Source organism: Oleiharenicola lentus, assembly GCF_004118375.1.
Classification (GTDB): Bacteria; Verrucomicrobiota; Verrucomicrobiia; order Opitutales; family Opitutaceae; genus Lacunisphaera; species Lacunisphaera lenta.
Genome location: NZ_SDHX01000001.1, coordinates 2,293,205 through 2,348,835, shown reverse-complemented (window position 1 = coordinate 2,348,835; position 55,631 = coordinate 2,293,205). Strand labels below are relative to the sequence as shown.

The 55,631-nt window shown below is 65.3% G+C and carries 53 protein-coding genes and 1 tRNA gene (2 of these 54 running past the window's edge); 24 read left to right on the top strand and 30 right to left on the bottom strand.

Features of this window, described 5'->3' with window-relative positions:
- Together ESB00_RS09810 and ESB00_RS09805 are read right to left on the bottom strand one after the other, a co-directional pair.
- Positions 1-180: the start of a small ribosomal subunit Rsm22 family protein gene (locus ESB00_RS09810; protein ID WP_246026456.1), read on the bottom strand. 918 nt of this gene lie to the left of the window's left edge; the window shows 180 of its 1,098 coding nt (coding positions 1-180); the start codon lies at positions 178-180; its stop codon lies off the left edge, out of view.
- Positions 181-361: 181 nt separating this feature from the next.
- A complete protein-coding gene (locus tag ESB00_RS09805) occupies positions 362-1,552 on the bottom strand; it encodes a class I SAM-dependent methyltransferase (RefSeq protein WP_129047512.1) in 1,191 nt (396 codons plus the stop codon).
- Positions 1,553-2,017: 465 nt separating this feature from the next.
- Here ESB00_RS09805 and ESB00_RS09800 point away from each other — a divergent pair, with 465 nt between their 5' ends.
- On the top strand, positions 2,018-2,371 hold the full coding sequence (locus ESB00_RS09800) for a helix-turn-helix domain-containing protein (RefSeq protein WP_164976125.1): 354 nt from the start codon (positions 2,018-2,020) through the stop codon (positions 2,369-2,371).
- Positions 2,368-3,672: a type II toxin-antitoxin system HipA family toxin gene (locus ESB00_RS09795; protein ID WP_129047510.1), complete on the top strand. Its 1,305-nt coding sequence runs from the start codon at positions 2,368-2,370 to the stop codon at positions 3,670-3,672. The genes ESB00_RS09800 and ESB00_RS09795 overlap by 4 nt, the downstream gene beginning before the upstream one ends.
- A gap of 18 nt (positions 3,673-3,690) precedes the next feature.
- Here the strand turns inward: ESB00_RS09795 and ESB00_RS09790 are convergent, their stop codons facing one another.
- Positions 3,691-4,434 (bottom strand): dienelactone hydrolase family protein, encoded by a 744-nt coding sequence (locus ESB00_RS09790; RefSeq protein WP_129047509.1) that lies wholly within the window; start codon positions 4,432-4,434, stop codon positions 3,691-3,693.
- A 112-nt stretch (positions 4,435-4,546) separates the two neighbouring features.
- On the opposite strand from ESB00_RS09790, the gene ESB00_RS09785 reads away from it, so the two are divergent.
- The 5 genes from ESB00_RS09785 (at position 4,547) to ESB00_RS09765 (ending at position 9,472) form a co-directional block, all read left to right on the top strand.
- Positions 4,547-4,963 carry a DMP19 family protein gene (locus ESB00_RS09785; protein WP_129047508.1) on the top strand — a complete coding sequence of 139 codons (417 nt, stop codon included), beginning with the start codon at positions 4,547-4,549 and terminating at the stop codon, positions 4,961-4,963.
- Complete coding sequence (locus ESB00_RS09780) at positions 4,960-5,667, top strand: DNA alkylation repair protein (RefSeq protein WP_129047507.1); 708 nt, start codon at positions 4,960-4,962, stop codon at positions 5,665-5,667. The genes ESB00_RS09785 and ESB00_RS09780 overlap by 4 nt, the downstream gene beginning before the upstream one ends.
- A 66-nt stretch (positions 5,668-5,733) precedes the next feature.
- The gene (locus ESB00_RS09775) at positions 5,734-6,645 is read left to right on the top strand and encodes a M50 family metallopeptidase (RefSeq protein ID WP_129047506.1); all 912 of its coding nucleotides are present in this window, start codon (positions 5,734-5,736) and stop codon (positions 6,643-6,645) included.
- 234 nt (positions 6,646-6,879) lie between these two features.
- Positions 6,880-7,605 carry a signal peptidase I gene (gene lepB / locus ESB00_RS09770; RefSeq protein ID WP_218938723.1) on the top strand — a complete coding sequence of 242 codons (726 nt, stop codon included), beginning with the start codon at positions 6,880-6,882 and terminating at the stop codon, positions 7,603-7,605.
- 172 nt (positions 7,606-7,777) lie between these two features.
- A complete protein-coding gene (locus ESB00_RS09765) occupies positions 7,778-9,472 on the top strand; it encodes a hypothetical protein (protein WP_129047505.1) in 1,695 nt (564 codons plus the stop codon).
- 71 nt (positions 9,473-9,543) lie between these two features.
- Here ESB00_RS09765 and ESB00_RS09760 read toward each other — a convergent pair whose 3' ends face one another.
- From ESB00_RS09760 to ESB00_RS09740, 5 genes are all read right to left on the bottom strand, one after another.
- Positions 9,544-11,796, bottom strand: coding sequence for an NADP-dependent isocitrate dehydrogenase (locus tag ESB00_RS09760; RefSeq protein ID WP_129047504.1), 2,253 nt, complete (start codon positions 11,794-11,796; stop codon positions 9,544-9,546).
- A 198-nt stretch (positions 11,797-11,994) separates the two neighbouring features.
- Positions 11,995-12,804, bottom strand: a complete 810-nt coding sequence (locus tag ESB00_RS09755; protein WP_164976124.1) for a PilZ domain-containing protein — start codon at positions 12,802-12,804, stop codon at positions 11,995-11,997.
- A 126-nt stretch (positions 12,805-12,930) separates the two neighbouring features.
- Positions 12,931-13,326, bottom strand: coding sequence for a hypothetical protein (locus ESB00_RS09750; RefSeq protein WP_129047502.1), 396 nt, complete (start codon positions 13,324-13,326; stop codon positions 12,931-12,933).
- 119 nt (positions 13,327-13,445) lie between these two features.
- Positions 13,446-14,486: a response regulator gene (locus ESB00_RS09745; protein ID WP_129047501.1), complete on the bottom strand. Its 1,041-nt coding sequence runs from the start codon at positions 14,484-14,486 to the stop codon at positions 13,446-13,448.
- Positions 14,487-14,557: 71 nt separating this feature from the next.
- On the bottom strand, positions 14,558-15,463 hold the full coding sequence (locus ESB00_RS09740; protein ID WP_129047500.1) for a hypothetical protein: 906 nt from the start codon (positions 15,461-15,463) through the stop codon (positions 14,558-14,560).
- A 188-nt stretch (positions 15,464-15,651) separates the two neighbouring features.
- On the opposite strand from ESB00_RS09740, the gene ESB00_RS09735 reads away from it, so the two are divergent.
- Positions 15,652-17,052: a Gfo/Idh/MocA family protein gene (locus ESB00_RS09735; RefSeq protein ID WP_129047499.1), complete on the top strand. Its 1,401-nt coding sequence runs from the start codon at positions 15,652-15,654 to the stop codon at positions 17,050-17,052.
- A gap of 87 nt (positions 17,053-17,139) precedes the next feature.
- Here the strand turns inward: ESB00_RS09735 and ESB00_RS09730 are convergent, their stop codons facing one another.
- Positions 17,140-17,715: a hypothetical protein gene (locus ESB00_RS09730; RefSeq protein ID WP_129047498.1), complete on the bottom strand. Its 576-nt coding sequence runs from the start codon at positions 17,713-17,715 to the stop codon at positions 17,140-17,142.
- A gap of 150 nt (positions 17,716-17,865) precedes the next feature.
- Between ESB00_RS09730 and ESB00_RS09725 the strand changes: the two genes are divergently transcribed.
- Positions 17,866-18,573, top strand: coding sequence for a tRNA-uridine aminocarboxypropyltransferase (locus ESB00_RS09725; RefSeq protein ID WP_246026455.1), 708 nt, complete (start codon positions 17,866-17,868; stop codon positions 18,571-18,573).
- A gap of 61 nt (positions 18,574-18,634) precedes the next feature.
- Here ESB00_RS09725 and ESB00_RS09720 read toward each other — a convergent pair whose 3' ends face one another.
- From ESB00_RS09720 to ESB00_RS09685, 8 genes are all read right to left on the bottom strand, one after another.
- Positions 18,635-19,087 carry a GatB/YqeY domain-containing protein gene (locus ESB00_RS09720; RefSeq protein WP_129047496.1) on the bottom strand — a complete coding sequence of 151 codons (453 nt, stop codon included), beginning with the start codon at positions 19,085-19,087 and terminating at the stop codon, positions 18,635-18,637.
- A 57-nt stretch (positions 19,088-19,144) separates the two neighbouring features.
- Positions 19,145-21,721: a DEAD/DEAH box helicase gene (locus ESB00_RS09715; RefSeq protein WP_129047495.1), complete on the bottom strand. Its 2,577-nt coding sequence runs from the start codon at positions 21,719-21,721 to the stop codon at positions 19,145-19,147.
- 109 nt (positions 21,722-21,830) lie between these two features.
- Positions 21,831-22,163, bottom strand: coding sequence for an FKBP-type peptidyl-prolyl cis-trans isomerase (locus ESB00_RS09710; RefSeq protein ID WP_129047494.1), 333 nt, complete (start codon positions 22,161-22,163; stop codon positions 21,831-21,833).
- A 50-nt stretch (positions 22,164-22,213) separates the two neighbouring features.
- A complete protein-coding gene (locus tag ESB00_RS09705) occupies positions 22,214-22,684 on the bottom strand; it encodes a transcription elongation factor GreAB (RefSeq protein ID WP_129047493.1) in 471 nt (156 codons plus the stop codon).
- A gap of 2 nt (positions 22,685-22,686) precedes the next feature.
- Complete coding sequence (locus ESB00_RS09700; protein WP_129047492.1) at positions 22,687-23,352, bottom strand: hypothetical protein; 666 nt, start codon at positions 23,350-23,352, stop codon at positions 22,687-22,689.
- Between the two features lie 44 nt (positions 23,353-23,396).
- Positions 23,397-24,278, bottom strand: a complete 882-nt coding sequence (gene rsmA / locus ESB00_RS09695) for a 16S rRNA (adenine(1518)-N(6)/adenine(1519)-N(6))-dimethyltransferase RsmA (protein WP_129047491.1) — start codon at positions 24,276-24,278, stop codon at positions 23,397-23,399.
- A 2-nt stretch (positions 24,279-24,280) separates the two neighbouring features.
- Positions 24,281-24,754 carry a GNAT family N-acetyltransferase gene (locus ESB00_RS09690; protein ID WP_129047490.1) on the bottom strand — a complete coding sequence of 158 codons (474 nt, stop codon included), beginning with the start codon at positions 24,752-24,754 and terminating at the stop codon, positions 24,281-24,283.
- A 2-nt stretch (positions 24,755-24,756) separates the two neighbouring features.
- Entirely contained in the window at positions 24,757-25,554 is a 798-nt protein-coding gene (locus ESB00_RS09685) for an indole-3-glycerol phosphate synthase TrpC (RefSeq protein WP_129047489.1), read from the bottom strand.
- Positions 25,555-25,652: 98 nt separating this feature from the next.
- Between ESB00_RS09685 and ESB00_RS09680 the strand changes: the two genes are divergently transcribed.
- Positions 25,653-26,321, top strand: a complete 669-nt coding sequence (locus ESB00_RS09680) for a MazG family protein (protein ID WP_129047488.1) — start codon at positions 25,653-25,655, stop codon at positions 26,319-26,321.
- Positions 26,302-27,246: a tyrosine recombinase XerC gene (locus ESB00_RS09675; protein ID WP_246026453.1), complete on the top strand. Its 945-nt coding sequence runs from the start codon at positions 26,302-26,304 to the stop codon at positions 27,244-27,246. The genes ESB00_RS09680 and ESB00_RS09675 overlap by 20 nt, the downstream gene beginning before the upstream one ends.
- Before the next feature lie 71 nt (positions 27,247-27,317).
- Here the strand turns inward: ESB00_RS09675 and ESB00_RS09670 are convergent, their stop codons facing one another.
- From ESB00_RS09670 to ESB00_RS09650, 5 genes are all read right to left on the bottom strand, one after another.
- Entirely contained in the window at positions 27,318-28,301 is a 984-nt protein-coding gene (locus ESB00_RS09670) for a toxin-antitoxin system YwqK family antitoxin (protein WP_218938722.1), read from the bottom strand.
- Positions 28,302-28,497: 196 nt separating this feature from the next.
- The gene (locus ESB00_RS09665) at positions 28,498-30,753 is read right to left on the bottom strand and encodes a hypothetical protein (protein ID WP_129047485.1); all 2,256 of its coding nucleotides are present in this window, start codon (positions 30,751-30,753) and stop codon (positions 28,498-28,500) included.
- Between the two features lie 108 nt (positions 30,754-30,861).
- On the bottom strand, positions 30,862-32,601 hold the full coding sequence (locus tag ESB00_RS09660; RefSeq protein WP_218938721.1) for a SpoIVB peptidase S55 domain-containing protein: 1,740 nt from the start codon (positions 32,599-32,601) through the stop codon (positions 30,862-30,864).
- A gap of 78 nt (positions 32,602-32,679) precedes the next feature.
- Entirely contained in the window at positions 32,680-33,960 is a 1,281-nt protein-coding gene (gene hemL / locus ESB00_RS09655) for a glutamate-1-semialdehyde 2,1-aminomutase (protein ID WP_129047483.1), read from the bottom strand.
- A gap of 64 nt (positions 33,961-34,024) precedes the next feature.
- Positions 34,025-35,707, bottom strand: coding sequence for an NAD+ synthase (locus ESB00_RS09650; protein ID WP_129047482.1), 1,683 nt, complete (start codon positions 35,705-35,707; stop codon positions 34,025-34,027).
- Positions 35,708-35,797: 90 nt separating this feature from the next.
- On the opposite strand from ESB00_RS09650, the gene ESB00_RS09645 reads away from it, so the two are divergent.
- From ESB00_RS09645 to ESB00_RS09635, 3 genes are read left to right on the top strand one after another with little or no spacing between them, the layout of a single operon-like run.
- Complete coding sequence (locus ESB00_RS09645; protein WP_129047481.1) at positions 35,798-36,388, top strand: Maf family protein; 591 nt, start codon at positions 35,798-35,800, stop codon at positions 36,386-36,388.
- Between the two features lie 15 nt (positions 36,389-36,403).
- Positions 36,404-37,510, top strand: coding sequence for a hypothetical protein (locus ESB00_RS09640; protein ID WP_129047480.1), 1,107 nt, complete (start codon positions 36,404-36,406; stop codon positions 37,508-37,510).
- Positions 37,511-37,512: 2 nt separating this feature from the next.
- Positions 37,513-38,268 carry an RluA family pseudouridine synthase gene (locus tag ESB00_RS09635; RefSeq protein ID WP_129047479.1) on the top strand — a complete coding sequence of 252 codons (756 nt, stop codon included), beginning with the start codon at positions 37,513-37,515 and terminating at the stop codon, positions 38,266-38,268.
- 122 nt (positions 38,269-38,390) lie between these two features.
- Here ESB00_RS09635 and ESB00_RS09630 read toward each other — a convergent pair whose 3' ends face one another.
- Both ESB00_RS09630 and mutS read right to left on the bottom strand, forming a co-directional pair.
- Positions 38,391-38,924 carry an REP-associated tyrosine transposase gene (locus ESB00_RS09630; protein WP_129047478.1) on the bottom strand — a complete coding sequence of 178 codons (534 nt, stop codon included), beginning with the start codon at positions 38,922-38,924 and terminating at the stop codon, positions 38,391-38,393.
- A 45-nt stretch (positions 38,925-38,969) separates the two neighbouring features.
- On the bottom strand, positions 38,970-41,540 hold the full coding sequence (mutS, locus tag ESB00_RS09625; RefSeq protein ID WP_129047477.1) for a DNA mismatch repair protein MutS: 2,571 nt from the start codon (positions 41,538-41,540) through the stop codon (positions 38,970-38,972).
- A gap of 97 nt (positions 41,541-41,637) precedes the next feature.
- Between mutS and ESB00_RS09620 the strand changes: the two genes are divergently transcribed.
- Positions 41,638-42,411 (top strand): alpha/beta fold hydrolase, encoded by a 774-nt coding sequence (locus ESB00_RS09620; protein ID WP_129047476.1) that lies wholly within the window; start codon positions 41,638-41,640, stop codon positions 42,409-42,411.
- Positions 42,412-42,503: 92 nt separating this feature from the next.
- On the opposite strand, the gene ESB00_RS09615 is transcribed toward ESB00_RS09620, so the two are convergent.
- From ESB00_RS09615 to tmk, 4 genes are read right to left on the bottom strand one after another with little or no spacing between them, the layout of a single operon-like run.
- Positions 42,504-43,907 (bottom strand): MATE family efflux transporter, encoded by a 1,404-nt coding sequence (locus ESB00_RS09615; protein ID WP_129047475.1) that lies wholly within the window; start codon positions 43,905-43,907, stop codon positions 42,504-42,506.
- A gap of 57 nt (positions 43,908-43,964) precedes the next feature.
- On the bottom strand, positions 43,965-44,489 hold the full coding sequence (locus ESB00_RS09610) for a hypothetical protein (protein ID WP_129047474.1): 525 nt from the start codon (positions 44,487-44,489) through the stop codon (positions 43,965-43,967).
- 41 nt (positions 44,490-44,530) lie between these two features.
- A complete protein-coding gene (locus ESB00_RS09605; RefSeq protein WP_129047473.1) occupies positions 44,531-45,526 on the bottom strand; it encodes a DNA polymerase III subunit delta' in 996 nt (331 codons plus the stop codon).
- A 58-nt stretch (positions 45,527-45,584) separates the two neighbouring features.
- Positions 45,585-46,232, bottom strand: a complete 648-nt coding sequence (gene tmk, locus ESB00_RS09600; RefSeq protein WP_129047472.1) for a dTMP kinase — start codon at positions 46,230-46,232, stop codon at positions 45,585-45,587.
- A 122-nt stretch (positions 46,233-46,354) separates the two neighbouring features.
- On the opposite strand from tmk, the gene ESB00_RS09595 reads away from it, so the two are divergent.
- The 4 genes from ESB00_RS09595 to ESB00_RS09580 all read left to right on the top strand — a co-directional run bounded on the left by ESB00_RS09595 (position 46,355) and on the right by ESB00_RS09580 (position 48,492).
- The gene (locus tag ESB00_RS09595; RefSeq protein ID WP_129047471.1) at positions 46,355-47,065 is read left to right on the top strand and encodes a MotA/TolQ/ExbB proton channel family protein; all 711 of its coding nucleotides are present in this window, start codon (positions 46,355-46,357) and stop codon (positions 47,063-47,065) included.
- A 3-nt stretch (positions 47,066-47,068) separates the two neighbouring features.
- Complete coding sequence (locus ESB00_RS09590; RefSeq protein WP_129047470.1) at positions 47,069-47,494, top strand: ExbD/TolR family protein; 426 nt, start codon at positions 47,069-47,071, stop codon at positions 47,492-47,494.
- Between the two features lie 4 nt (positions 47,495-47,498).
- A complete protein-coding gene (locus ESB00_RS09585; RefSeq protein ID WP_129047469.1) occupies positions 47,499-48,341 on the top strand; it encodes an energy transducer TonB in 843 nt (280 codons plus the stop codon).
- Positions 48,342-48,416: 75 nt separating this feature from the next.
- Positions 48,417-48,492: transfer RNA gene (locus tag ESB00_RS09580), tRNA-Ala, on the top strand.
- A gap of 52 nt (positions 48,493-48,544) precedes the next feature.
- Here the strand turns inward: ESB00_RS09580 and ESB00_RS09575 are convergent.
- The gene (locus tag ESB00_RS09575; protein WP_164976123.1) at positions 48,545-49,303 is read right to left on the bottom strand and encodes a site-2 protease family protein; all 759 of its coding nucleotides are present in this window, start codon (positions 49,301-49,303) and stop codon (positions 48,545-48,547) included.
- 76 nt (positions 49,304-49,379) lie between these two features.
- Here ESB00_RS09575 and ESB00_RS09570 point away from each other — a divergent pair, with 76 nt between their 5' ends.
- Positions 49,380-50,753 (top strand): sigma-54-dependent transcriptional regulator, encoded by a 1,374-nt coding sequence (locus ESB00_RS09570; protein ID WP_129047467.1) that lies wholly within the window; start codon positions 49,380-49,382, stop codon positions 50,751-50,753.
- Between the two features lie 74 nt (positions 50,754-50,827).
- Here the strand turns inward: ESB00_RS09570 and galE are convergent, their stop codons facing one another.
- Positions 50,828-51,823 carry a UDP-glucose 4-epimerase GalE gene (gene galE / locus ESB00_RS09565; RefSeq protein ID WP_129047466.1) on the bottom strand — a complete coding sequence of 332 codons (996 nt, stop codon included), beginning with the start codon at positions 51,821-51,823 and terminating at the stop codon, positions 50,828-50,830.
- 68 nt (positions 51,824-51,891) lie between these two features.
- Here galE and ESB00_RS09560 point away from each other — a divergent pair, with 68 nt between their 5' ends.
- The 4 genes from ESB00_RS09560 to ESB00_RS09545 form a co-directional block, all read left to right on the top strand.
- Entirely contained in the window at positions 51,892-53,130 is a 1,239-nt protein-coding gene (locus ESB00_RS09560; protein WP_129047465.1) for a beta-ketoacyl-[acyl-carrier-protein] synthase family protein, read from the top strand.
- A 13-nt stretch (positions 53,131-53,143) separates the two neighbouring features.
- On the top strand, positions 53,144-53,401 hold the full coding sequence (locus ESB00_RS09555) for an acyl carrier protein (RefSeq protein WP_129047464.1): 258 nt from the start codon (positions 53,144-53,146) through the stop codon (positions 53,399-53,401).
- Positions 53,402-53,495: 94 nt separating this feature from the next.
- Positions 53,496-54,920, top strand: coding sequence for a phytoene desaturase family protein (locus tag ESB00_RS09550; RefSeq protein ID WP_129047463.1), 1,425 nt, complete (start codon positions 53,496-53,498; stop codon positions 54,918-54,920).
- Between the two features lie 19 nt (positions 54,921-54,939).
- Positions 54,940-55,631 carry the 5' portion of a sugar phosphate isomerase/epimerase family protein gene (locus tag ESB00_RS09545; RefSeq protein WP_129047462.1) on the top strand. 166 nt of this gene lie beyond the right edge of the window, so only the first 692 of its 858 coding nucleotides appear in the window; its start codon is at positions 54,940-54,942; its stop codon lies beyond the right edge, outside the window.

Sequence of the window (55,631 nt, the reverse complement as noted above, 5' to 3'; positions counted from 1 at the left end):
CCGCAGCACGGCGTCCCATTTCCAGCCGATGCGCTCGCCGTAGGTGAAGTCGTAGCACTCGAGGTCGGTGATCGTGTGCCAGTAGGGCCCGGCGGTCTTGTCGCCGGTCAGAAAGGTTTCGCGGAGGCGGTCCAGCACCTCCCAGTCGAGGGTTTCCCAGGTCATCAGCAAACGAGACAAGGCAGGTTCACCACGGATTTCACGGACGAAAACGGATGGAGATGCCAAACCCACGCTGCCGTCATCCTGAGCCGTGCGAAGGATCCAAGCGGGTTTTGGTGGTCGTCCTTTCCCTTGGATCCTTCGCACGGCTCAGGATGACTGATTGCGAGAGGTCGGGTTTTATCCGTGAGCATCCGTGTCATCCGTGGTTAAGACTGAAACCCAGCTGCCGCGCCAGGGACTGGCTCGTGATGCCGTAAAAGGCGGCGAGTTCGCGGATCTTCGTGGCGGCTGCGTCGTCGCGGGCGAGGCCGGGGCGCTTGGTGGCGGCGATCATCAGGTTTTTGGCGGTGTGCTCGGTGGAAATGAACTCGAAGACCTTGGTGTCGTAACCGGCCCACTCGAGCAGCAGCGCGCGCAGGGCGTCGGTCACGAACTCGGCGTGGCGCTCCTGCCAGATACCGTGACGCAGCGCAGGCGCGAGCACCGGCGCGGCCTTGAGCTGCGGACGCAGCTCCTTCTGGCAGCAGGGAGAGACGACGATGAGCGTCGCACCCGCCTTGATGCCGCGAGTGAGGGCGTCGTCCGTGGCGGTGTCGCAGGCGTGGAGCGCGATGAGCACGTCAGGGTCGGGGAGCTCGGCGTTTTGGATCGTGCCGCCGACGAAGGACAGTTTCGGGCGGCCGGTGTCGTGGGCGATTTTGTTGCACAGCGTCACGAGCTCGGGCCGGGCCTCGACGCCGCAGACGCGGGCGGAGCGTTTCAGCACGAGGTCGAAATAATCGTGCGTGGCAAAGGTCAGGTAGCCCTTGCCGCAGCCCATGTCGGTGATCTCGATCGGGCGATCCTCTGTGAGTGGAGCCTCGGCCACGAGATGGCTCAGGATTTCCGTGAACTTGTGGATCTGGCGGTGTTTGTCGGCGAGGCCGTCGCGCACGACCCCGGCGGCGTTGGTCACGCCGAGAGCGTGCAGCCACGATTGCGCTTCCGCGGTGAGCAGGCGGGGCTTCGCGCGGTCGTGGGCGGTGTCGGTGGGGAAGGGCGCGGCGGCGCGCCCGAGGTGCAGGCGAGGCTCGCCCTTCTTGTTGAACTCGAGCTGCACGCCCTGCTGCGTGGTGTCGAGGTGCGCGCTGTGAAACTCGGTGCCGACCAGGCGCGTGATTTCGCGCACCGCCTCAGCGGGCGGCAGGTTCTTGGTGATGTCGCGCGTGTCGTGGCGATAGACAAACGACAGGTGCGGCCCGGCCTTCAGCGTGACGGGGCGGATGATGATCTTCTGCAGCGTCGGGTCGCCGCCACGGGGCTTGCCGAGCGTCAGCCGCGCGAGCGTGCCATCCCGGACACTCGCATCGAGCCGCGTGGCAAAATCTTCCTGGGGCGTGACGGTCATCAATCCAATCATCCAGTGCCGGGAAATATTAGTCAACCGGGGCGACGGTGACGGAAGGAGCCGGGCGGATCGGCGACTTTCGCTGCCAGGAATATTGGCGGAGACCAGTCGGGCCCCGTGCTGGCGCACTCAACCCACCCAGCCCGAACGGCGTGCGCTTCAAGAGATCGGCGCTAAACTCTCCCGGGTTGGCTCGATCCAGTTCATTCGTCGTAGCGGAAAAAGCCAACGAGGCACAGGACTTCAGCCCGCTGACTTTCGCCCAGCACCGCCAAGGCCCAGCCAGCTACGAGGCATCAAACCCACTGCGTGCAATCGCAGGTGTCGGCGGACGGGCAATCCGCTGGGACCACCCCGAAGGTGCAAAGCGGTGCGGGCTGGTCGCTTGCGGATAGATAACTACAGAAGAAGCCTCTTATGGCGTATTATCTTGATTTAAACGGTTTATACGCCATATCTGACGTCATGAAAATAGACGCCAACACGATCGATGAGGTCGTTATGAAAGAGCTGGGCCGAAGGCTGAGTGCGATTCGCTTGGCGCAAAATCTGTCGCAGCGACAGCTGGCAGAGCGCGCGGGACTTGGGTTGCGGACCATCCAGCGGCTGGAACTCGGGGCGGCGGCCACGCAGCTGTCGGGTTTCGTGCGGGTCTGCCGCGCCTTGGGGCTGATTGACCGGATCGATCGGCTCATGGCGGAGCCGCCGCCCAGTCCGCTCGACCAGTTGAAGCTCTACGAGCGGAAGCGCCGGCGGGCCTCGGGCAGCCGGGTGTCGGAACCTCCGGCCGAAAAGTGGACCTGGGGTAAGTCGTCATGATCGCGCGGGTCAGGCTCTGGGGCCGCGACATCGGCGCCGTGTCGTTGGACGACGGCGGCGAGGTGGCAGCGTTTCAGTATGATCCCGCCTTCGCGCGGAGCGGCATCCAGGTCTCGCCGATCACGATGCCGCTCGGGCCGCAGGTCTGGCAATTTCCTGCGCTCCCACGCGCGACGTTTCACGGGCTGCCCGGACTGCTGGCCGACTCGCTGCCGGACAAGTTCGGCAACGCACTGATCGACGCATGGCTGGCGCGGCAGGGCCGGGCGCCCGCGAGCTTCAGCGCGATCGAGCGGTTGTGCTACACCGGCACGCGGGGCATGGGCGCGCTGGAGTTTGCGCCCACCATCGGACCGCGTCCGCAAAAGGCCTCGAAGATCGACCTCGACGCCCTGGTCGGTCTCGCCTCCGCAGTGCTCGCCAACCGCGATGCGCTGACCGGCAATTTCCAGCCGAAGTCCCGCGAGAAGGCGCTCAACGACATCCTGCGCGTGGGCACCTCCGCCGGCGGCGCGCGGGCGAAGGCCGTCATCGCGTGGAACCCGCAGACGCAGGAAGTCCGCTCGGGGCAGGTGCACGCGGGCGCCGGCTTCGAATACTGGCTGCTCAAGTTCGACGGCGTGAAGGGCAACAAGGACAAGGAACTCGACGACCCGCGCGGCTTCGGGGCCATCGAGTATGCCTACCACCTGATGGCCAAGGCCGCCGGCATCACGATGAGCGAGTGCCGGCTGCTCGAGGAAAACGGCCGGCGCCACTTCATGACGAAGCGCTTCGACCGCCTGCCGGACGGGGAGAAGCTCCACATGCAGTCGCTCTGCGCGCTCGGGCATTACGACTTCAACGCGGCCGGCGCCTACTCCTACGAACAGGCGCTGCTGCTCATGCGCCAGCTCAACCTACCGCCCGACCAGATCGAGCAGCAGTTCCGGCGCATGGTGTTCAACGTCGTCGCGCGCGACCAGGACGACCACGTGAAGAACATCGCCTTCCTCATGGACCGCGCCGGCACCTGGTCGCTCTCGCCGGCCTTCGACGTGTGTTACAGCTACAACCCCTCCGGTCAGTGGACCGCCACGCACCAGATGACGATCAACGGCAAGCGCGACCAGTTCACCCGGGCCGACTTTGCCGCCTGCGCGAAGGTCGGCGTGCTCAAGAAAAGCCGCGTGGACGCGATCACCGACGAGGTCAGCGCCGTCGTCGCCCGCTGGCCGGAATTTGCCGCCGAGGCCAAGGTTTCGCCCGAGACCGCCGCCGCGATTGCGCGGGCGCATCGGCTGAAGATTCCGGCCGGGTAGGGCCAACCGACAAGGTCTTCAGCCGCCCAACTGCCGGCGGAAGAGGTCGACCGCCATGCCGAGCGTGAGGTGGGCGAGTGCGGGGTCGTAGCGGTGGCCCTCGTCGCGGAGGAAAGCGTGGGCGCCGTTGAATTCGTGCCAGGTGAAACGGGGGTTGGCGGCGGCGAGTGCTGCGTAGATTTTTGCCCGACCTTCGCCGGGCACATGCGGGTCCTGCCGGCCCCAGATCAGCATGAGTTCGCCGCGAATGTCAGGAATGCGGGCGAGAGAGTTGTCGGACTTGCCCCGGCCGAGGCTGCCCTGATGAATATCGGTCGCGTAGAAGCACACCGTCGCCGCGACGTCGGGTAAAAAGGCGGTGCGGAAGGCCAGGTGGCCGCCGAGACAAATGCCCAAGGTGCCGACGCGGCCGTTGGCGCTCGCGTGGGTTTTCAGGAAGTCCACGGCGGCGCGGGCGTCGTCATCGTAGGAGGCCAGTTCCTTGGCGTATTTGAGTTCGTTGCCCTTGTCGGCCCCGGCCTGGTCGTAGGCGAGCACGATGCCGGCCGGGAGGAACTCGTGATAAACCTCCGGCACCGCGACGATGAAGCCATGCCCCGCCAAAAATGCCGCCGTCCGGCGGATGGGCGCGGTGATCTGGAAAATCTCCGACCACAGCACAAGCCCCGGGTGGCGGCCCTCGCCGGTCGGACGAAAGACGAGCGTGCGCATGGCGCCGCGCGCGGTGGGCAGATCGACGGTCTCGGGTTCGCGTATGGTCATGGGGCGACTTCAGCATTTGCCGCCCGATTGGCAATGGCGGGTTGGTTGAACGCGTAGTCTGGCTTGAGATTTAGCGGGACCGGCGTAATTATGCAGCAATCCCACGCGCCCCATGGCCATTGCCGACCTTGCTTACCAACAAGCGCTCGACCGCTGGGCTGCCGCTGGGCTGGCCGGCCTGAGTGAATTGGAGCTCGACCTGGCCACGCTGTGGCATGTCGAGGCCGATGTGACCAACGGTGGCTTTCTCCACTATTACTCCCGTCCCGGGGCGGATCTGGCCTTTCACGCGCCCGAGGCCCTCGCCCGGATGGGCGCAGCGGAGAAGTCCGCCATCCTCACCGCAGCCAACGCCGTCTTCGGCCCCAGCGGCCCTCCGCGCGACCGGGAGAAACGACGCGCCGCGCTTCAGGCGCTCGCTGCCGGGGCACGCAGCCGCTTCGATGAACTGGAAAACCGCTACTACCAGGACCCCGTGGATGTGGACGAACTGGTTGAACAAGCCGTGAACCGGGGCAGCACAGCATGAAACTCCCCGAAGTGATGGCCGCGCTCCGGGCGCTGGGCCGCGAGTCGATCAAGAAGGTGCTTCTGAAGCACGGGGCGAAGGAGCCGTTCTTCGGCGTCCGTATCGGCGACATGAAGCCGCTCGCGAAACAGCTCAAGGGCCGGCAGGAGCTGGCGCTGCAACTCTACGACACCGGCAACGGCGACGCCCAGTATCTCGCCGGCATGATCGCCGACGGCCGACTCATGACGACCGCCCAGCTCGACCACTGGGTGAAGACGGCGGCTTGGGACATGATCTCCGGCACGACGGTGCCGTGGGTGGCGTCGGAGCATCCGGACGGCGCGGCGCTCGCGCTGAAGTGGATCGGCGCGAAGAACGAGCAAATTGCGCGCGCCGGCTGGAACACACTCGGTGCGCTTGCCGCCACGCGGTCCGACGCGGAATTGCCGCTGAAGGAATATGCCCGCCTGCTGAAAAGTCTGCCGCGCGACCTGCCCAAGGCATCCGACGGTGTGCGCTACACGATGAACAACTTCATCATCGCCTGCGGCACATATCTCGCCCCACTCGCCGAACAGGCGATTGCGACAGCACGCGCCATTGGTCGGGTACAGGTGGACATGGGCGACACGGAGTGCAAGGTGCCCGACGCCGAGAGCTACATACTCAAGAGCCGGCGTGGCGCGCCCATTGCACCCAAGCGCAAGACGGTGCGGTGCTGACGCGGTTCTGGACGTTTACGGCAAAGCCATGGTTGCGCCCGGGGCGAGGGGTCGTAGGTCTCGGTGATGTTTCCGACCAATCAGGGTTCGCTTCGCCTGTTTCGCCTGTGGGGCATCGACGTGCATGTCCATTGGACCTGGCTGATCGTGGCCATGTATTCGGTTTCCACGCGCGTCCCCAAGTATGAGGCGCCGGTCTGGGCGCTGGCAGAGTACCTGATGCTGTTCGTGGTGGTGACCATGCATGAGTTTGGCCATGCGCTGGCCACGCGGAAGGTCGGAGGGCAGGCGAGCCAAATCGTTCTGTGGCCGCTCGGTGGCGTGGCTTACGTCGCGCCGCCGCAACGCCCGGGCGCCACACTTTGGGCCATCGCCGCCGGACCGCTGGTCAACGTGGTGCTCGTGCCGGTGTTCTACGTGCTGGGCTGGGCGCTGGCGACCACCGGGCAGTTTGATGAACATCCCGATCTTTATCCCTTCATCCGGGCGGTGAACCTCATGAACGTCAGCCTGCTGGTCTTCAACCTCCTGCCGGTTTACCCGCTTGATGGCGGGCAGATCCTGCGCTCGCTGCTGTGGTATCCGCTCGGCCGCGGACGCAGCCTGCTCGTCGCCACGGGCATCGGCCTGGTCGGTGGCGTCGGTATCGTGGCGCTCGCCGTCTGGTGGGAGTCGTGGTGGACCGGCATCATGGCGTTTTTTCTCCTGTCGAACAGCTGGGGCAGCTTCAAACACGCCCGCGAGTTGCGGCGCGTGGAGCAGTTGCCCCGTCGGTCGGAATTCAAGTGTCCGGAGTGCCACGCCTCGCCCCCGATGGGCAACTTCTGGCTGTGTCCGTCGTGCCGCCAAGCCTACGACCCTTTCGCCACGCACGCGGTGTGTCCGCATTGCGCGGCTCCGCTTGACCTCACGGCCTGCCCCGACTGCGGCGCCGCCCGGGCGCACCGAGCGTGGGATGGGACGATTCGGGACGCGTGAGGAAGATGGGGCTCGAGCATCGATTCTGTCCTTTGGCGTCATCTGTCTGGTCCACCATATCGAGCACCGGGTCGAACACCCCTACGTCGAACTGATTCTGGGCGAGCCTGGGCGCTACAACGACACGCTCGCATCCCCCAGCGCTGAGTGGGTGGGATGCCGCCTGTGGATTGAATTCTGCCGCTCGACCCGACCGACGTGACCGTCCGGCTAAAACGGAACACAAGGAAGCGCATGAAAATTCCGCTTCCTGAAAATCATCGCGCACGGGTGAAGGCCTGGATGGGCCAACAATGGCGGGAGTGGCGCTGGTATGCGTTTTTCCTCTGTTTCGTCTGGATGCCACTGCGCTCGGCGGTGATTGATTACAGCCCGGTGCCGACCGGCTCGATGAATCCCACCATTCTTGAAGGTGACGTCGTGTGGGTGAACAAGCTCGCTTACGGGCTGCGCGTGCCGCTGACCCAGCTCTACCTGAGCCGCTGGTCGGAGCCGCAGCGCGGGGACATCGTCGTGGTGCTCTCCCCGCTGGACGGCACGCGGCTCGTCAAGCGGGTGATCGGCGTGCCCGGCGACACGGTGGAGCTGCGGGACAATCGCCTCGTGCTGAACGGACGGGCGGTGGACTATGAACCGGCGGCGGAGAATTACGGCGAAAGGATCGCGCGCCGCCTTCAGCCCCATGCGTTCTTCGCCGAAGAGAACCTGGCTGGCTTAGCGCATCCGGTCATGGGCCTGCGCGGCGCAGGCGCGACCGCGCGCAACTACGCCACCGTGACCGTGCCGCCAGGCGGCTATTTCCTGATGGGCGATGCGCGCGACAACAGCCGCGACTCCCGCGAATTTGGCTTCGCCACCCGCGAAGCCATCCTCGGCAAGGCCGAGGGCGTCCTCGTCTCCCTCGACATCAACGACAGCTACCTGCCGCGCCCGGGGCGATTTTTCAGCGAGTTACGGTGAGGGATGCCTTCGCACAGCGACCTGGCAGTCACCACGCAGCCTGAGAGCAGGAACTTCCCTACGACACAGACGTGCCTAAAAGTGTCGTGGCGACCATCCAGGCCGAATGCCGTGCATGTGCGATCGGCAACATCGGCTTGGCGAAGGTAGATTGAAGCAGTAGGCCTTGGGGATGCCGGATTGGTTTTATCGCACGGTCGCGCAGCGAGCGCTGTTTTGTCTGCCGGATGAGGCGGGGCGGGCGGTGGCGTTGGGCGTGATCGGGACGCTCGGCAAAAGTGCGCCGGGGCGCGCGGTGATCGAGTTCATGGGGCACATGGCGCCGGAGCCACGGCTGGCGGTGACGGTGGCGGGCACGCGTTACGCGTCGCCCATCGGCCTGGGCTGGCGCGTGGATCCGGAATGCCGGGCGTCGGCGGGGCTGGCGTGCTTTGGCGTGGGCTGCCTCGAAGCGACCGACGCCAACCGTCGCCAGGTGCGCCGGGAGGCCGGGGAAACCCTGGAAGACGGGCTGGTGCATCCCGAACCACCGCAGGTCGGCACGATCAGGTTGCCGGTGCTGAAACGGCATTGGGATCTGAACGGGCACGAGTGGTTGCGGTTGCCGGACGGAACGAATTTGCCCGTGCTGGCGTGGGACCACGCAACGGAGACGGAACGGCCGGGCGTCGTGCTTCAAGTTGGCATGCACAACGCGGATGGCGGCTGGTCGGTGCCGGCGAAGATGCCGGCGACACTGCCGGAAAAGGTCCGCGCATGGCGAACCGCGCTACCGGAGGGTGCACCGCTCATCGTGGCAGGCGGAATCGGGAGTCCCGGCGATGCGGTCGCGCTGGTCCAGGCAGGAGCCGACCTGCTGCTGGTCGATGCGGGCATGGTTTACCGCGGGCCGGGACTGGTGAAGCGTTGCAACGAGGCACTGCTCGCGCGGTTGCCGGCACCCCCGGAGGCAGCGGTCGGCCTGTTCCGACGTGCATGGTTCTGGACGGCGATCCTGGGCGCGGCGATGGGCGTGGGGGGCGCGGCGACGCTGGCATTGTCGCTGACGCGCGTGCTGCTGCCCTACGACGAGCATTATCTCGGGCTGACCGCGCCGGTGTTGGAACGGACCATGCCTACTTTGTTCGCCTTCATGGCCCATGACCGTGCGACACTGGCCGGGGTGATGCTCGGGCTGGGCTGGCTTTATTGGTGCCTCGGGCGGGGCGGCATTCGCGCGGGGCGGCACGGGGCGCAGACGGCGGTGACAGCGTCGGCGCTCGTGGGGTTCGCGAGCTTCTTTGCGTTTTTCGGGTTCGGCTATTTCGACACGCTGCACGCGTTCGTGGCGGTGGTGTTGCTGCAATTCACCGTGCAGATCATGGTGTCGGTGCCGGGGGGCGGCGAACATCCGCCGGTCCCGGCGGACGAGGAAGACGCTGCGTGGCGGCGGGCCCAGTGGGGTCAGTTGCTTTGGGTGGTGCACGCGGTTGGACTGCTGTTTGCCGGCGGCCTGATCCTGGGCATCGGCATGACGTCGGTCTTTGTGGCCGAGGATCTCGGTTTCCTGTGCATGACGGCGGAGCAGGTGCAGGCGCTCGGCGAACGACTGATGGGCGTCGTGGCGCACGACCGCGCCACGCTTGGCGGCATGCTGCTCGCGACCGGCACGGCGATGCTGCTGCCTGTGCTGTGGTGTTTCCGGCGCGGGGAGGCGTGGCTGTGGCGTGCGATGGCCGGTCTTGGGCTGCCCGCCTATGTCGCAGCGATCGGCATCCATTACCATGTCGGCTACACTGACTGGCGTCACTTGGTGCCGGCGTGGATCGGGCTGGGGTTGTGGGTGGCGGGACTCGGGTTGAGCCGGGGGTATTTGCGGGCGCGGTAGGCCGGGCCCGTGCATGAAAAAAGCCCGGCTGCAGAGCAGACGGACTTTGTGGGCTTGTGAGTCGGATAGGCTTAGAGCGTAGCCAGGATACCGTTGAAGGTCGCGCTGGGCCGCAGGGCGGCGGAGGCGAGCTTGTCGTTCGGCTGGTAGTAGCCGCCGACGTCCGCGGGTTTGCCCTGCACGGCGAGGAGCTCCTGCACGATCTGCTGCTCGTTGGCCTCAAGCTGGGCGGCGATGGGGATGAAGGTGCGCTTCAGCTCCGCGTCCACCGTCTGGGCGGCGAGGGCTTGGGCCCAGTAGAGGCAGAGGTAGAAGTGCGAGCCACGGTTGTCGATCGTGCCGAGCTTGCGGCCGGGGGACTTGTCGTTCTCGAGAAACTTGCCGTTGGCGGCGTCGAGCGTGTCGGCGAGAACCTTGGCCTTGGCGTGCTTGGCCACGATGCTCAGGTGCTCGAAGCTGGCGGCGAGGGCGAAGAATTCGCCGAGGCTGTCCCAGCGCAGGTAGTTCTCCTGCCGGAACTGCTCGACGTGTTTCGGGGCGGAGCCGCCGGCGCCGGTCTCGAAGAGGCCGCCGCCGTTCATCAGCGGGACGATGGAGAGCATCTTGGCGCTGGTGCCTACCTCCAAGATAGGGAAGAGGTCGGTGAGATAATCACGGAGCACGTTGCCCGTGACGCTGATCGTGTCCTGGCCGGCCTTGAGGCGGACGAGGGTGGCCTCGCAGGCGGCGGCCGGGGCCAGAATCTTGAGATCGAGACCGGTGGTGTCGTGGTCCTTCAGGTATTTCTCGACCTTGGCAATGATCTGCGCGTCATGGGCGCGGGCCTGATCGAGCCAGAAGATGGCGGGCGTGTTGCTCAGGCGGGCGCGGGAGACGGCGAGCTTCACCCAGTCCTGCACCGGGGCGTCCTTGGTCTGGCAGGCGCGCCAGATGTCACCCTCGGCAACGGCGTGTTCGAGCAAGACTTGGCCGGCCTCGGTGACGACGCGAATAGTGCCTGAGGAAGGGGCGACGAAGGTCTTGTTGTGGGAGCCGTATTCCTCGGCGGCCTGGGCCATGAGACCGACGTTGGGCACGGTGCCCATGGTCTTCGGATCGAAGGCGCCGTGCTTTTTGCAGAACTCGATCGTGGCGTGGTAAACGCCCGCATAGCAGCTGTCGGGGATCACGCAGAGCGCGTCGGCGGTCTTGCCGGCGCGGTCATACATCTTGCCGCCGGCGCGGATCATCGCGGGCATGGAGGCGTCGATGATGACGTCGCTCGGAACGTGGAGGTTGGTGATGCCCTGGTCGGAGTTGACCATGGCAATCTGCGGACCAGCGGCGTAGGCGGCCGCGATGTCGGCCTCGATCGCGGCCTTCTCGGCGGAGGGGAGGGTGGCAATCTTCTCAACGAGGTCGCCGAAGCCGTTGTTCAGGTCCACGCCGAGCTTGGCGAAGGTGGCGGCGTGCTTGGCAAACAGGTCCTTGAAAAACGCGCGGACGGCGTGGCCGAAGAGGACGGGGTCAGAGACCTTCATCATCGTGGCCTTGAGGTGCAGCGAGAAAAGCACGCCGTCGGCCTTGGCGCGGGCGATCTGCTGCTCATAGAAAGCAACGAGGGCGGCCTTGCTCATCTTGGTGGCGTCGAGGATCTCGCCGGCCTTGAGATTGAGCTTGGGCAGGAGGACCTTCACTTCCGGGGCCGGAGTGGGCGCGCCGGGGGCGCCGGCGGACGGGCGCACGAATTCGATGCGCGCGGTGGTTGCGGCGGCGAGGGTGACGGACTTCTCGTTGGAGAAGAAGTCGTCCTTGCCCATGGTGGCGACGGAGGTCTTGGAGTCGGCCGACCACTTGCCCATGGAGTGCGGGTGGGCCTTGGCGTAGTCCTTCACGGCCTTGGGGGCGCGACGGTCGGAGTTGCCCTCGCGGAGCACCGGGTTGACGGCGGAACCCTTCACCTTGTCGTAACGGGCCTTGGCGTCCTTCTCGGCATCGGTCTTAGGCACCTCGGGATAATCCGGCACGGCGTAACCGTGGGCCTGGAGCTCGGCGATGGCCTCCTTGAGCTGCGGGACGGAAGCAGAGATGTTGGGGAGCTTGATGATGTTGGCCTCGGGCTTGAGCGTGAGCGCGCCGAGTTCGGCGAGGTGGTCGGCCTGCTGCTGGTGTGCGGGCAGCTGGTCGGCGAAGGCGGCGAGGATGCGGCCGGCCACGGAGATGTCGCGGGTCTCGACGTTGATGCCGGCGTGCTTCGTGAAGGCCTGCACGATCGGGAGCAGGGAATAGGTGGCGAGCGCGGGAGCCTCGTCGGTCTTGGTATAGATGATGGTCGGAGCGGACATGGGGAAAGGGTTCGGGAAGTGAAGGGAAAGTGAAGGGGGCGAAGCAAAGAGGGTCAAAAGCAATGTGGGTCGGCCGCAGGCGTTTCAGAGCGCCTAATCATCGCTTGAAGCCAGATGAGGATCTGGGTTGCGGAGGGGCAGATTTCCGCAAGCTGCCGCCAGCGCATTCAGCCACCCGGATTGCTGGTGCACTATGCCTCAGCGAGCCAGGGGCGGGGGAGCCCAGGAGCCCTGGGCCGGCTGGTCGGCGGCGGTGAGATTGCCCACCATGTCACGCAGGTCGGCCGGCACACCCTTGGGGAAATTGCCGGCCACCCAGCGCATGAAATCACGCACCTCCACCGCGGTGGAGGTCGGAATCGGCGCGCGCGAAGCGGTTGAGCGTTGGGTGATGCTGACGCCGCGCGGGGAGGCCTGGCCGGAAAACCGGTGTTCGCCGACCGCGAGTTCGAAGCGCTGGATCTTGCGGGTGTCCGCATGGCGCCACTCGGTGAGGAGCGAGCGGTTGAGCGAGCGCCACTGCTGGCTGATCAGGTTGCCGGAGGTCTTCGCCGGCCGGGCGGTCTCGAACGAGGTGCCGACGCGCACAGCCTCGAGCAGCTGATGAAAATCCTTTTGCACGGCGTAGTCCGAGAAATTGAGCTTCACGCCGCAGACCGAGTGCGTGCTGAGCACGCGGAAGTGGGCGATCTCGCAGGGAATCTCGATCTCGTGGCCCTCGATGGTGAGGCGCACCGTCGTCTCCTCACCCCGGGCGGTGTGCGCCGCGGGCGGCAGCAGCACGTTCAGGCCGTTGGTGGAGATGTTGCCGATGCGACCGCTCCAGCTGAGTCCGGCGGAGCGGGCGGCAGCGGCGCCCTTCTTGGCCGGCCGCACATCGCCGGTGAGCAGGAGACTGGCCTTCAGCGGAAAAGCGGCGCCGACGTTGTAGCGCGGACTGGAACGCTTGTCGCGCAGACGCGAGAGGAAGGCCTTCTTGAAATCAAGGATGCGCGTAAAGAGAGCCACGCCGGGCAGGCTAGGGAGGGCGCTCCACAGTTCAAGCCTGCTCCGGGCACCGGGCCATCGAATTCACAGGTGCTTGAAGAATCCGGGCCGGATGGCCTTACCTGGAAAGCACACGCCGGAGGCCGGTCAGCGCCGGGGCAGATAGCGGAAGCGGATGTCGTTTTCCGGCGCCACAACGGGGATCACCTCCGTGGCGGCGGCGCTGCGCAGGGCGGGCAGACGCACCCGGGGTTTGAGCAAGACATCGCGCTCAACCGGCCGGGACAGGGATTCCGGGGTGGGGGCGGGAAGGGACCAACCCATCGCACCGGGACCTTCGGAAAAGATCACCTCGCCGCGTCCGTCATAAATCCAAACCTGATAACCGCGACCGTAGGTGCGGATGAGGGGGCGCCCGAGCGCCGCCTCGGTTTCCTCAACGGAGAGTCCGGCTTTCAGGCGTGACCAGTCGGCAGCGCTCCCTTCAGGAGCACCCAAGCAGATGCCAAGCCCGAGGGCGGCGATGACGGAAAGCCGGCGCATGGCAGCTTATCGGCACATTCAGGCGGAACGTGAGTGCGAACCAGCGGGCCAAAACGAGTGGATCCGCCGGCCAAAGCGCGCACGAGCGCGCTGCCCGCGCCGGGCTCGACTTTGCTGCCTTAGGTGCGGCCGGTGACGGTGAACGCGGCCACCGCCTTGGAGCGGTTCTTGACCGTGAGTTCGCCCAAGGTGCTGACCAGGATGTCGGGGCCCAGGCCCTCGCGGGTGGTTTCGCTGATGATTATCTGGCCGCCGACGGCGAGACTTTGGAGACGGAAGGCGAGGTTCACCGTGTCGCCCAGCGCCGTGAAATCCATGCAATGCGTGGCACCGACGTTGCCGACGATGGCCGGGCCGGTGCTGATGCCGTATTTGATGGGCAGGCGGAAACGCGGATCAAACTCGGCATGCAGCGAGGGCAGTTCGTCGCGGATGGCGAGGGCGGCCAGAACCGCGCTGCGGGCATGGTCCTCGTGCAGAATGGGCGTGTTAAAGAGCGCCATCACACCGTCGCCGATGAACTTGTTGACGATGCCGCCGTGCTTCTGCACGAGCCCGGAAACGAGCTCGTGGTAGCGGTTGAGCACGCTGAGCAGCAGATCGGGCGAGGTTTCCTCCGAGAGGCTGGTGAAGCCCTCGAGGTCCGTGAACATGACCGTCACCGGCTGGAGATCGCCGCCGAGCTTGAGGTGGGACGGGTCGCGGAGCAGGATTTCCACGACCTGCGGGGCAACGAAACGGGCGAAGGTCGCACGGATCTCGTCCTGCTGCCGGCGCAGCATCTCGGTTTCCTGGCGCGCCTGGAGCCGCTTGTCGATGCGGGCGGAGAGTTCGCGGATGGCGAAGGGCTTGGCGAGGTAGTCGTCGGCGCCGATGTTGAGGCCGTGGATGCGGTCCTCGGGCTCACTGTGCGAGGTGAGGAAGATGATGGGAATGCCCTGGGTCGACGGATCGGCCTTGAGCGTCTTGCACACCTCGAAGCCGTCCATGCCGGGCATGTTCACGTCGAGCACGATGAGGTCGGGTCGCGGTTCCTGACGGGCGCGGGCCAGTCCGGCATTGCCGTCGGGAGCCTCGATCGGCTCGTGACCCATCAGGGTGATCACATCCGAGATCAGCTGGCGGCCAAGGGGCAGGTCATCGACAATGAGAATTCTCACGTTGGTCCGACCCTTGTAAGGGCATTACCGCCGGCTTGTCGAGGCGCTTGGGGCCGGCCGGAGCAACGGGCTCACTTTTCCTCGCCCAGAATAATGACCGGCGGCATCTCAACCGTGCCCTTGAACTGCTTCTGGCGCACCACGACGACATCGTCCGTCGTGCGGCCGAACCAGTCCACGCCGACCCGCGACATGCGGACAAGCGCCTGCTCAAAATTCTTGCCCGGAGCGCCGATGTTCAGGCGGATGGTCCAGATGGACTGGTTGACCTTGCCCTTCTCCCACTTGCGCAGGTCATAGACCTTCACGATGACGAAGTAGCGTTCCTCCTTGAGGCTGTGCTGGACGGCGATGTCGTTCACCGACGGCACGAAGGCCTCCTGCGAACGCTTGAGCGAGGTGGCCAAGCCGAGCAGGCGGGCGATGTTCTGGCGGTCGGCCTCGGCGGAATTGGCGTCCACCTGCTGGTTCATGAAGTCGTCGGCGTAGATCGCATTGAGGTTGCTGCGCTCGGCCACCTCCCAGCCGACATCACCGGCCTGGCCGCCCAGGGCGGCGGCAATGCCATCCTGGGTGTTGGTGGTATCGGTGGAGAGGCTGGTGCGGCCGGTCATCTCCTGCATCGAGGCGCGGGGCGCGGTCACGCCCCAGTGCACGACCATGAGCAGGTCGGCCTGGTGGGCGGAGGCGGCGGGCCAGTATTCGCGCTTGGCGAGTTCGAAGGCTAGGTGGCCGGCGATCTTGCGGAAGGGCATCTTTTCCAGCGTGCGGTCCACGGTGTTGCCGCCGAAAAAATTGCCGGGCATCACGACATAGGTCTCGGGCTTCGCCTTGCCGTCGGCGAATTTTTCCCGGGTGTAGTTCTGGTCGGCGAGGGCGATGACCATCACATGATCGTCGGCCGGCAGCAGCCCGGGCAGGCCGCAACCGAGCAGCGCACAGGCAAGTGGGACAACGGGCAGGCGTGGAGAGGGCACGGACGGAAGGGTTGGCGGGTAATGGACTCATCCCCGGCGCCACGTCAACGCGCCCGGAGGCAGACTGTCCGACCTCTGGCAAAGAAACTTGGGCCGGCTGCAAAGATTCACACAAAAACCCGGGGCTTAGGAGTTGCCCGAAGCGGCCCGCGCTGGAAATCTTTGCCGGGCTGTTGCCCATCAACCCCATGAAAGAACCCACTCCCAGCAAGGCGCCGGAGACGGCGTCGTCGGTGCACTCCTTCTCTATTTCACGGCGGAAGTTTCTCCAACGCTGCAGTGCGTTGGCCGCGGTGACCGGCCTGCCGGCCTGGTTTGTCGAGCGCCAGCAGCTGCAGGCGGCCGAGACCGACGCGGCGATCGCCAAGGCCAAATCCGCCAACGGCAAACCCGGCATCGCGCTGATCGGTTGCGGCGGCATGGGCACCTGGGACGGCCAGAACGCCGGCAACCACGGCAACCTGCTCGCCGTATGCGACGTGGATACCAGCCGCACGGCCGCGGCGGCCGCAAAATACCGCGAACTCGGGCACAATCCCGAGGTTTATTCCGATTTCCGCCGCGTGCTTGAGCGCAAGGACATCGACGTGATCGTCAATGCCACGCCCGACCACTGGCATACGCTGATCAACATCGCCGCCGCCAAGGCCGGGAAGGATATTTACGGGGAAAAACCCCTCACACTGACCGTGGACGAGGGCCGGCACGTCATCAAGGCGGTGCGCGACAACAAGGTCATTCTCCAGACCGGCACGCAGCAGCGCAGCATGCAGCGTTTCCGTCTCGCCTGCGAGCTCGTGCGCAACGGCCGCCTCGGCAAGCTGAAGGTCGCCAAGGTCTGGCTGCCCGCGGGGCTGCGCGAGGGGCCGTTCAAGCCGTCGCCCGCACCCGATGGGCTCAACTGGGACTACTGGCTCGGGCCGGCCCCGGCCATCAGCTATACCAAGGAGCGCTGCCATGGCACGTTCCGTTTCTGGTATGAATATTCCGGCGGCACGATGACCGACTGGGGCGCACACCACAACGACATCGCCTACTGGGCGGTCGGCCAGATCGCCCCCCAGAGCGTCGAGTCCACGCGCCTCTCCGAGCCCATCCCCGGCGGCTACACCACGATCGCCGACTACGAAGTGCGCTACACTTACGCCGACGGCACCGGCCTGCACATCTTCTCGACCAAGGATGACTCGATCTACGGCGCCAAGAACAACCCCGAGGGCCAGCGCAACGGCATCCGCTTCGAGGGCCCCGAGGGCTGGATCTGGGTCAACCGCGACGAGATCAAGGCCAGCGATCCGGAGCTGCTGCGCAAGCCGCTGCCGGCCGACGCCACGCGTCTCTATGCCAGCAAGGACCACATGCTGAACTTCTTCGACTGCGTGAAGTCGCGCGAGCTGCCGATCTGTGACGTCGAGACCGGCCACCGCTCGGCCAACATGTGCCACCTCGGGGCGATCTCGCTCCGCACGAAGCGCAAGCTCAAGTGGGACTATGAAAAGGAACTTTTCGTCGGCGCCCACGCCAAGGAGGCCAACACCTACCTGAAGCGCGAGATGCGCGCCCCCTACGACTACTCGTTCTGCGGGTGAGCGCAGGTCCCCCTGCCAAAACACGAAGGCCGCCGGATACCGGCGGCCTTTTTTGTTATTGGAATAGCCGGCGCAGACTGGATCCGGTCAGGATTTAAAGCCGACCACCCGCACCAGCAGGACCTCGACCTTGGCCGCACCCCAGTCACCGATGATTTCCCAGGTGTGAAGCTTGGCGAGATCCATGCCCGGGGTTTTGCCGGCCTTCGCCTCGGTGCCGGGCTTGGTGAGATCGATCCGCAGGCGCTGGTCCGCGCCGCGGGCCAGTCCGCTCAGGGGGATGGGCCAGGACCATTCGGTGCCGTCCTTGTCGATGAGCTTGAAGTTGAGGCTGCCGGCCTGGTTGGCGTTGCCGATGACATAGTCGATCTCGATGATCGGCGTTTTGTGCAGCTTGAGCATCGTCTTGCTTTCGCCGAGATTGCCCTTGCCGCTCGAAGCCTGGATCAGCGCGCCTTTGCCGGGCAGGTCGATGATCTTCTTGTTCCAGTCATTCCACGCATATTCATAGCAGCGGTAAACCGGACCTTCCGGCCCGTCGCGCGAGATGCGCTTGAAGTCGAGCAGAACCTCTTCCTTGGCGGCGAAGGCCGCCACCGGCAGAAGGAGAACGGCACCGAGACTGAGGGATCGAATGAGGGGGATCAGACGAGGGGGTGTCATGTCGGGTTGGGGGTGACGGGAATAATCTGGCAGAAGCCGTTCCTGAATGAAGCCGAAAGTTGCCCCGATGCGCAGTCGTGGTGAGCCGGGTGGATTGAAATGCAGGCCTGACACCGGCCGGGGCCGGCCCAGGCTCCGGGCATGAGGGTCATGTGCTACCGTTGTTTCTGGCCGCAGGCGCACTGCTGGTGCGGGTCGCTGCATGCCATGCCGACCCGCACGCGGTTCGTGTTCCTCATGCACCCGAAGGAATTCAAGGAGGAGAAGGCGGGCACCGGCCGCCTCACGCACCTCTGCCTGCCCAACAGCGAACTGCACATGGGCGTGGGGTTTGACCGGCACGACGAGGTGCAGGCGCTGATCTCCGATCCGGCGAACCACTGCGTGCTGCTCTATCCCGGCCGCGAGGCGCGAAATCTCTCGCAGGGCGAGCTGGCCCCGGCGGACCTCGGCGGCCGTCGGCTGGTGGTTTTCCTGCTGGATGCCACCTGGCCGCTCGCGCGCAAAATGCTCCGGCTCAGCCCGGGCCTGCAACGGTTGCCGCGCATCATGTTCACGCCGACGGCGCCGAGCCGCTACATCATCAAGCAGCAGCCGCAGGAGGGCTGCCTGTCCACGCTGGAGGCCGTGCACGAGCTCCTGCTCGTGCTGGAAAAGAGCGGGCTCGACCGCTACGAACGCCCGAACCAGCTGCTGGACGTCTTCGACCGCATGCAGAAATTCCAGATCGCCTGCGCCTCCGACCCGGATCGCCCCGGCTACCGGCGCAACCGCTACAGCGATCCCCAAACGCGCGACAAGGCACGGGGTGAAAGCGGACGCCGCCGGGATAATTTCCTGAAGTTGCCGGGGGTGTGACGTGGAGGGCCCATCTCCCGCTGGGCCGCGACTCAGCGGGAGCTGAGTCCTCCAAAAATCCTCACACCAGCTTCGACTGCACCAGCTTGCTGACGGCGCCAAAGTCGATGAGCGCAGCCTCGGGACGCTGCTTGAGCGCACCGATGACCTTGCCCATTTCCTTCTTGGTCGTGGCACCGGTAGCGGCGATGACCTCGGCCACGAGGGCCTCGAGCTTGGCCTGGTCGAGCCCCTTGGGCAGATACTTCTCCAGGATGGAAATTTCGGCCGAATTGGCGGCGACCAGGTCGGCGCGCCCGCCTTTCTCGAACTCGGCGCGGGCGTCAGACAGGTTCTTCACGGCCTTGCGCAGGGTCGCAAAAGTCAGCGCCTCGTCGATGTCCTTGTTGGCGTCCATCGCGGCGCGCTTGATGGCGGCGTCCATGGTGCGGAGCGCGGTGGTCGTGGCCGCGTCGCGGGCTTTCATGGCGGTGACGATGTCGGCGCGGAGCTGGTCGTAGGTGGGAGAGGACATGGCGGAATAGGATACGGGGCGAGTCCAGTGCGTCACGGCAACCGGGTCAAGAGCGGCTCAGGAGCCCACCGGGGCGACAGTCAGAAAGCGCAGCACCGGCGCGGCGGCGGCGCGGGATTCGGCGAGCGAAAGCGTAAAGCGGACTTCCCAGTCGTTTTGTCCCTCGGGATCCACCAGCACCTGGGCGATCTGCCACTGGCCGACTTCCTCGGAGAGATGCGTGTTCAGGGCGGAACGGCCTTCCGGATCGAGTCGGTAACGACCGCGGGCTTCAAAGTAGGCGGCAAAGGATTTTTCGAGACGGCGGGCTTCGGCCAGCTGCGCGCTCTCCGGGGTGGCCCCGGCGGCCGGCTCAGGCTCGGCAAGGCGAGCAGCGGCGGCGTCCCAGTCCCGGGCGGCGGCGTCCTGGAGGAAGCCCAGAATGTCGATGCGCACGGCCCGCCGGAAGGCCGCGAGGTCGCGCGTGACGTCGTAGCTCGAGGGCCGCGCCGGTTTGTCGGCGGCTTCCGCGGCGACGAACTCCGGGTTGCGCAGGCGCTCCCATTCCTCAAGCAAGCTCGAATCGATCGCCCGGATGAGCTCGCGGAAGTAGTCCTCCATTTCCACGACGGATTCCGTCTTGAACGACTCGGGCACGGTCTGGGAAAGGACCTTGAAGGTCTGCATGAGGTGCCGGAGCAGCAGGCCCTCGCTGCGTTCGAGACCGTAGAAGCGGATGTAGTCGGCGAAGGACATATACCGCTCAAACATCTCGCGCGCGATGGACTTGGGCCGGATGTTTTCCCCCTCGACCCACGGGTGGGCGGCGGCGAAGGCGTTGAAGGTGTCGTAGAGGAACTCCCGCTGCGGTTTCGGGTGCTCGGTGATTTCCTCCAGCTGCGCCATGCGCTCGTCGTAGGGCACGCCGGCGGCCTTGAGCTCGTTGAGTTTCTCCGTCTTCAGCCGGTCCACCTGTTTGCGCAGGATCTGCTCGGGGTCTTCCACGATGGCTTCACTGAGTGTCAGCACACTGAACGGGTAGTCCGCGCTCTCGCGGTCCAGCTTGGGCAGTGTGTCGATCAGGTAGAGGGAGAGCGCCTGGTGAAGCGAGAAATCGTCCTGCAACGCGACGTTCACCCGGACCTTGCGCCCAGCGGGCGGACGGTCGGCCCGCGGCAGGATTTCAACGATGCCGCGATCCACGAGGGCGCGGAACAGCTGCCAGGCGCGCTTGCGCAGGGCGGCCTTCTTCGCGGGCTTCTCATGGCAGTCGCGCACGAGCCGCTGCATCGCGCGGCAGCCGTCGGTGTCGCGGCCAAGCATGAGCAGCAACATGCCGTGGGTGACGGAGAAGCGGGAGACCAGTTCCTCGGCGGGCGCGGTCATGAGTTTCTCAAAGGTTTTGGCGTCCCAGCCGACGGTGCCCTCAGGGGCGGCCTGTTTCACGAGTTTCTTTTTCTTCGCCGGGTCGGCGGCGGCCTTGGCCTCCGCCTGCTTGTTGGCGATGATGTGTTCCGGCGCCTGCACGACAACGTAGCCCTGGTCGTCGTAACCGGCCCGGCCGGCGCGCCCGGCGACCTGACGGAAATCCCGCACGCTGAGGATGGCGGCCTTCTGGCCGTCGTATTTCCACAGCTGCGTGAACACGACGGTGCGGATCGGCACATTGATGCCGACGCCGAGCGTGTCGGTGCCGCAGATGAGCTTGAGCAGACCCTTCTGCGCGAGCTGCTCGACCAGGATGCGGTATTTCGGGAGCAGGCCGGCGTGGTGGACGCCGATGCCGTGGCGCAGCCAGCGTTTCATGTCGCGGCCGTAGGGGCTGTTGAACTTCACGCGCTCGAGCTCGGTGGCGAGGGCGGCCTTTTCCTCCTTGGTGCAGACGTTGAGGCTCATCAGCGCCTGCGCGGCCTCGGAGGCAGCGCGCTGGGTGAAATGAACGAGGTAGATCGGCGCGCGCTTGAGCAGGAGCAGGTCGGAGAGTTTTTCCGGCAGCGGCGTCTCGGAGTAGTCAAAACTGAGGGGCACCGGCCGGCGGTCGCTGCGGACGGTGAGCGACGGCGCGCCGGTGAGCTTCGTCATTTCCCGCTCGAAAAACTCGGTCGAGCCCAGCGTGGCCGACATGAGGAGGAAGCGGGCCTGCGGGAGCGTGAGCAGCGGCACCTGCCAGGCGTAGCCCCGCTCGGCGTCGGAGTAGTAGTGAAACTCGTCCATGATGACCGCGCCGAGGGGCGCGGTGTCGCCGCGGGCGAGGGCGATGTTGGCGAGGATCTCGGCCGTGCAGCAGAGGACGGGCGCCTGCGGGTTGACCGACGCGTCGCCCGTCATCATGCCAACGTTCTCGGGGCCGAAGTCGCGGCAGAGGCTGAGGAACTTTTCGTTCACCAGCGCCTTGATCGGGCAGGTATAGACCGACTGGCGGCCGGCGCAGAGTTCCTTGAAGTGCAGCGCGGCCGCGACGAGGGATTTGCCGGAGCCGGTCGGCGTGTTGAGGACAACGTTCTGGCCGTCGAAGAGGGCGAGAATGGCTTCCTCCTGTTCCGGGTAGAGGGTGATGCCCTTCGCCGCCATGGCCGCGAGGAAACGATCGAGCACGACACCCGAATCAGGGCGACCGGGCAGCGGCGCAAGCGGAGGCAGAGCCGGAACAGTCATCCGAAGGCAAGGGGGTGGTGGGCCGCAAGCTCGCGCGCACTAAGCGCGGCCGCCAGCGGGCTGCCCACCAACCGGCGGGAAACACGCCGGGCCGTGGAGCGGCCGGTCATCAGCCGATGGCGAGCAGCTCGACCTCGAAAATGAGCGTCGCGTTGGGCGGAATGGCTCCCGGATAGCCGCCCGCGCCGTAGCCGAGGTGCGGCGGGATAGTCAGGCGCACCTTGTCGCCAATCTGCATTCGGGCCACGCCCAAATCCCAGCCGCCGATGACCTGGCCCAGACCGAGGCCGAAATGAAACGGCTCGTCGCGGTCCACGGAACTGTCGAACTTGCTGCCGTCGGTCAGCCAGCCGGTGTAGTGCACGGTCACGAGATCGCCCTTCTTGGGGGACGCGCCGGTGCCGGCCTTGAGTTTTTCAATGAGGAGTTGGTCGGAGGCCATGGGGCAAAGACAAGCCCGCGCGACGGAGCCGTCAACGGGCAAACCGGGGCTCAGGCCACGGACGTGATGGTCCGCTCGCTGCGCCGGGCGCCGAGGGTGAGCGTGATGCGGTCGCCCTGCCGGCGGCCGACCAGCTGCCGGCCCAGCGGCGAGGAAGGCGTGGTTACCATCACCATCGCGCCGTCGGTCTCGACCTCGGTGCCCCCGGCGCGGGGACCGATGAAGTAGCGGCTGTTGTCGTCGAGTCGCACCAGCGCGCCGAGGGCGATGGCCTCGCCCGGGCCGAAATCGCGGGGTTTCAGTGCGGTGAACTGGGCGACGGCCTCGGCGGCCTCCTCGGCGGCCCGGGACTGGCCGTGGGCGAGGTAGGAGGCCTCGAGGCCGCGGGTGTCGTATTTGTCCTCGGCCTTGTTCTCCTCGTGCGTCGCCTCCTCATGGGTGGCGAGGGCCGCCTTGGTCATGGCTTCGAGTTCGGCCCGGAGATGGGCGAGGATGCGCGCGTGCAGTTCGGTCTTGGGCATGATCAGGGCGTGCGGGGGCGGTCGTTGGTGAAACTCACGCGTTCAAGGATGGCGGTGAGGCGCGTGGAGAGCTGGTTGTCTTCCTCCTCCTTCGTGAGCCGGTAGGTGCTGCGCTGGGTCACGCGCTCGGCCAGCTCGATGCTGATGGCATAGACATGGCGGTCGCGCACAAAAATCAGCGTGCCGCGCTTGGCCACGGCGGGATCAGCCGGCGGACCGTCGAGCACGCGGCTGAGGTGCTCAAAGTGAGATCCACCGGGCAGCAGCGAGTAGCCGATCAGGGCGCCCCCCTGCAAATCCGGCAGGAAGCGGGCGCTCTCGACCGAGGCCCCGCGGAATCGGGACGCGAAGTTGGCCATCACGACATCCGTGAAGAAGAACAGCAGGTAGTCGCGCAGGCCGCGCGTGTCGTATTCCCAGCGCTGGGAGGCATCCATCGGGAAGCAGGCCACGCTGATGTGCGTGCCGTAGTTGTCCTGGAAGGTGACCACGTTCTCCGTGTCACTGATCGTGCCGCCCAGTTCGGTCAGGACGGGAGCGCGGATCCGAAACTGTGCGGTGGGCGAGACGTAGTTGTCGCCGTCCATGCGCCCGATCAACGGGGCCGCCATCACGGCGATGGCCGAGAGCCCGAAGGCGCAGCTGAGGAACAGAACGGACCGGAACATGAACGGGCAGGATGAAGGCAAGCGGACGAATTGGCAAGAGAGCCTCAGACCGCGAAGTCGCGCCAGAGTGCCACGGGCACCTGCTCGGCGCGGGATTGAGCGCTGAAGCCGGCGGCCTCCAGCCGGGCGAACCAGCGGGCGGCGGCCTCGGGCGCGAGCTTGCCGCGCAGGATGGAGCCGAGCTGCTTGCGGCGCTGCTGGAAGCAGGCGCGGATGAGCGCCTTGGTTTCGGCCGGGAAGATGAACGGTTCCGGCAGCCGCGCAAGGTTCAGCAGCACCGATTCGATGTCGGGCCGCGGGTGGAAACACGCGGCCGGCACCCGGTGGCCGGGCTCGAGGGCGAAGGCGGATTGCAGGAAAATCGAGATGGCCCCGAACAGCTTGGTGCCGGGCTTGGCCACATAACGCTCGGCGGCCTCGAGCTGGAGCATCAGCACCATGCGGTCCGGCAGCGGCCCCGAGAGCACGGCATCCATCCACGGCGTGGAGATCGCGTAGGGCAGGTTGGCGACGATTTTGAATGGCTTGGTTGGTAGCGCCGTTCTGTGACCGCCGGCCGTATCCGCGGGAAGGCGGTCACTGACCGCCGCGACAGGATCAAACCCCGCCAGCGGAAAATCCATGGCGTCGCCTTCCATCAAGTGCAGCCTCGGGTGGGAGGGCACCAACGTCTCGGTGAGATGCGCGTGGAGCTGGCGGTCTTTCTCCACCGCCCAGACCTCGGCGCCCGCTTCAAGCAATGCAGACGTCAGCGTGCCGAGTCCGGGGCCAACCTCGACCACGGTGTCGCCGGCCTTGATACCGGCGAGGTCGAGGGATTTGCGGACGATGTTGCCGTCCACGAGGAAATTCTGCCCGAGAAACCGCTTCGGCTGGTGCCCGAGCTTGGCGAGCAGTTCGCGGGTGCCTGTCGGAGTCAGCGGCATGGTCAGACTGGTTGCGGGAGCCGCTTGCGCATGGTCAGGTCGGTCGCCTCATACCCGAGTGACTCGTAGAGCGAACGAGCGATCCGGTTTTGGGCGAAGACATGGAGGCCGATGCGACGCAAGCCGAGTGCGGTGACCGCAGTCTCGAGCAGAAGCATCGCTTCACGACCATGGCCTCGACCACGGAATTCGTCGCGGATATGGAAATCGTAGAGGTAGGCATCGTCGCCCTGCCGGGCAAACCAGAGGCTGCCGACGACACGGGCATCAGCGGCATCGACCACCAGGTAAAGATAATGTCCGGGTGACGCCAAACCTTCCGGCAGCAGGCGATTGAGACTTTCTTCGGCTTGGGCGGGCGCGATGTTTTCCTGCCAGTCGCCGTTGGCCACCTTGGCAGCAGCGTAATCCGGAACCGTTCGCCGGCGCCACTCGGCGAAGTCGGTCGCGGTCATCGGCTGAAGGGTGAGGGCCATGCTCAGGCGGTTTGAAACGCGGAAATCAGTGCGGCGGGATCGGGCGCCCGCATGAGCGACTCGCCCACGAGCAGGGCGTGGGCGCCGCAGGCGCGGGCGCGGGCGGCGTCGGCGCCGGAGGTGAAACCGCTTTCGCTGACGGCGATCACATCCTTCGGGAAAAGCGGGATGAGGCGCTCGGAGAGACCGATGTCGGTCTTGAAAATGGCGAGGTCGCGGTTGTTCACGCCGATGATTTTCGCGCGATGCATCACGGCCCGGTCGAGTTCATCCTCGTTGTGGATTTCAAACAGCGCGTCGAGTCCCGCGGCCTGGGCGGCGGTGTGCAGGGCGGTGATCTCACCGTCGTCGAGCGCGCGGACGATGATCAGGATCGCGCTGGCGCCGGCCTCGCGCGCCTGCACGACCTGGATCGGGTGAACCATGAAATCCTTGCGCAGCGCGGGTATGGCCGGCGGGTTTTGACTGAAATCGGCCGCCACCTCGATCAGGTCGGCGAGGGTGCCGCCGAAGAACTCAGTGTCGGTGAGGATGGACAAGGCGCTGGCCCCGGCGGCGCGGTAGGCACGGGCTTGGGCGAGGGCGGAGGCGCCGGCCTTGATGTCGCCGGCGGAGGGCGAGCGGCGCTTGATCTCGGAAATGATGGCCAGCTTCCGGTCGGACCGGCGCAGGGCCGCGGCGAAGGAGGGCGGACGCGGCAGCCGGTGGTTCAGCTCGGCCAGTTCGGCGGCATAGACCGGCCGCACCAGCGGGGCGATTTCGCGGCGCTTGTGGGCCATGATTTCCGTTAACTTGTCCATGAGGAAGCCACCACGAAACACACGAAACACACGAAAGGAATAGGAAAATGCCGGGCTTTTTTGGTGTATTTCGTGTGTTTCGTGGTTACCCCAAGGACATGACGCCGATAGACGAACTTCGCCAGACGATGGCCCGGTTGCGGGCGCCGGACGGGTGTCCGTGGGACCGGGAGCAGACGCACCAGACCCTGGCGCGCTGCCTGATCGACGAGTGCAGCGAACTGCTCGACACGATTGACCGGAACGACATCCCGCACATGCGCGAGGAACTGGGCGACGTGCTCATCCAGGTGGTTTTCCACGCGCAGCTGGCCGCCGAACGCGGTGATTTCAACTTCGACGACGTGGCCCGTGAGATCAACGACAAGCTCGTGCGCCGCCACCCGCATGTCTTCGGCGACCACGGCAAGCTCGGCACCGCCGGCGAGGTCATCACCAAGTGGGAACAGATCAAGGCGACCGAGAAGAAGAACGGCCCCGCGCAGATCGGCGTGTTCAAGGACCAGCCGCCGCGCCTGCCGGCCCTGATGTTTGCCGAGGCCGTGGTGAAGCAGATCGAGAAGAAATCCCTGCCCGCCGACGGCATCGTGGATCAGGCAGCCATCGCCCGGACCGCGAACGGACTCACCGAGTCCGAGGCGGGCCGACGGCTGTTTGAACTCGCCGCCGCCTGCCGCCAGGCAGGCATCGATCCCGAGATGGCCCTGCGCAAGGAATGTGACCGCGTGATGCGCGATGTCGAAAGCCGTGTCCAGTCCCGAGCCTGAGCCCGCGCTGCCCCCCGCCGCTGCGGCGGAGTGGCTGCTGCCGTTTCTCGATTTCCTCGCCAAGGAGCGGCGTTATTCCGCCTACACCGTCCGAAATTACCGGCAGGCGGTGGAGGATTTCGCCGCGTGGCTGAAGCAGAGCGGCCGGGCGCCGGACGCGTTTGCGATGCTGGGCGCGCGGGACGTGCGCGACTTCGTCATCGAGGCACAACGACGCTTCGGCCGGCGCACGCTGCACAACCATGTGTCGGGCTTGCGGACGTTCTACCGCTACTGGATGCGCGAGGGCCGGCTGAAGAAGAACCCCTTCACGGGCGTGCCGCTGCCCAAGCTGGAGAAACCGCTGCCGAAATTCCTGACCGAGTCACAGATGCTGAAACTGCTGGCCGGACCGGATACCTTGCGGGCGCAGGAACAGATCGGCGAGTTCACCGCCTTGCGCGACCGGCTGGTGCTGGAAGTCATCTACGGCGGCGGCCTGCGCGTGAGCGAGGCCGTGGGGCTAAACTATGGCGCCGTGGACTTCGGCACCGGCAGTGCCCGCGTGCTCGGCAAAGGCCGCAAGGAGCGGATTTGTCCGCTCGGCGACACGGCCATGGCGCTGATCCGGAAATTCCGTGACACCCACGCGCGACGCCCCGGTCCGACCGACCCGGTGCTCGTGTCCGAGCGTCATGGCCGGATGAGCCCTGTCGAGGTGCAGAAGCTGGTGAAGAAGTATCTCGCCCTGGCCGACCTGCCGATGGACATCACGCCGCACAAGCTGCGGCATTCCTACGCCACGCACCTGCTCAACGCCGGCGCCGACCTGCGCTCGGTGCAGGAGCTGCTCGGCCATGCCAGCCTCACCACCACGCAGATCTACACCCACACGAGCGTGGCGCGCCTGAAGGAGATCCATGCCAAGGCGCATCCGCGGGCGTAGGCTGGAGTCGGACAGCTGGTGCGCAGAAGTGTGCCCGAGGCCGGAAATTCCGGACTGCACGGGGGCAGAAGTCACCTGGACAGCAAATCCGCGAGCATCAGCTCGGCGCGGGCACGCTCGGCGTCGGTTCCCTCTGATTGTTGCCCGGCCTTGCAATCCTGGATCGCGCCGTCGCGGTCACCCAGTGCAAGCCGGGCTTCGGCGCGGCCCAAGTAGGCTGCAATGCTGCCAAACCGGTCGATTGCGAAACCGAATTCCGCGGCCGCACCTGTGTAATCGCGAGTGACGAGTTTCCGCGCACCACTCTGCCTGAACTTCTCCGCTTCAACTTTGGCATCCGCTTCCATGGCTCTGGTGGCAGCAGCACTGTCCCGGAGTTCGTCAAAGCGGCGACCGGATCGGGTGACGACCCAGGCTTCGGCGATGCGTCCCTGGCGATAGGTGCCTTCGCCCCAGAGACTGCCGTTTTCATAGTAGGCCTTGAATAGTCCGTCAGGCACGCCGCCGCGAAAAGCGATCTCGAAGCGCCGACCTTCGGGAAGCTGGTAGGTGTGGATGCCGTCCTGGTCACGCCCCTCCCGGCCCGCGGAATCGGGCGGGCGAGTGGTGACGCGCCTGCCACGATAGCGGAGTCCAGTTTCCAACTGATAAACGCGGGCGTCGTCGTAGCCGCCAGTCTCCTGCTGCGGCCGCGGTTCGGTGACAATCAGTCCGCCAGAGTCAACCACGGCGAGCACTTCATGGCGCCGGACGGTGGTTCCATCGGGCAGGCGGACGGTCAGCGGAGAGCCCCAGTGGCGCCGGATGGGAAACTGAAAGGCGATGTCCGCGCCCTCGACATGGGGGAAAGCCTTTACGTAGCGATCCGGGCCGACGATGTCGTCGTAATGGATCATGATGCGGTCCGGATTCTCGATGTAGAATTGGTCGAGAGCGGCACTGGGCTGGCGCGGAAGCATTCCCTTGAGCCGGTTGGACTCACGAACCTTGGTGAAGGCGGTAAATAAACCGAACACCAGCAGCGCGGCGGTCGTGACGACAAGCATGATGCCCACACGCCCGAACCCTCGTTGTGGCCGGGCATCGGGTGAGAAAGGAAGCGACCCTGGAATCTGATCCATCGGATAAAAGGCCTGATGGCGACTCAATGGCGCGTGCTAGCGGCAGCGGCAAAACAAAAAGCCGGATCGGAAGGCCAGTTGTCTGCTGCCCAAACGCAAGAGTTTCTGAAAGAAGCCTCCTGATCGGGCTCTATTTAAGCGGCACGCGGGCAGAGGACGCGTTGCCGGTCTGGTCGTAGAGGATGATTTCGACGGAGGTGGCGCCGGCGGCGCGGGCTTCGGGGAGTTCGAGGCGGAAGGATTCCTCGCGGGCGTCGAGCAGGCCGTCCACGGGGTGCATGACGACGTCGCGCACGCCGTTGTTCAGCACGAACTCGGCGCCTTCGAGCAGGGCGAGCGCGTCGCGGCCGGTGATCGTGACCAAAAGTTTGCCGTCGGCACGACTGATCTGGGTGCCGGTGATGACGGGGGGCGTGCGATCCACCAGCAGGCTGTCGGTCTCGAAGGTATAGGTGATGCGCTGACCGGCGGGGCGCGGGGCTTGTTCGGCGACGTTGAGGCGAGTGAGGTAAAGTCCCTCGGCGAGGCCGCCAGTCTCGAATTGCACGAAGCTGTCGGTTGTGCCGACCGTCAGGTCGGTCCAGTCGCCCTGTGCGGTGTCCGGGCGGATCGAGAAGGTGTAGGCGAGGGCGTCCCCGTCGGGGTCGTTCACGCTCCAATAGACGACCTGCACGCCGGTTTGCGGGATGACCTGGCTGTTGAGCAGGGCGCCGCGACGCTGGCCGGGCGAAGGCTCGTCCTTGTTGTCCCGCTGGCTCGGGAACAGCAGCTGGCCGAGCGTGGCGACGACGGTCGGAGCAGGCTCGGGCGCGGGCACGATGCCCTGATTTGGCGGGAAGATGCGGAAGTCACTCAGCGAGGGACGGCGATTCTGCGGGCGGTGATACTGCACGGCCTTGTCCAGCTGGAAGTCGGCCGCCTTGCCCGGCAGGGTCAGCCGGTAACGCACGTAACGGCCGCGCAGGCTGTCGGCGGTGAAGCCGCCGTCGCGCAGGGTGAGCTTGGTCCACGGGGACCAGCCCTCGAGTTCGTCGTTGCCGTAGTTGGTGCTGATCTCGAGTTGGAGCGCCGATTCGTCGAGTCCGCGCAGGCGCGGGAAACGCACGGCACCGAGGTCGCCGGCCTGGCCGAGGTCGAGGCGCTTGGTCTCGAGGCTGCGCTCGGCGGCGCCGTTGAAGGCCATGAGCGCGAGGCCGGGGGCGTTGTTGCGCAGGAGCAGGTAGCGGCCGTCGTCGAGAACCGCCAGGTCGTTGAGCTGGGCCGAAGCGCTGCCGGCGAACGTCAATGAGCGGCGGGCCGCCGGATCGTAGCCGAAGGTGTCGCCCTGTTCGCCGGCGGTCAGCAGCAGCCAATCGCCATGGCGGGCGAGCCGGTAGAACGAGACGTTGGGCTTGCCCATGACGCTCTCGGGGAACCCGTCGGCCGGGAAACGCACCACGGTGCTGCGACCGGCGAAGGCGGGCTTGGTGGTATCACGATCGGGGGCACGGCTGTCGTCCTTGGTCTCGGCGGGCGGCTTGGCCGCGAGGCGCAGGGCGTCGCCCGGCGTGAACACGAGGGCGGCGTGGAAACCGCCTTCAGCGTCGGGCAGCAGGTCCACGACCTCGGCGTCGCGGTTTTCCTGGAGAAAGAGCGGGGCGCCGCCGGCCGCGGCGAAGCTGTAGAGATTTCCCTTGGGCGAGGAGCCGGCAACGATGCGGCCGTCGCTCAGGCGGGCGAGGCGGCGGACGTTGCGGTCGCGGATCTCGCCAAAGAGCGTGATGCCGCGGTCGGAGAGCAACGTGTCGTTCTCGACCTTGCCCTCGATCACGCCAGCGGCGGCGAGTTTCTTGAGGTCGAGCTTGTAGATTTTGCCGGGATTGCCGGTGGCGGCGAGCACGGTGCCGTCGGGCAGAGCGAGCAGGTCGAAGACCGAGTCGGCGGGCAGCGGAACGCGAGCGGTGGTCTTGCCGTCTTTCACGACATAGAGCGCAGCGGTTGGCGAGGTGCCGACGAGCAGCGCGCCGTCGGGCAGGGGCAGCAGGGAGATGGCGTGGGTCTCGTCCACATCGGCGACTTCGCGGACGGTGTAAGTGGAGTCCTTGGGATTGTAGGTGATTTCCTGGACCTTACCGTCGGGGCCGGTGCCGACGAGGAAGCGGTTGTTACCGAGGGCCTCGAGGTTCCAGAGGATGTCGCCGATCTTCGGGCCGGTGAGGTCGGTGAAAACCGGTCCGGGCAGGAGGCGTCCGTCGGATCGGGCGGCAAGGCCCTTGAGGTTGCGGCTGGCGACGTCGCGCCCGAAGTCGATGTCCAGCTGCTTGGTGAGGGGATCGGCGCGGAGGCCGAGGCAGGTCACCACAAAACACACGAAATACACGAAAGGGGGATTAGGGCGGAGGAACATGAAGTGGGTTTGCCGGCGTGTCATCTTGAGCGAAGCGAAGGATCCAGAGTCATCGAACAGACTGGATTCTTCGCTTCGCTCAGAATGACTGAAATTAAAGAGAACGCATCAGTCCGCGATGTTGAGCGGTTTGCGGAGCTGGATGTTGAAGAGCGTGCCGGGGAGGATGTGTTGCTCCCAGAGCGGGGCGAGGACGTCGCGTCGCTGGAAGCGGGCCTCGTCGGCGGCGCGCGCGATGCGTTCGAGCGAGCCGGGCATTTCCGCGGTGCTGTCGCGCTGGTCGGTCAGCAAGCGGGTTTTCTCGACCACGGCGACGTAGAGGCCGTCGGTGCGGCGGAACTGGCGGAGCGCGGAAATGTATTCGTCGAAGCCGCGCAACTGCGCCACGACGAAGGTGCGGGAGCGGCCGGTCAGCTCGTCGAGGGCCGGACCGTTCGTCACGATCACCTCCAGGTCCTTGCCGGCCCACTCGCGCGGGATGTCGAGGCCGAGCGCCTCGGTGCGGCTGGCCCGCTGGAAGCCGCGCCAGCCGAGGCTGAGGTCCACATGCTCGCCGGGCAGGGCGCTGGTGCGGGACACTTGGAACTGCTCGACGATGCCCTGCGGGCTGTCGGGCGTGTCCTCAACGGCGAAGCGGATGCGATCGGGGAAAACGCGCTCGTAGGGGTTGAAGAGCCACAGCGAGAGATTGCCCACGAATTCGGTCAGGCCCTGGTTGAGCCCCTGCGGCCCCGGGTAGATCTGGCTGAGCTCGACCGGCTCGCGGCCGGGAAACTCGACATTCACCGTCACGCGGAAGCCTCGGGTGAAGCCGGATTCGTTGGAGCCGTTGACCGCCTGCGCCAGGCCGGAGGCGGCGATGATCGGCAACACCTGCTCGTGGCGGACGACGCGGAAGTTGAGGGATTTCCGGTTCTGGCGCGTGGGAAAACTGATCTCAACCGGCACCATCGCGGGCTCGCGACCGAGTTCGCCGTAGATGCCGGAAAGGCGGTCCTGGCTGAACGCGCCGATGATCGGTCCGGTGTTGGAGACCTTGATCGAGTTGAGCTGGCTCGGAAGAATCGTGACCACCTCGGCGGCGGCCATCGGCAACTCGGTGGCGCCGAGCGACAGCATCGGGTGACCGAAGGCGAGGACGTGCGAACCGTCCACATGCGAAACCGTGCCCGTGCCGGCAATCGTGATGTCGCCCACGGCGAGGGCCACGGCGACGACGCCGCCGGGCTGGAGGGCGGGCGGAGCGCCGAGTGCGGAGGGTTGGGCGCCGGAATCGAGACTGCCGCCGAGGGCGTTGAAGGAAAGGCCGAGGGAGTCGAACTGCGGCGCGACCAGTCCGGCCACGAGCGGGGAAAGACCACCGGCGGTGAAAGCGGGCGTGAGCGGCTGGATGTCGCTCGGGGCGGTGGAGCGGGCGCTTTGGCCGCCCTTGATCGGGATGGGGGTGGGATTGAGCGCATCGCGCGGCGCCGGCAGCGTGGAGACTTCCAGCATGTCCTTGATCGGCGTGAAGCCGGCGTGGCGCACGGTCTCGAAGCGCTGGATCTGGTAGGCCAGCACGCCTGCGAGCTTGCCGTCAATGTAGAGCGGGCTGCCGCTCATGCCGGCCACGGCACCCATGCCCTGGACCCGCGGGTCGGTGAGTTCGCAGAGGATCATGCTCTTGCCCGGACCGAGGGCGTTGCGGAGCACGCCGGTCACCTGCACGGCGAAGGGCTCGGGGGCGCTGCCCCGGAAGACGGTCCAGACCTCGCCCTTCATGCCGGGCTGCAATTCCTCGAGCGCGAGCAGCGGGGCGTTGTGTGGCTGGGCGAAGGAAAACACGCAGGAGCAAAGGAGCAAAGCCATGCCCCGCATCATGCCTACTTGGCTGCCTCGCTGCTTGGTGTTCATGCCGAGAAGATAACGGCTGGTGGTGGAAGTTCCTTAGAGGGACTTAATGGCAGAGGTGATGACTTCGCAAGCGCGGTCAATGGCCGGGCCCTCGTGGGCGGTGCTGAGGAACCAGGCCTCGTAGGCGCTGGGCGGAAGATAGACCCCGCCGTCGAGACAGGCGCGGAAGAATCGGCCGAAGAGCTTGGCGTCGGAGGTCAGCGCGGTGGCCATGTCGCGGACCGGCGTGGGCGTGAAGAAAAGGCTCAGCATGGAGCCGACCTGCGGCGTTTGCAGCGGGAGGCCTTTCGCCAGCGCGGCGGCACGGGCGGCGCCGACCAACTGGAGGCCCATCGCATCGAGGCGCGGGTAGGGCTTCACCTCGTCGAGCAGGCGCAGTTGGGCGATGCCCGCGGCCATCGCAAGGGGGTTGCCGCTGAGCGTGCCGGCCTGATACACCGGACCAAGCGGGGCGAGGTAATCCATGATGTCGGCCCGGCCACCAAATGCGCCGACCGGCAGGCCGCCGCCGATGATTTTACCCAGAGCGGTCAGGTCGGGCGTGATTTTCTCCAGCTCCTGCACACCGCCGCGAGCGAGGCGGAAGCCGGTCATGACCTCGTCGAAGATGAGCACGGTGCCGTGGGCGGCGGTGACCTTGCGGACGTGCTGGAGGTAACCGGGGTCGGGCTTGATGAAACCGACGTTGCCGATGTAGGGCTCGAGAATGACGCAGGCGATCTGACCGGGGTTGGCCGCGAAGGCCGCGTCGAGCGCGGCGGTGTCGTTGTAGGGCAGGACCACGGTCTCGCGGGCGAAGGCCGCCGGCACGCCGGCGCTGTCGGGGTTGCCGTGGGTAAGCGCGCCCGAGCCGGCCGCGACGAGCAGAGAGTCGCTGTGGCCGTGGTAGCAGCCGGCGAACTTGATGATCTTGTCGCGCTTGGTGAAGCCGCGCGCGAGGCGGATGGCCGACATCGTGGCCTCGGTCCCGCTGCTGCACATGCGGACCTTCTGGATCGACGGGAAAAACGACACGATCAGCTCGGCCATCTCGACCTCGTAGGGATTCGGGGTGCCGAAGGAGGTGCCGCGCTCGAGGGCGTCGGCGATGGCAGCCTTGATGCGCGGGTGGTTGTGCCCGTGGATGGCCGGTCCCCAGGTGCAGACAAAGTCGATCAGTTCGCGGCCGTCGGCCGTGGTGAGGGTGGCGCCTTGGGCGGACTTGGTGAAGAACGGCGCCCCACCGACGGAGCGAAAGGCCCGGACCGGCGAATTGACGCCACCGGGGATGAGTTGCAGGGCGCGGGCGAAGAGTTGTTCGGAGGAGGAAGGCATGGGGCTTATAGGACTTATAGGGCCTACAGGGCTTATGGGATGATGGCTGCGGAGCTGACTCGCCTCAGCTCACATATTTTTGCACGATCGGGATGCGGCGGCCAACGCCGAAGGCGAGGGGGGTGATCTTCAGGCCGGGGGCGGCTTGCTTTCGCTTGTATTCGTTGAGGTCCACTTTGCGGACGATGTCGTTGACGATGGCCTGATCGAAGCCCTGCGCAATGAGGTCCGCGCGGGAGAGGCCTTCCTCGACGTAGCCCTTGAGAATCGCGTCGAGCATGTCGTAGGGCGGTAGGCTGTCCTGGTCGGTCTGGTCGGGGCGCAGCTCGGCGCTGGGGGCTTTGTCGATGGAGTTGACCGGGATGATCGGCTTGTGGCGGTTGATCCAGCGGGAGAGGGCATAGACTTGCGTCTTGAACACGTCGCTGATGACCGCGAGGCCTCCGCACATGTCGCCGTAGAGCGTGCAGTAGCCAACGGCCAGTTCGCTCTTGTTGCCGGTGGTGAGCAGCAGAGCGCCGAACTTGTTGGAGATGGCCATGAGCAAGAGGCCGCGGGCGCGGGCCTGGATGTTTTCCTCGGCGATGTCGCGCGGGCGGCCGGCGAAAAGCGGTTCGAGGGTCTTTTCCCCGGCGGCGACCACATCGGCGATGGACAGCGTGTGGTAGGCGATGCCGAGATTCTTGGCGACGGCGGCGGCATCGTCGCGCGAATGCTGGCTGGAGATGACCGATGGCAGGCTGACGCCGATGACGTTTTGCGGGCCGAGCGCCTCGGCGGCGATGACGGCGGTGAGGGCGGAATCGATGCCGCCGGAGAGGCCGAGGAGCGCCTTCTTGAAACCGGTCTTGCGGGCGTAGTCGCGCACGCCGAGCACGAGCGCCTCGTAGATGTCGGCGAGCTCCTCCTGGCTGAAGCTGGCGTGGAGGTAGGGGGCGTCGGCGGGATTGGGCACGACCGGCGGACGGCTGTGCGGGGTGACCTTGCCAAGCTCGATGACCTGCAGGTCGTCGCGAAAGGCCGCGAGTCCGGCCAGCATCCGGCCGTTGGCGTCGGTCGCGAGGCTGCGGCCGTCGAAGATGAGTTCGTCGTTGCCGCCGATGGCGTTGACGTAGGCGACCGGGCAACCGAGGCGGCGTGCGGTGTCGGCGACGAGGGTGTGGCGGACGTGACCCTTGCCGTGATACCAGGGGCTGGCGGAGAGGTTCACCATCAGGTCGCACTTGCCGACGAGCTGGGCGACGGGGTCCACGCCGTTGTAGAGGTGGCGGGTGGAGATCATGCTGTGCGTCCAGATGTCCTCGCAGATGGTGAGGCCGATGCGGCGTCCGCCGAACTCCACGACCGTGGGGCTGGCGGCGGGCTCGAAGTAGCGGTCCTCGTCGAATACGTCGTAGGTCGGCAGCAGGCATTTCCGGCCGGAGGTGAGGATCTTGCCGGCCTGGCAGAACGCCGCGGAATTGAAATAAGGGCGACCCTGGCGCGTGGTGTTGGTCTCGGTGTAGCCGATCACGGCCGGTACCGCGCCGATGCTGGCGGCGATTTCGCGGGTCATAACCTCGACGTCGGCCACGAAGCGGCGCTTGAAGAGCAGGTCGCGCGGGGGGTAGCCGCTGACGACTAGTTCGGGGAAGACGACCAGTTCAGCGCCCTGGGCGACGAGGGTCTTGTAGGCGGCCTCGATGAGCCGACGGTTTCCGGCGAGGTCGCCGACGAGGGTGTTGATTTGGGCCAGGCCGATGCGCATGGAAATTGGATTAGACAACTGGGGCCCAAGCCGCCGGACTGCAACACCGCATCCTCCGCCAAAGCGCTCTGGGTGACAGGCATAGCCCGCATGACTTCAGACCCCAAAGGCCCTCGTCTCATCCTCGCCTCCGCCTCGCCGCGGCGGCGCGAACTGCTGGCCGGACTCGGGTATGAATTCAGCATCGTCCCGGCCGAGGTGACCGAGCACGAGGCGCCGGACGCCGATCCGCGGGCGATGGTCGCGCACAACGCCGCGCTCAAGGCCGACTGGGTCGCCGCGCGGCATCCCGACGCCACGGTCATCGGCGCCGACACGACGGTGTTCATCGAGCGCACCGTGCTCAACAAGCCCCGCGACGCCGCCGAAGCCCGCGCCATGCTGAGGATGCTCAGCGGACGCACGCACACGGTTTTTACCGGGCTGGCCGTGCGACGTCTGCGCGACGGGCTGAAGCTCGACCGGGGCGTAGCCAGCGACGTGACTTTCAAGGCCCTGGACGAGGCGACCATCGAGCTCTACCTGAGCCGCGTCCACACTCTCGACAAGGCCGGCGGCTATGGAATCCAAGAGCACGGCGACCTCATCGTAGCCGGGTTCACCGGGTCGCTGACAAATATTGTGGGGTTGCCGGTGGATGAAATGAAACAACTTTTGACTCAGGCGGGTCTAGGGCGTTGATTTTACAACCAATCCGTGAGCACCTCCCGTTACGCCGCCTTTGGGGACCGTCCCGAGGCACCTGAAAAAGAAGGTTCCGACCGCTCGATCCTCTTCGGCATCGTTGGAACCGTGCTGTTCCACATCCTGCTGGCGGTGCTTGCGCCGAATTTCGCCTTCGAGGATTTTTCGGGCGTTCACACCGGCATCCACCTGAACACGGTCAACCGCGGGCAGACCTTCGATTTTGAACTGGCGCAGGACACTCGCGAGCAGGAGCGCGATCCGTTTCGCTTCGTCGAAACCAATCCCGACGCACCGGAAAACGAACCCGACAAGACGATCAATTTCAGCAACCGCAACCAGCAGTCCGCCCAGATGGAGGCGGCCAAGGAACTCGATCCCGAGCGCCGCCCGTCGATCACCAACGGGCAGGACGAGATCAAGAACGATATGTCCATCGTGACCGGGGACATGGCCGAGCCGCAGGACGGGAACGCCGCGCGCCCCGAGCGCGAGGCGACCGCCGAGGCGGACCAGCAGGAGCAGCTCGTGCGCATGCTCCAGACCCCTGACGCCGGCGTGGAGAAAATCCAAGGCGACGATCCCAATGGCATCGCCAGCAACATTTCCAACAGCAAGGCCGCCTCCACGCACGCCGATCACGAAGCGGCGGGCGCGGCGGATTCACAAAATCCGGACGGCGGTCTGGTAGCGGTGACAGCCGCCAGCAAGGCCCAACCCAAGGCCAGGCCGCGGCTGACGGCGCCGCGCACCACGATTCTGACCAACCGGGCGGCGGGGGTGGCCAACATCGGCATAACGGGGATCGACGCCCGCTGGAGCGAATACGGCGAATACCTGCAGGAGCTGATCGAGATCATCCAGGCCTCGTGGTATCGCATCCTCGATGAGAGCCGGGTCTCGCCTCCGCGTGGCTCCATGGTGGCGGTCACGTTCAAGATAAATGCCCAAGGCGAGACCGACATCGTGAAGGTTGAGGACGAGGGCGCGGGTAAGCAGGGCGTGTTCTCCTGTCAAAACGCCATCCAGGCGCGTCAGCCCTACCGCAAGTGGACGGAGCAGATGATCGCGATGATGGGTGAGGAGCAGACCCTGACTTTCCGTTTTTATCACCGGTGACCGTGAGTGTGTCCGCTGATTTTTGGGAAACGCTGCCGCTGGGCGAAGGAGTACAGGCGCTACGCACCGACGCGAACGGACTCACGGCCTTCGACAAACCCTCCGGCGTGCTCTCGCATCCCAACGGCTCGGAAGACGAAGCCCGTTCGCTGCTCTCCTGCCGCTACGATAAGGAGGCCCAGTGTTTTCAATGGAAGGCCGACGACGGCACGATGCGCCGGCTCTGGCTGCTCAACCGCCTCGATTCCGCGACCTCGGGCGTGATCCTCGTCGCCGCGACCGAGAAGCTGGCCACGGCGGTGCGCGAACACTTCGCAAAGAAGCAGGTACGGAAAATCTACAATGCGCTCGTGTTCGGTCGTCCGCACAAGGAGCGCGAGCTCTGGCGCGACCAGCTGGCCGTCAGCAAACAGGGCGGCCAGATTCGCACGGCTGCGCGCGGCAACATTCCCGCCGAGACGCATTTCGAGCTGCTGCGGCATCTGCAGCGCAGTTTCTCGACCTCGCTCGTCCGCCTCGAACCGAAGACCGGCCGCAGCCACCAGTTGCGCGTGCAGTGCGCCAAGCGCGAGCTGCCGATCATCGGCGACCAGACCTACGGCGACTTCAGCCTGAACCGCGCCTTCAAGAAGGCCACCGGCAGCGACCGGCTGTTCCTGCACTCGCTTGAGACCGCGTTCACGTATGAGTTCGCCGGCCGCAGCCACGCCTTCAAGGCGAGTGCGCCGCTGCCGAAGGAGTTTTTGAGCGGGTATTGAGAGGGGCGTTGATCGCGAGATGGAGGGCCCAGCTCCAGCTGGGCCGCGGTCGGTGCGGAGACCGACCCTCCAAGTGGCAGGCGTTTCCGAATCTGGAGGGCTGGTCTCCGCACCAGCCGTCTTCAATCATGCCAGCGTAGCAGATTAAGTTCACCCTGAAATGGCCACTCATCAGGGTGATTGGCCAATCCAGCCCGCACGGGATTCTGCCGCACATATTCCCATTTGGCGTCGTTGCTTTCATGCTGACGGAGTTGGGTGTCCCAGTGATCAGCCTGCCAAAGGGTTCCTGCGGACGCCTTGATTGATTTGCTGACCGCCGTTTTCCAGAACCGTATCCAACTGCCCAAGGGCGTGGGCGAAAACTGACCGGGGGCACAGAATAGATGTATGTGATCGGGCATGATCACGTAGCGGCCGACCTGCCAGTGCGTCGCATCGGACCAGGCAGTCACGAGGCACTGATGCAGTTCTGGATTTGCCAGACAAGGCCGCCGCCCTTTGGTGCAGACGGTCAGGAAGATGATGGTGGACCGATTGCCCTGAATCCTCGGGGGTAAATGCGCAGGGTGTTGCCGACTGGGCTGGACGAAGCTATCGTTCGGTTCGTGCATTGATGCGGTCGGTGCGGAGACCGACCCTCCATTGTCGATCATCGAACCCAATGAAGGAGGGCTGGTCTCCGTACCAGCCGTTTCCCCTCACAACAAATCCATCTGCGCGTCATCCGCGGCGGCGACGCTGATCTTCTTTTTCGGCTTTGATTGCGGGGCGGCGGGGAGGGTGACGGTGACGTCGTCGGACTCGAGCTGGGCGAGGATGGTCTTCGCGCGGTCGATCACGGGCAGCGGCAGGCCGGCAAGACGGGCGACCTGGATGCCGTAGCTGCGGTCGGCGGCGCCGGGGACGACGCGGCGCACGAAGACGATGTCGTCGTTCCACTCCTTCACGGCGACGGACCAGTTCTTGAGCCGGGGCAGGTGTTTCTCGAGCTGGGTCAGCTCCTGGTAATGCGTGGCGAAGAGCGTGCGCGGGCCGCGGTCGGCCCCGCGGTGCAGGTGCTCGACCACCGCCCAGGCGATGCTGAGGCCGTCGTAGGTCGAGGTCCCGCGGCCGATCTCGTCGAGGATGATCAGCGAGCGGTCCGTGGTGTTGTTGAGGATGTTGGCGGTCTCGTTCATCTCGACCATGAAGGTCGAGTTGCCGCGCGCGAGGTCGTCGCTCGCACCGACGCGGGAGAAGATGCGGTCCACGAGGCCGACGCGGCAGGCCTTGGCCGGCACCCAGCAGCCGACCTGCGCCATCAGCGTGATGAGCGCGACCTGGCGGATGTAGGTGGACTTGCCGGCCATGTTGGGACCGGTGATGAGCTGGATCTGCGAGTCGGTCGCGGAGAGACCGGTGTCGTTCGGGACGAAAGTGTAGCTGCCGGCGAGACCGAGGCGCTCGGTCTTCATCATCTGCTCGACGACAGGGTGACGGCCGTCGGTGATGCTGAGCACATCCCCTTCGTCGAGTTCGGGGCGGCAGTAATCCCATTCGCGCGCGAGCACGGCCCAGCCGGCCAGCACGTCGAGCTCGGCGAGCGCGTCTGCCGTGGCGGCGAGGGACACGGATTCGTCGAGCACGGCGGCGACCAGGGCGGTGAACAGCTCCAGTTCGCGCGCGAGGGACTTTTCCTCGGCGGAGAAAATCTCCTTCTCCTTCAGCTTGAGTTCCTCGGTGACGAAGCGTTCGCCGCTCGCGGTGGTCTGCTTGCGCACGTAGTCGGCGGGCACACTGGCGAGGTTGGCCTTGGTGACCTCGATGTAGTAACCGAAGACGGAGGTGTAGCGAACCTTGAGGCTCTTGATGCCCGAGCGCTCCTGCTCCTTGCGCTCCAGCTCGGCGAGCCACGACTTGTTGTCGGTGGTGAGCCCGCGCAGGCGGTCCAGCTCGGCGTCGTAACCGGCGCGGATGTAGTTGCCGTCCTGTAGGTCGTTCGGGAGTTCGTCGGCCAGCCCTCGAGCCAACAGGTCGCGCAGGGCCGGCAGGTCGGTGATGCGGGCGCGAATGTGCGAGACCACGCCGCCGTGGTGCCCCACGAGGTGCGAGTCGAGCAGGTCGAGGCAGGCGAGAATGGGCGGGATCTGCGCGAGGGTGTCGCGCACGCCGCCGAGCTCGCGCGGGTTGCGCAGGCGGTTCTGCAGCCGGCTGAGGATGCGCGGGATGTCGCGGACCTTGTTGAGCAGTTCGCGCAGCGCGGCGAGATCGCCGGGTTGAGCGACAAACTCGCCGACGGCGGCCTGACGGCGTTGGATTTCGAGCAGGTCGAGGCCGGGCGCAGCGAGCCAGCGTTCGAGCAGACGGGAACCGGCCGCGGTCGTCGTGCGCTCGATGGCCCCGAGCAACGAGGCTTCACGCGTGCCGCGCGTGGCCTGGAAAATCTCGAGGTTGCGCAGCGTGGCCGGGTCGAGGAGCAGGGTGCGCGTGCTGCGGTATTCCTGGAGCGAGCGGAGGTTCTCGGGTTTGGCGCAGAGGTTTTCGGTGGCGTAGTGGACCACCGCGCCCGCGGCGCCGAGGGCGGGGTGCGAGTTGGCGAGGCCGAAGCCCTGCAGGTTCAGCACGCCCAGCGCCTCCATCACGGTACGCGCGCCGCCGGTGACCTCGAAATGGTAGCCGGGCAGTTCGGAGCAGAGGCGCGGCGAGCAGAAGTGGTGCAGCGCATGGACGGCGTGCTGTTCGTGCGGGGCGGCCTGCCATTTCTCCAACTGGCCCTCGATCAGCACGAGTTCGGCCGGGTCGAGGGCCGTGAGCACGGGCAGGAGGTTTTCGGGCTTCGGATCGGACGCCAGGCGGAACTCGCCGGTGGAGAGATCGAGCCACGCGGCGTGCAGGCCGGCGTCGTTGAGCGTGAGCGCGCAGAGGTAGTGGTTCTTGGCCGCGTCGAGCTGGCTGGCGGAGAGCGTGGTGCCGGGGGAGAGGATGCGCGTGAGCTGGCGCTTCACGAGCTTGCCGGCCTTGGCGGGCTCGGCCTGGTCGCAGACCGCGACCTTCTTGCCGGCGGTGAGGAGCTTGGAAATGTAGTTGTCCGCGGCGTGGTGCGGTATGCCGCACATCGGGGTGTCGCCGCGCTTGGTCAGGGTGATGCCGAGAATCCGTGAGGCCACCTCGGCGTCGGCGAAGAACATCTCGTAGAAATCGCCGAGCCGGAAGAGCAGGAGCGTGTTCGCCGGGAGGCCGCGCTTGACCTCGAAATACTGCTGCATCATCGGCGTGAGCTTCTCAGACATGGGGCAGAAGTCAGAGAACAGAGGTCAGAGGTCAGCAAGGCAATTTCCGCATGAATGGGCTGGCCTTGCTGTTGCGAATTCTGGCATCTGACAGCGGATGGGCGTAACCATTCATCACGTTGATCTGGGTGGGCAGGGGAATCCCCCGCTGCTTCTGCTGCACGGGCTGCTGGGGTCTTCGCGCAACTGGCAGACGGCCGGCAAGGATCTTACTTTAGACTGGCAGGTGATGGCCCTCGACGCCCGCAACCACGGGCGATCGCCACACGACGCGGCCATGAACTATGAGGTGCTGGCGGACGATGTCGCGGCGTGGATGCAGGCACGGGGCATGGGGCGAGCGACGCTAGTCGGGCACAGCATGGGCGGGAAGACGGCTATGCTGCTGGCCTGCCGCCGTCCGGAACTGGTCGAGAGGTTGGTAGTCGTGGACATCGCGCCCAAGGACTATTTCTGGGTCGCACACCGCGGCGAGTTTGCCGCCATGAACGAGCTGGACCTGAGCAGCATCCAGTCACGCGGCGAAGCCGAGATGCGCTTCGAGGCGCGGGTGCCGAATCTGGGGATGCGAAAATTCCTCACCACCAACCTCGACCGCGACGAGGCCGGCCGTTGGAAGTGGACGGTGAATCTGCCGGTGCTGACCGAGGCGCTACCGGGGCTGGAGCGCAACAGTCTCGGCGCGGGTGATCGCTACGAGGGACCGACGCTGTTCATCGCCGGCGGCAAGTCCCAATACGTCCAGCCGGGCGATCACGAGACAATCCGCCGGCATTTCCCTTCGGCGCGCATCGAGGTGATTCCCGAGTCCGGGCACAACCCGCACATGGAGGCGCGGGAACGATTCGTGGCACTGGTGAGGAGCCCCTGACTTGTAGGGTCGGCGCTTGCGCCGACCTCATGTGCAAGTGGGGTGCTCGGGAGCGAGGTCGTCGCAAACCACGACCCTACAAACAAGCCCGCTCAAGTCTCATGCACCATCGGCACGTTGGTGTCCTTGTGGGCGAGGACGGCGGCGCGGCTGCGCTCGGCGAAGGGCAGCCATTTCCGGGTCTTCCAGCGACGATACATGATGACGCCACGCAGCCACTCATCGAGGGTCATGGCGATCCAGATGCCGACCAGCCCCCAGCCGAGATAAACGCCAAGCAGCCAGGAATTCGGCACCCACAGCAGCCACATGCAGGCGGCGCCGATCTGGACGGGGAAACGGGCGTCGCCGGTCGCACGAAGCGAGTTGATGACGACGATGTTGAAGACCCGCCCGATCTCGAGGGCGAAGGCGATACGGAGGAGCAGCGTTCCTCCCGCGACGATCTCCGGGTCGGACGAGAACAATCCGATCAGGTGCGGGGCCACCAGCGCGATGATCACCATGCCGCCGGCGGCCAGCATCAGGCTGAGTTTCACGCTGGAGAGCAGCTGCCGGTAGGCGCCCTCGAAGTCGCCGGCCCCGATGAGGCGGCCCACAACGATCTCCGTGCCGAGGCCGAGTGAGAGACTGAACAAAATCACCAGAGACTGCACCGTCTGGGTGTAGGCCATGATCGAGAGACTCTTGGCCCCCATGTGGCCGATGAAGCCCGTGACCGTGAGCAGGGCCAGCCAGTAGGTCATGTGCTCGCCTGCCGCCGGCAACCCGATGTGCAGGATGCGTCGGATACGGTCCATCGGCAGATCAAACGGCGTGCGCCAGTGCATCCGGATGCCCAGGCGCCGGCTGAGCAGAATGAGCAGCGCGGCGGTCGCCACGAGACGGCTGAAGACACTGGCCGCGGCCACGCCCTCGACCCCGAGCTTGGGCAAACCGAACCAGCCGAAGAGCACGAGCGACACGCCAACAACGTTGATGATATTTTGGCCAACGGTGACGAACATCACGTCTCGCGTGTTGCCGTGCGCCCGGAGAATGGCGCCGATGGAGATGTTGATCGATTCCAGGAACAGGGTGCCGCCCATCAGCGCCATGAAAGGCAGGGCGTAGGCCATGAGTTCCTCCGGCAGCTGCATCAGTCGCAGCAGTTGCTCGTTGAAGGCGAAGATGACCGCGCTGGCCAGCAGGCCCATCCAGAGATTCACGCCGAGGGCGGTGGAGGCTATCTTCTCGGCGCCCTTCTGGTCGCCCGCGCCGAGGTGGTGGGTGATGACCACGCTCGTGCCGATGCCGATGAAGTTGAAGCAGATGATCGCCAGCATGATCAGCCGGTGCGACACACCCAGCGCCGCCACCGCGCCGTCGGAGACGTGCGCCACCATGAACGTGTCCACCGTGCCGATGAGGATGCGCAGGCTCTGCTCGACAAAGATCGGCCAGGCGATCGAGAGGAGGGTCGGTGTCTTGGTGCTGTTGGTCGGCTGATGATTCATTTCCCGCAATCCGACCTAACACAGACTGTGCCAAGGCGAGTAAAGCTGATTTCCGGGCTATTGTTTGTCCATTCGGCCCTGCTCAATCAGCGCCAGAAACTCGGATATCGATTGAGGGCGTTTATAGGCGGCGTTGATGAACTGCTGAAATCCTCCGTGCTTTTCACATTCAACTACCAGCATGTGAAAACGCCATGCCTCCTCTGTATCGGCAAATGGGATTTCGTTAAGCCAGAGAAGTGATTGCTGGGTATAGATATTCTGATCGAGCGAATATCCATCACCACCATGGTGCCCATCACCATGCCCCAAAGCATGGAAATGATAAGCCGGACCACCAGCCCACTCGTGCTGATGCGGTTTGCCGAAGATTCTTTCGTAGATGCTGTTTGGAAAATACGGCTTCTTGATGGTCCAGATGGTGAAGTCGTTTAGTTTGTGCCGTATTTCGCCCCTCTTGCCTCCGCAGATTCTGCATGTGAACGTTAATTCCGAATAGTTCTGCGAAGCACTGCGATACGCCAACCACATCGTCAGTATCAGCGCCACAAGCATTAGCCCGACTTGCAGGCGATTGTGCATAGGAAGCCTCATGCAGAAACAACGGACGATGAACTGAAAACTTAGCGCCTTGCCCAAATCCGCAGCGACGACAGCAGGAAATTCTCCAGCGCGGCGGACTCGTTGAGGTTCAGGCGGAGGAGGCCGGTGTCGTGTTCGAGCTGGGCGATGGCGCCGACGGCGGCCCGCCTGACGGTCTCGGGACTGCTGGCCTCGGCGGCCAGGCGCTGCATGGCGAAGTCCCGCGTGGTGCGCTCGATCTCGGCAAAGAGTTTGGTGCGGACGCCGTTGGCGATGCCGGTCTCGATGGCGGCCTGCTCGTCGTCGCCGAGGTCCTCGGGCAGCTTCTCCTTCTGCTGCTTCCAGATCTGGTCGGTGGCGGCGGCGAGGACGGCGTTGAAGCGCGTGATGAGGCCGTAAACGGCCATGACCTGATCGGCGATGGCGCGCTTGTCGGCCTGGCCTGCGGAGGCGTGGCCGAGCCAGGCGGCGTAGTCGGCGAGCGTCGATTTCCAGAGATCGCGGATGGCCGCGTCTGCATCGACCAGCGCCTCGTGGCCGTCGTCGGTGAAACGGAAGTGCAGGCAGCGGCTGCGGATCGTGGGCAGGAGCGAGTAGGGGCGGGTGGTCAGCAGCAGGATGGTCGTGCTGGCGGTCGGCTCCTCAAGGGTCTTGAGGAAGACATTGGCCGTGGGAATGTTCATCCGGTCGGCCTCATAGACGACGAGGACCTTGCGCAGGGAGACCTGCGGGGAAACCTGGATGCGGCCGATGATCTCGCGCATGGGCTCGACGCCGATCTGGCGGGACTTGCCGGCCGGACGCAGGGCGAGGAAGTCGGGGTGCTGCTTGGGCGGAAAATACTGCGTCGGCTGCCGCGGGTCGTTGAGCAGGCGGTCGGCGATGGCGTGGGCCACGCTGGCGAGGGTGCTGAGGTTCTCGCCGTGCAGCAGCAGGCTGTGCGCGAGCCGCTGGCGTTCGATGGCGCGCTCCAAGACGGAGACCGTCGGCGTGCCGGCGAGGGCAGGGGGCCAGGGCGTGACGGTGGGGGCGGACATGGGTTGCGGATATCGAGTGAAGGCGGGGTTCGGTGACCCCGCCCTACAACAGAAGAATTTAGCCGAGGCGTTTTTGGACGATGGCCCAGATTTTCTTCTCGATGGCGGCGGGCGTCAGCGTGCCGTCGAGCACGACGACGCGATCGGGCCACTCCTTCGCGAGCAGCAGGTAGCCTTCGCGGACCTTCTTGTAGAACGTGATGTTCTCGCGCTCCATGCGGTCGGGCAGGTCAGAGGCGCGCTGGCGCACGCGTTGGAGGCTGACCTCGGTGGGCACGTCGATGACGATGGTGAGGTCGGGCATCACATTGCCGACGGCGAAACGGTTGATCTCGGCCACCGGGCCGGGGGCGAGGTTGCGGGCGATGCCCTGATAGACGGTCGAGGAGTCGAGGAACCGGTCGCTCAGGACGACGGCGCCGCGTTTGAGGGCGGGGGCAATGACCTCGCGGACGACCTGGGCACGGGCGGCGGTGAAGAGGAGCAGCTCGGTCTCGGGCGTCATTTCGTCGCCCTTGGAATTATGGACGATGATGTTCCGGATCTGCTCGCCGATCTCAGTGCCGCCGGGCTCGCGGGTGGCGACGACCTCGCGGCCGGACTTTTGCAGACGGTCGGCCAAGCGGGCGATCTGGGTGGATTTGCCGCTGCCTTCGGAGCCCTCGAAGGAGATGAGTTTGCCGGCGGATTTGGTCTTGGGGGGCATGGGAAAGGTGAGGCCGCCAGCGAACCAAGCGCCGGAAGGCCGCGCAACAGATTTCAATGGCGCGTCTCCGGCATTTTAATTGCTCGTGCCGGCCAATCGCGCCAACACTCGCGCCCACTTACATGTTCAGCCTCCTCGCGCCTCCCGCCCTCGTCTCCGTCGTCAATGTCTGGCAGGTTTTCCTCACCACCGACCGGGTGGGCCAGTCCGTCATCCTGCTGCTCGCGGTGTTTAGCATCATCGCCTGGGCCGTGATGCTCGGCAAGCGATCCGAGCTCCAGAAGTTGCGCGAGCTGAACCTGCGCTTTGAGCGCCTGCTCGCGCAGGAAAAGCACGTGCTCAGCCTGCCGGAGAACATGCGCAACCGGCGCGACATTCCCTACGCCGACCTGCTGGCCGACGCGCTCGAGGCCTACTGGCGCGCCGCCGCCATCGGCAAGGAGAAGGGCGAGGACACGCTGCGCGGCCGCCTGGAGCACGCCGAGAACGCCATCCAGCGCGCGCTCGCCCGCCAGTCGCTGCGTTACGAGGCGAGCATGATCTTCCTCGCCTCCGTGGTGTCAGGCGCGCCGTTCATGGGCCTGTTCGGCACGGTGTGGGGCGTGATGGAGGCCTTCGTGGCGGTGTCGGTGATGCAAACCGCGAGCATCCAGACGCTGGCCCCCGGTGTCTCGGCGGCGTTGCTCACCACCATCGCCGGCCTCGTGGTGGCGATTCCGTCGGTCTTCGGCTACAATTACCTTCTCGGCAATGTGAAGACGATGATCACCGAACTCGAAAACTACGCCAGCAGCCTGGCGGATCGCATCGAGCTGGAGGCCAAACTGGACTGAGCCATGGCCCGTATCTTCCGCCGTCAACGCCAGCTCCATCCCGTCGCGGAGCTCAACGTCACCAACCTGGTGGACCTGGGTTTCACGCTGCTGATCATCTTCATGATCGCCACGCCCCTCATCCAGCAGGAGCAGACCATCCCGGTCAACCTGCCCGGCGAGTCCAAGCGCGACCAGCAAAAGGCTCCGCCCGACACGGAATACGTCGCGATCTCCATCGACCGGTCGGGCAACTATTATTTCGGCAGCGAGCGCATGTCGCTGCCCGAGATCTCGCGCCAGCTCATGGCCGAGGCGGCCAAGGCCAAGCAGCCCGTCATCCGCATCCGCGCCGACCTCACGCTCCAGTGGCAGCAGGTGGTGCGCGTGATGGACGAGGTGAAGCGGCATAATCTCACCAAGATCACCTTCGACACCGAAGCCCGTTGAGCCGATGCGCGCCACGTCGTCCAGTTCCGTCATCGTCTCGCTGACGCTGCATGCGTTCGTGGTGGCGGTGTTGGTGCTGCTGACGTGGTATTCGGCGATGCAGCAGGCGAAAGCGCCGGTCATTTTCGAGCTGGTGGCCGGACCGCCGACCAATCCCGAGGCGCTGGAGGCTCCGGCCTTGGGCAACACGACCAAGCCCGTGAAGCTTGAGCTTCCCCAGGTGGAGCAGGTGCCAACCATGCCGGAACCCGAGCCGGTGGTGGAGACCGTGCCCGAACCGCCTGCGCCCAAGCCTGCGCCGGTCGAGAAAACCAAACCCAAGGCCCCGGATAAGCCCAAGCCTGACACTTCGATCGCCAAGGAGGTGAAGAAGGCACAGCGGATGTCCTACAACGAGTACTTGAAGAAGCATCCCACGCCGAAGCAGACTCCCGCAAGCAAGCAGACCGGAAAGTCCACGGCCAAGGGCCCCCGGATCGACGCCACCGGTATCGCCCAAGGCGTGCAAGGTGGATCGAAGGCCAACACCAAAGGGGGCGGGGGCGGCAAGGCGCTGACCCGCGAGCAGGCGGACGCCCTCGATACCTATTTTTCCATGCTCATCCAGGAACTGAAGCGCGCGCACGAACCGCCCGCGGGCGTGAGCGACGATCTCCAGACCCAGGTCACCTTCGACATCACGGCCAGCGGCGCGATCATGAACCCGCGCATCAAGAAATCCTCCGGAAACAAGGAGTTCGACCGCTCGGTGATTGAGGCCTTCCTGCGGGTGCGCTCGATCGGTCCGATGCCCACCCGGCGGCCCGACACCGTCACGGTGACCTTCAAGATGAAGGACGAAGTCTGAGGAAATCGCGGCGAAGATGGATGCGAAAAAGTCCTTGCATTCATTCCCCAATGCTTGCTTTTTGGCCCTTCGCACGGGCTCTTAGCTCAGTTGGTAGAGCGCCTCAATGGCATTGAGGAGGTCAGCGGTTCGAACCCGCTAGGGTCCACCAATTTAAGAAAGCCACCCACCGGGGTGGCTTTCTGTTTTTCGGGCCAGGAGGCTCAGTTCTTGAGCAAGGGAGGTTCGGAGTTTTGCGCCGCCGACTCATTTGCGGCCACCCGCCGGGCCAACTCCGCCCAGTAGGCCGCCTCCTGTTCACGGCGAAGCAGGATGCGGTATTCCGCTCCCGCGGCCAGGAAGATAAAGGCGAAGAGCACGCCGGCCATCGGGTTATCGAAGTAGAAAAATGCCAATCCCGCGAAAATCAGCGCCAGGGTGCGTCCCACCAAGACAGCCCACCAAGTGGCCCGCAGGTAGGGCAGGTAGACCGCCAGCACCGCCCGGAATATTCGCCCGCCGTCCATCGGGAAGACCGGCAGCAGGTTGAAGGTGCCCATGACGAGGTTGGCCCAGGCCAAATGCGCAAAGGTGTCGGTGGCCGAGTAGATATCAAAGGAGGCGAGCCCCAGCATCTCGCGCCAGAAGAACGGAATCAACAGGCCGGCGATCACGAAGTTAACCGCCGGACCCGCGACGGTGATGAACAACTCGGCTGAAGGCCGGCGGGGGATCTGGTCCATCTCCGCCATGCCGCCAATGGGCAGGAGCAGGATGCGCGGCACGCGCACGCCGAAGCGCCGGGCCGTGAGCGAGTGGCCCAGTTCGTGCAGCACCACGCAGGCGAAAAACAGCAGAATGAAACAAATGCTCCAAACCATCCCGCTGCGGCCGCCTTCCTGCCAGCCGCTCCAGGCGTAATAGCCCAGAAGCAGGAGAAAACTCACATGCACCGCGAGTTGGATGCCGAAGAGGCGAAACAAGTTAATTGACCACCCAAACATGGGCGCTAAGTAGAACCGTCTGTCCCGAAAGGGCTAATTATTTTCCGCACCACTGATGTCCGAAGCCGTCTCCGCTCCTGTCCCGCGCATTCTCGTCATCGATGATGACACCGAGGTCCGTTACTCGCTCAACCGGGTGCTTTCCTCCCAGCGTTACGAGGTGCAGGAGGCCCCGAGCGGCGAGGAAGGCGTGGCGGCCGTCAAGAAGCAGGCGCCCGACGTGGTGCTGCTCGACAACCGCATGACCGGCATGTCGGGCCTGGAGACCCTTCAGCACATCCGCGCAGCCAATCCGAAGCAGCTGGTGATTTTCATGACCGCCTACGGCACGGCCCAGACCGCGATCGAGGCGATGAAGTTTGGCGCATTCGACTACGTGGTGAAGCCCTTCGATCCGCCCAAGCTGCTGGCGCTGGTGGAGAGCGCCCTGCGCACTCAGGCCGACAACAAGTCCGCCGCGGGTTACAAACCCGTCATCAACACCGAGGAGCACAAGGAAGGCATTGTCGGCGCCTCACCGGCCATGCAGCAGGTGTTCAAGATCATAGGCCAGTTCGCCGCCAGCGACGCGTCGGTGATGATCACCGGCGAGAGCGGCACCGGCAAGGAACTCGTCGCCCGCAGCCTTCACCGCCACAGCCACCGCGCGTCGAAGCCCTATGTCGCGGTCAATTGCGCGGCCATTCCCGAGAATCTGATCGAAAGCGAGCTGTTCGGCCACGAGCGCGGCTCGTTCACAGGCGCGACGGCGCAGCGGCTGGGCAAGTTCGAGCAGTGCGACGGTGGCACCATTTTCCTCGACGAGATCGGCGACATGACGCCGACCACGCAGACCAAGATCCTGCGCGTGCTGCAGGAGGGCGACATCCAGCGCGTCGGCGGCGTGGACACGATCAAGGTCAACGTACGCGTCGTCGCCGCGACCAACAAGGACCTCGAGGCGCTGGTGCGCGAAAAGAAGTTCCGCGAGGACCTCTATTACCGGCTCAACGTCGTGCGCGTTAAGCTGCCGCCATTGCGCGAGCGCACCGAGGACGTGGTCCAGATCGTGGATTTCTTCGTGCAGAACCTCGCCAAGGCCAAGAAGGTGAAGGCGCGCAAGGTGGCGCCGGAAGCCATGGCCCTGCTCACCGCCTACCCGTGGCCGGGCAACGTGCGCGAACTGGAGAACGTCGTTTATCGCAGCGCCGTGGCCGCGACCGGTGACGCGATTTTGCCCAAGGATCTACCCGACGAGGTGCGCGATCCCAAGGGCGCGGCCTCGGTCGTCAGCAGCGGCGAGTCGCTCGAAAGCCTATACGACAAGTTGGCCAAGGCCCTCCGCGCCCAGCACCCGGGTGAAGAGCTGGCCAAGCTGCAGGAAGCGATGGAATCACGCCTGCCGGAGAGTGAAGCCAAGCCGGCGGCCAAGAAACGGCCGAAGAAGTAGGGCCGGCTTTTCAACCGGCCATGATTGAGTCAGCCGCGTGACCGCGGTCGGAATTGACCGGTCGATGACCGGTCCTACTTGCGATCCTGATACCCCTTCGGCTTGGCCTGGTGCCAGCGCCAGGCGGTTTCGATGATCGGCTCGATGGTCTGGAACTTCGGCGTCCAGCCCAGTTGCTCGCGGGCCTTGGCGGCGTCGGCATAGAGCGCGGGCGGATCACCGGCGCGGCGCGGCGCGAAATGGTGGGGGACCTTCAGGCCGGAAACCTTCTCGACCGCGCGGATGACTTTCAGCACCGAGGTCGGCGTGCCGGTGCCGAGGTTGAAGAAATTCTGCGAACCGGGCTTCTCCAGCAGCCTGAAAGCGGCGATGTGGGCGCGGCTGAGGTCGTCCACATGCACATAATCGCGCAGACAGGTCCCGTCCGGGGTGGGGTAGTCGTTGCCGAAAACCTGGAGCGCCGGCCGCAATCCCTGAGCTGCGCCGATGGCCAGAGGGATAAGGTGTGACTCCGGATCGTGATCCTCGCCGATGGAGCCGTCCTCGGCGGCGCCGGCGGCGTTAAAGTAGCGGAAGGCGGCGAAGCTCAGGCCCGTGGCCGGCGCGAGGGCCTTGAGCATGTTTTCCACATCAAGCTTGGTCTGCCCGTAGGGATTGATCGGTTTCTGCGGCAGATCCTCGGTAATCGGCATGCGCTCGGGCACGCCGTAGGTCGCGCAGGTGGACGAGAACACGAACTTTTTCACCCCGTGCGCCAGCATCGCCTCCAGCAGGTGCAACGTGGCCGCGACGTTGTTCTGGTAATACTTGAGGGGGTGGGTCACGGATTCGCCAACGTAGGCATAGGCGGCAAAGTGCATCACCACGTCGGGCTTTTCGGCCGCAATGACGGTGCGGATCGCCTCCGGTTGTCCCAGATTCACGTCGTGCAGACGTATCGAGGGGGCAACTGCGGCCCGGTGCCCGTAAACGAGATTATCCACGACGACGGGTTCATGACCGGCGGCGACCAGCTGTTTGACGCAATGGCTTCCAATGTAACCGGCTCCGCCGGCAACGAGCACTTTCATGGGCAGGCAGTTATTGATTTTAACCTTCCGATGGCTAGGCAAATCTGTTCCCAGTTTCCGCAAGCGACATGAAGCACACCCGCATCGTCATCACCGGCATCGGTCTCACCGCCCCGAACGGCAACACTCTGGCCGAATTCCGCGCCAACCTGCTGAAGGGCGTGTCGGGCATCGCGATGACGGAGGTGCGCTACATGGGCCAGTGGCCGGCCGGTCTCTGCAAATTCGATCCGTTGAAATACCAGAAGAAGAAGGATGTCCGCATCGGCACGCGCGCCGGCAGCATCAGCATCTACTGCGCCCGCGAGGCGGTCGCCGATTCCGGCATCAATCTCGACGCGCGCGACAAGAGCCGCATCGGCGTCTATCTCGGCATCACGGAGCACGGCAACGTTGAGACCGAGAACGAGGTCTTCAACATCTCGCAGTTCAAATACGACACGAAGTTCTGGACGCACCACCACAACCCGCGGACCGTAGCCAACAGCCCCGCGGGCGAAGTATCGCTCAACCTCGGCACGACCGGCCCCGCCTACACGATCGGCGCCGCCTGCGCCGCCGGCAACATGGGCCTCATCCACGCCACCCAGATGCTGCGGCTCGGCGAGGTGGACCTGGCCATCTGCGGCGGCGTGAGCGAGAGTCCGCAGACCTTCGGCATCTTCGCCGGTTTCAAAAGCCAGAACGCCCTCGCCACCCACGCCGACCCGACCAAGGCCAGCCGGCCTTTCGACAAGGGCCGCAACGGCATCGTGATCTCGGAGGGTGGGGCGATCTACACGCTCGAACGCCTCGAAGACGCCCAGGCTCGCGGCGCGAAAATCTACGCCGAAATCGCCGGCTACTGCGTCAACTCCGACGCCACCGACTACGTGTTGCCCAACCCCGAACGCCAGGCCCAATGCGTCGAGAAGGCACTCATCAACGCCGCGATGACGGTGGACGACATCGACATCGTCAACACGCACGCCACCTCGACCCCACAGGGCGACATTCAGGAATGCCAGGCCATCGCCACCGCCTTCGGCAAACGGAAGGAACCGGCTGCGATCAACAACACCAAGAGTTTCATCGGCCACGCCATGGGCGCGGCCGGCGCACTGGAGCTGGCGGGCAATATTCCGAGCTTCGACGACCTCATCGTCCACCCCACGATCAACGTGGATGAGCTTGATCCGCAGTGCGATATCCCCGGCCTCGTGATCAACCAGCCGAGGGCCGTTAAACGGGTTGACGCCATCCTGAATAATTCCTTTGGTATGTTAGGAATTAACTCCACCCTCATCATCAAGCGCTTCCGCACCTGACACCCTCCGCACCATGACGAAAGACGAATGCCGCAAGCTGGTTATCGACATCATTTCCGACATCGCGCCCGATGAGGATCTCAGTGCGGTGAAACCGGATGTTCGTCTGCGCGACCAGCTGCAGCTCGATTCGATGGACTTCCTCGATATCGTCATGGAGCTCCGCAAGCGCCATGGCATCGAAGTGCCCGAGGCCGACTACATGCAACTCGCCTCCCTCGACAGCTGCGCCGATTACCTGACGCCAAAGTTCCAGGCCAAGGCCGGTTGAGGTTCGACCCAGTTTGTCTTCTGTAGGGCGGGATCGCTGATCCCGCCTTTTTTATGGCGGGGTGCGAAGACCACGCCCTACAACTGAGCTCCTGATGAAAGACTCCCATTACGAAGTGGCCATCATTGGCGCCGGCATGTCCGGCCTCGCCGCCGGCATCCGGCTGGCTCACTTCGGCAAGAAGGTCTGCATCTTCGAGCGCCACAACGCGCCGGGCGGCCTGAACAGCTTCTACAGCATCGCGGGCCGCAAGTTTGACGTCGGCCTGCATGCGATGACCAACTACGTCCCGCCGGGCGTGAAAGGCACACCGCTGGTGAAACTGATGCGCCAGCTCCGCATCGACCGCGAGGAATTTGCCCTCTGCCCGCAGAAGCGCTCGCGCATCGCCTTTCGCGATTGCGACCTGAAGTTCACCAACGACTTTGCGGTGCTCGACGCGGAAGTGACGGCGAAGTTCCCCGCCCAGGCCGATGGCTGGCGCGCGCTCGTGCAGCTCGTGAAGACTTACGACGACGTCGCGCTCGACGCGAAGCCGGTGTCGGCGCGCGAGGTGGTGGCGCGGCACATCACGGATCCCCTGCTCACCGACATGATCTTCTGTCCGGTGATGTATTACGGCAGCGCGCAGGAGCGGGACATGGAGTTCGGGCAGTTCGTGATCATGTTCAAGGCGCTCTTCCTCGAAGGTTTTGCCCGGCCGCTGGACGGCGTGCGCGTGATCATCCGCGTGCTGCTCGACAAATACCGGCAGGCCGGCGGCGAGCGGCGCATGAAATGTGGCGTCGCGAAGATTATCGAACGCGAGGGCAGGGCGGTGGCGCTCCGGCTGGACGATGGCACCGAGGTCACGGCCGACCACGTCATCTCGTCCATGGGCTACCCGGAAACGATGCGTGCCTGCGAACCGGCGCACCCGGCCGAGGCCGACGCCAACCTCGGCGCCCTGTCGTTCTGCGAGACGATTTCCGTCTTCAAACAGGCGCCCGCGACCTGGGGCTGGGGCGACGACACGATCATCTTTTTCAACGACTCAGACCGCTTCGATTACTCGCACGCCTCCCATCTCGTGGACCCGCGGAGCGGCGTCATCTGTTTTCCCAACAATTTCGACTACGCCGGCACCGGCGAACTGCCGGAAGGGCTCTTCCGCGTAACCTGCCTCGCCAACCACGACCAATGGTCGGCGCTGGCCGAACCCGATTACCGCGCGGCCAAGGGGCATTGGCTCGGTGAAATGCAGCGCAGCGCCCGCCGTTTCCTGCCAGCCGTGGACGACGCGGTGTTGTCGGGCAACCTGGTCACGACCGACATGTTCACCCCGCGCACGGTGCGAAAGTTCACCGGCCACCTGAACGGCGCGATCTACGGCGCCCCGCGCAAGGTGAAGGACGGACGCACCCACCTCCGCAACCTTTACCTCTGCGGCACCGATCAGGGTTTTCTTGGCATCATCGGCGCCATGCTCAGCGGCATCTCGATGGCGAACTATCACATCTTGCAAAAGAGCGCCGGCTGAGAATCTATCCCTTAACCCCATGAAAACACCCCGACTGCCCCTTGTCCTCATGAGTCTTGTCCTCGCCAGTTGCGCCACCGCCGCCGAAACCTTCAAGGAGCATCTCGGCCTCCAGCTTTGGAGCATGCGCGAGCAGACCAAGGCCGATCCCGCCGCCGCCCTCGACTGGGTGAAGGCGCAGGGCTTCACCGAAGTTGAGACCGCCGGCACCTATGGGTTGTCCGATGAAGCTTTCCTCAAAATGCTGCAGGATCGCGGCCTCAAGGCCGTCGGTGCGCACATCGGCTACGAGGCGCTGACCAAGGATTTGGCCGGGGCGATCAAGACGGCCAAGACCCTCGGCGTGAAATACGTCATGACCGCCTGGATTCCCCACAAGGCGCCGTTCACGGCCGAGATCGCGCGCAAGGCCGCCGCGGACTTCAACAAGTGGGGTGAGGCGTTCCGCCAGGAAGGCATCACCTACGGCTACCACCCGCACGGCTACGAGTTCGTCAAGCTGCCGGAAGAGGGCGGCAAGACGCCGTTCGATCTGATCCTGGAGGGCACCAATCCCAATTTCGTCAGCTTTGAGATGGATGTGTTCTGGGTCTTCCACGCCGGTCTCGACCCGGCCACGCTGCTCCGCCAGCACCCGACCCGCTGGTCGCTGCTCCACGTGAAGGACATTCGCAAGGGCGCCGTAACCGGCCTGTCCACCGGTGGCGCCCC

Excerpts from the sequence above, each read along its gene's own strand:
- ESB00_RS09730 (WP_129047498.1), bottom strand. The coding sequence starts at position 17,715 with ATGACACCCCCTCGTCTGATCCCCCTCATTCGATCCCTCAGTCTCGGT.
- galE (WP_129047466.1), bottom strand. The coding sequence starts at position 51,823 with ATGAAAGTGCTCGTTGCCGGCGGAGCCGGTTACATTGGAAGCCATTGC.
- ESB00_RS09685 (WP_129047489.1), bottom strand. The coding sequence starts at position 25,554 with ATGGACAAGTTAACGGAAATCATGGCCCACAAGCGCCGCGAAATCGCC.
- ESB00_RS09780 (WP_129047507.1), top strand. The coding sequence starts at position 4,960 with ATGAAACTCCCCGAAGTGATGGCCGCGCTCCGGGCGCTGGGCCGCGAG.
- ESB00_RS09720 (WP_129047496.1), bottom strand. The coding sequence starts at position 19,087 with ATGTCCTCTCCCACCTACGACCAGCTCCGCGCCGACATCGTCACCGCC.
- ESB00_RS09665 (WP_129047485.1), bottom strand. The coding sequence starts at position 30,753 with ATGTTCCTCCGCCCTAATCCCCCTTTCGTGTATTTCGTGTGTTTTGTG.
- ESB00_RS09790 (WP_129047509.1), bottom strand. The coding sequence starts at position 4,434 with ATGACCATACGCGAACCCGAGACCGTCGATCTGCCCACCGCGCGCGGC.
- ESB00_RS09615 (WP_129047475.1), bottom strand. The coding sequence starts at position 43,907 with ATGAATCATCAGCCGACCAACAGCACCAAGACACCGACCCTCCTCTCG.
- ESB00_RS09645 (WP_129047481.1), top strand. The coding sequence starts at position 35,798 with ATGACTTCAGACCCCAAAGGCCCTCGTCTCATCCTCGCCTCCGCCTCG.
- ESB00_RS09680 (WP_129047488.1), top strand. The coding sequence starts at position 25,653 with ATGACGCCGATAGACGAACTTCGCCAGACGATGGCCCGGTTGCGGGCG.
- ESB00_RS09750 (WP_129047502.1), bottom strand. The coding sequence starts at position 13,326 with ATGCGCCGGCTTTCCGTCATCGCCGCCCTCGGGCTTGGCATCTGCTTG.
- ESB00_RS09690 (WP_129047490.1), bottom strand. The coding sequence starts at position 24,754 with ATGGCCCTCACCCTTCAGCCGATGACCGCGACCGACTTCGCCGAGTGG.
- ESB00_RS09795 (WP_129047510.1), top strand. The coding sequence starts at position 2,368 with ATGATCGCGCGGGTCAGGCTCTGGGGCCGCGACATCGGCGCCGTGTCG.
- ESB00_RS09725 (WP_246026455.1), top strand. The coding sequence starts at position 17,866 with ATGTGCTACCGTTGTTTCTGGCCGCAGGCGCACTGCTGGTGCGGGTCG.
- ESB00_RS09555 (WP_129047464.1), top strand. The coding sequence starts at position 53,144 with ATGACGAAAGACGAATGCCGCAAGCTGGTTATCGACATCATTTCCGAC.
- ESB00_RS09560 (WP_129047465.1), top strand. The coding sequence starts at position 51,892 with ATGAAGCACACCCGCATCGTCATCACCGGCATCGGTCTCACCGCCCCG.
- rsmA (WP_129047491.1), bottom strand. The coding sequence starts at position 24,278 with ATGCCGCTGACTCCGACAGGCACCCGCGAACTGCTCGCCAAGCTCGGG.
- ESB00_RS09550 (WP_129047463.1), top strand. The coding sequence starts at position 53,496 with ATGAAAGACTCCCATTACGAAGTGGCCATCATTGGCGCCGGCATGTCC.
- ESB00_RS09785 (WP_129047508.1), top strand. The coding sequence starts at position 4,547 with ATGGCCATTGCCGACCTTGCTTACCAACAAGCGCTCGACCGCTGGGCT.
- tmk (WP_129047472.1), bottom strand. The coding sequence starts at position 46,232 with ATGCCCCCCAAGACCAAATCCGCCGGCAAACTCATCTCCTTCGAGGGC.
- ESB00_RS09620 (WP_129047476.1), top strand. The coding sequence starts at position 41,638 with ATGGGCGTAACCATTCATCACGTTGATCTGGGTGGGCAGGGGAATCCC.
- ESB00_RS09595 (WP_129047471.1), top strand. The coding sequence starts at position 46,355 with ATGTTCAGCCTCCTCGCGCCTCCCGCCCTCGTCTCCGTCGTCAATGTC.
- ESB00_RS09650 (WP_129047482.1), bottom strand. The coding sequence starts at position 35,707 with ATGCGCATCGGCCTGGCCCAAATCAACACCCTCGTCGGCGACCTCGCC.
- ESB00_RS09660 (WP_218938721.1), bottom strand. The coding sequence starts at position 32,601 with ATGGCTTTGCTCCTTTGCTCCTGCGTGTTTTCCTTCGCCCAGCCACAC.
- ESB00_RS09735 (WP_129047499.1), top strand. The coding sequence starts at position 15,652 with ATGAAAGAACCCACTCCCAGCAAGGCGCCGGAGACGGCGTCGTCGGTG.
- ESB00_RS09710 (WP_129047494.1), bottom strand. The coding sequence starts at position 22,163 with ATGGCCTCCGACCAACTCCTCATTGAAAAACTCAAGGCCGGCACCGGC.
- lepB (WP_218938723.1), top strand. The coding sequence starts at position 6,880 with ATGAAAATTCCGCTTCCTGAAAATCATCGCGCACGGGTGAAGGCCTGG.
- ESB00_RS09605 (WP_129047473.1), bottom strand. The coding sequence starts at position 45,526 with ATGTCCGCCCCCACCGTCACGCCCTGGCCCCCTGCCCTCGCCGGCACG.
- mutS (WP_129047477.1), bottom strand. The coding sequence starts at position 41,540 with ATGTCTGAGAAGCTCACGCCGATGATGCAGCAGTATTTCGAGGTCAAG.
- ESB00_RS09700 (WP_129047492.1), bottom strand. The coding sequence starts at position 23,352 with ATGTTCCGGTCCGTTCTGTTCCTCAGCTGCGCCTTCGGGCTCTCGGCC.
- hemL (WP_129047483.1), bottom strand. The coding sequence starts at position 33,960 with ATGCCTTCCTCCTCCGAACAACTCTTCGCCCGCGCCCTGCAACTCATC.
- ESB00_RS09705 (WP_129047493.1), bottom strand. The coding sequence starts at position 22,684 with ATGCCCAAGACCGAACTGCACGCGCGCATCCTCGCCCATCTCCGGGCC.
- ESB00_RS09570 (WP_129047467.1), top strand. The coding sequence starts at position 49,380 with ATGTCCGAAGCCGTCTCCGCTCCTGTCCCGCGCATTCTCGTCATCGAT.
- ESB00_RS09590 (WP_129047470.1), top strand. The coding sequence starts at position 47,069 with ATGGCCCGTATCTTCCGCCGTCAACGCCAGCTCCATCCCGTCGCGGAG.
- ESB00_RS09800 (WP_164976125.1), top strand. The coding sequence starts at position 2,018 with ATGAAAATAGACGCCAACACGATCGATGAGGTCGTTATGAAAGAGCTG.
- ESB00_RS09585 (WP_129047469.1), top strand. The coding sequence starts at position 47,499 with ATGCGCGCCACGTCGTCCAGTTCCGTCATCGTCTCGCTGACGCTGCAT.
- ESB00_RS09805 (WP_129047512.1), bottom strand. The coding sequence starts at position 1,552 with ATGACCGTCACGCCCCAGGAAGATTTTGCCACGCGGCTCGATGCGAGT.
- ESB00_RS09760 (WP_129047504.1), bottom strand. The coding sequence starts at position 11,796 with ATGTCCGCTCCGACCATCATCTATACCAAGACCGACGAGGCTCCCGCG.
- ESB00_RS09765 (WP_129047505.1), top strand. The coding sequence starts at position 7,778 with ATGCCGGATTGGTTTTATCGCACGGTCGCGCAGCGAGCGCTGTTTTGT.
- ESB00_RS09610 (WP_129047474.1), bottom strand. The coding sequence starts at position 44,489 with ATGCACAATCGCCTGCAAGTCGGGCTAATGCTTGTGGCGCTGATACTG.
- ESB00_RS09715 (WP_129047495.1), bottom strand. The coding sequence starts at position 21,721 with ATGACTGTTCCGGCTCTGCCTCCGCTTGCGCCGCTGCCCGGTCGCCCT.
- ESB00_RS09630 (WP_129047478.1), bottom strand. The coding sequence starts at position 38,924 with ATGATCGACAATGGAGGGTCGGTCTCCGCACCGACCGCATCAATGCAC.
- ESB00_RS09775 (WP_129047506.1), top strand. The coding sequence starts at position 5,734 with ATGTTTCCGACCAATCAGGGTTCGCTTCGCCTGTTTCGCCTGTGGGGC.